Annotated in this window: 56 protein-coding genes and 1 tRNA gene (1 of these 57 cut by a window edge); 26 read left to right on the top strand and 31 right to left on the bottom strand. The window is 70.6% G+C overall.

From position 1 onward, the window contains the following. Together FS532_RS06240 and FS532_RS06235 are read right to left on the bottom strand one after the other, a co-directional pair. Positions 1 to 498, bottom strand: partial view of a carbohydrate ABC transporter permease gene (locus tag FS532_RS06240; protein ID WP_222121944.1) — the 5' portion only. It extends 489 nt beyond the left edge of the window; 498 of the gene's 987 nt are visible here — the first part of the coding sequence; the start codon lies at positions 496 to 498; its stop codon lies off the left edge, out of view. Further along, entirely contained in the window at positions 495 to 1430 is a 936-nt protein-coding gene (locus FS532_RS06235) for a carbohydrate ABC transporter permease (RefSeq protein WP_144751488.1), read from the bottom strand. Before FS532_RS06235 ends, FS532_RS06240 begins: the two co-directional genes overlap by 4 nt. Before the next feature lie 185 nt (positions 1431 to 1615). Here FS532_RS06235 and FS532_RS06230 point away from each other — a divergent pair, with 185 nt between their 5' ends. Together FS532_RS06230 and FS532_RS06225 are read left to right on the top strand one after the other, a co-directional pair. Beyond that, on the top strand, positions 1616 to 2614 hold the full coding sequence (locus FS532_RS06230; RefSeq protein WP_144752582.1) for a LacI family DNA-binding transcriptional regulator: 999 nt from the start codon (positions 1616 to 1618) through the stop codon (positions 2612 to 2614). 135 nt (positions 2615 to 2749) lie between these two features. Further along, positions 2750 to 3040 (top strand): hypothetical protein, encoded by a 291-nt coding sequence (locus FS532_RS06225; RefSeq protein ID WP_144751485.1) that lies wholly within the window; start codon positions 2750 to 2752, stop codon positions 3038 to 3040. A 343-nt stretch (positions 3041 to 3383) separates the two neighbouring features. On the opposite strand, the gene arfA is transcribed toward FS532_RS06225, so the two are convergent. Further along, a complete protein-coding gene (gene arfA, locus FS532_RS06220) occupies positions 3384 to 4889 on the bottom strand; it encodes an arabinosylfuranosidase ArfA (protein ID WP_144751482.1) in 1506 nt (501 codons plus the stop codon). Between the two features lie 225 nt (positions 4890 to 5114). On the opposite strand from arfA, the gene FS532_RS06215 reads away from it, so the two are divergent. The 3 genes from FS532_RS06215 to FS532_RS06205 are packed head-to-tail and all read left to right on the top strand — an operon-like array spanning position 5115 to position 8393. Then, positions 5115 to 6482: an extracellular solute-binding protein gene (locus tag FS532_RS06215; protein WP_144751479.1), complete on the top strand. Its 1368-nt coding sequence runs from the start codon at positions 5115 to 5117 to the stop codon at positions 6480 to 6482. 23 nt (positions 6483 to 6505) lie between these two features. Continuing rightward, positions 6506 to 7477: a carbohydrate ABC transporter permease gene (locus FS532_RS06210; protein ID WP_144751476.1), complete on the top strand. Its 972-nt coding sequence runs from the start codon at positions 6506 to 6508 to the stop codon at positions 7475 to 7477. Position 7478: 1 nt separating this feature from the next. After that, positions 7479 to 8393 (top strand): carbohydrate ABC transporter permease, encoded by a 915-nt coding sequence (locus FS532_RS06205; RefSeq protein WP_144751473.1) that lies wholly within the window; start codon positions 7479 to 7481, stop codon positions 8391 to 8393. Positions 8394 to 8589: 196 nt separating this feature from the next. On the opposite strand, the gene FS532_RS06200 is transcribed toward FS532_RS06205, so the two are convergent. After that, the gene (locus FS532_RS06200) at positions 8590 to 9417 is read right to left on the bottom strand and encodes a siderophore-interacting protein (RefSeq protein ID WP_144751470.1); all 828 of its coding nucleotides are present in this window, start codon (positions 9415 to 9417) and stop codon (positions 8590 to 8592) included. Between the two features lie 28 nt (positions 9418 to 9445). Here FS532_RS06200 and FS532_RS06195 point away from each other — a divergent pair, with 28 nt between their 5' ends. Genes FS532_RS06195 through FS532_RS06180 form a run of 4 tightly spaced genes read left to right on the top strand, consistent with a single transcriptional unit; the run spans position 9446 to position 13507 of the window. Further along, a complete protein-coding gene (locus FS532_RS06195; protein WP_260852591.1) occupies positions 9446 to 10525 on the top strand; it encodes a FecCD family ABC transporter permease in 1080 nt (359 codons plus the stop codon). Next, a complete protein-coding gene (locus tag FS532_RS06190) occupies positions 10522 to 11610 on the top strand; it encodes a FecCD family ABC transporter permease (RefSeq protein ID WP_260852590.1) in 1089 nt (362 codons plus the stop codon). Before FS532_RS06195 ends, FS532_RS06190 begins: the two co-directional genes overlap by 4 nt. After that, positions 11607 to 12473 carry an ABC transporter ATP-binding protein gene (locus FS532_RS06185; protein WP_144751464.1) on the top strand — a complete coding sequence of 289 codons (867 nt, stop codon included), beginning with the start codon at positions 11607 to 11609 and terminating at the stop codon, positions 12471 to 12473. Before FS532_RS06190 ends, FS532_RS06185 begins: the two co-directional genes overlap by 4 nt. 11 nt (positions 12474 to 12484) lie before the next feature. Continuing rightward, positions 12485 to 13507 carry an ABC transporter substrate-binding protein gene (locus FS532_RS06180; RefSeq protein ID WP_144751460.1) on the top strand — a complete coding sequence of 341 codons (1023 nt, stop codon included), beginning with the start codon at positions 12485 to 12487 and terminating at the stop codon, positions 13505 to 13507. 81 nt (positions 13508 to 13588) lie between these two features. Here FS532_RS06180 and FS532_RS06175 read toward each other — a convergent pair whose 3' ends face one another. From FS532_RS06175 to FS532_RS06145, 7 genes are all read right to left on the bottom strand, one after another. Next, on the bottom strand, positions 13589 to 14017 hold the full coding sequence (locus FS532_RS06175) for a MarR family winged helix-turn-helix transcriptional regulator (RefSeq protein WP_222121943.1): 429 nt from the start codon (positions 14015 to 14017) through the stop codon (positions 13589 to 13591). Next, positions 14014 to 15015 (bottom strand): zinc-binding dehydrogenase, encoded by a 1002-nt coding sequence (locus tag FS532_RS06170; protein ID WP_144751457.1) that lies wholly within the window; start codon positions 15013 to 15015, stop codon positions 14014 to 14016. Before FS532_RS06170 ends, FS532_RS06175 begins: the two co-directional genes overlap by 4 nt. A 51-nt stretch (positions 15016 to 15066) precedes the next feature. Further along, entirely contained in the window at positions 15067 to 17118 is a 2052-nt protein-coding gene (locus tag FS532_RS06165) for a transglycosylase domain-containing protein (RefSeq protein WP_260852589.1), read from the bottom strand. A gap of 95 nt (positions 17119 to 17213) precedes the next feature. Beyond that, positions 17214 to 17870 (bottom strand): response regulator, encoded by a 657-nt coding sequence (locus FS532_RS06160; RefSeq protein WP_144751454.1) that lies wholly within the window; start codon positions 17868 to 17870, stop codon positions 17214 to 17216. Beyond that, positions 17867 to 19129: a sensor histidine kinase gene (locus tag FS532_RS06155; RefSeq protein WP_144751451.1), complete on the bottom strand. Its 1263-nt coding sequence runs from the start codon at positions 19127 to 19129 to the stop codon at positions 17867 to 17869. Before FS532_RS06155 ends, FS532_RS06160 begins: the two co-directional genes overlap by 4 nt. Further along, complete coding sequence (locus FS532_RS06150; RefSeq protein WP_144751448.1) at positions 19126 to 19989, bottom strand: ABC transporter permease subunit; 864 nt, start codon at positions 19987 to 19989, stop codon at positions 19126 to 19128. The genes FS532_RS06155 and FS532_RS06150 overlap by 4 nt, the downstream gene beginning before the upstream one ends. Further along, entirely contained in the window at positions 19986 to 20897 is a 912-nt protein-coding gene (locus tag FS532_RS06145) for an ABC transporter ATP-binding protein (RefSeq protein WP_144751446.1), read from the bottom strand. Before FS532_RS06145 ends, FS532_RS06150 begins: the two co-directional genes overlap by 4 nt. 134 nt (positions 20898 to 21031) lie before the next feature. On the opposite strand from FS532_RS06145, the gene FS532_RS06140 reads away from it, so the two are divergent. The 4 genes from FS532_RS06140 (at position 21032) to FS532_RS06125 (ending at position 23453) form a co-directional block, all read left to right on the top strand. Then, positions 21032 to 22024: an alpha/beta hydrolase gene (locus tag FS532_RS06140; RefSeq protein WP_144751443.1), complete on the top strand. Its 993-nt coding sequence runs from the start codon at positions 21032 to 21034 to the stop codon at positions 22022 to 22024. Between the two features lie 25 nt (positions 22025 to 22049). Further along, positions 22050 to 22424, top strand: a complete 375-nt coding sequence (locus FS532_RS06135; protein WP_079236812.1) for a VOC family protein — start codon at positions 22050 to 22052, stop codon at positions 22422 to 22424. Beyond that, the gene (locus tag FS532_RS06130; RefSeq protein ID WP_144751440.1) at positions 22421 to 22990 is read left to right on the top strand and encodes a GNAT family N-acetyltransferase; all 570 of its coding nucleotides are present in this window, start codon (positions 22421 to 22423) and stop codon (positions 22988 to 22990) included. The genes FS532_RS06135 and FS532_RS06130 overlap by 4 nt, the downstream gene beginning before the upstream one ends. Before the next feature lie 190 nt (positions 22991 to 23180). Then, positions 23181 to 23453 carry a DUF4190 domain-containing protein gene (locus tag FS532_RS06125; RefSeq protein WP_186321935.1) on the top strand — a complete coding sequence of 91 codons (273 nt, stop codon included), beginning with the start codon at positions 23181 to 23183 and terminating at the stop codon, positions 23451 to 23453. A 507-nt stretch (positions 23454 to 23960) separates the two neighbouring features. Here the strand turns inward: FS532_RS06125 and FS532_RS06120 are convergent. The 6 genes from FS532_RS06120 to FS532_RS06095 form a co-directional block, all read right to left on the bottom strand. Further along, on the bottom strand, positions 23961 to 24155 hold the full coding sequence (locus FS532_RS06120) for a hypothetical protein (protein WP_144751433.1): 195 nt from the start codon (positions 24153 to 24155) through the stop codon (positions 23961 to 23963). Between the two features lie 43 nt (positions 24156 to 24198). Continuing rightward, positions 24199 to 24633 (bottom strand): alpha/beta fold hydrolase, encoded by a 435-nt coding sequence (locus FS532_RS06115; protein WP_260852588.1) that lies wholly within the window; start codon positions 24631 to 24633, stop codon positions 24199 to 24201. A gap of 50 nt (positions 24634 to 24683) precedes the next feature. Beyond that, positions 24684 to 24917, bottom strand: a complete 234-nt coding sequence (locus FS532_RS06110; protein WP_144751427.1) for a hypothetical protein — start codon at positions 24915 to 24917, stop codon at positions 24684 to 24686. Positions 24918 to 25079: 162 nt separating this feature from the next. Next, entirely contained in the window at positions 25080 to 25883 is an 804-nt protein-coding gene (locus tag FS532_RS06105) for a MerR family transcriptional regulator (protein ID WP_144751424.1), read from the bottom strand. Continuing rightward, positions 25876 to 26412, bottom strand: a complete 537-nt coding sequence (locus tag FS532_RS06100) for a VOC family protein (RefSeq protein ID WP_144751421.1) — start codon at positions 26410 to 26412, stop codon at positions 25876 to 25878. The genes FS532_RS06105 and FS532_RS06100 overlap by 8 nt, the downstream gene beginning before the upstream one ends. A gap of 170 nt (positions 26413 to 26582) precedes the next feature. Then, positions 26583 to 27566 (bottom strand): aldo/keto reductase, encoded by a 984-nt coding sequence (locus tag FS532_RS06095; protein ID WP_144751418.1) that lies wholly within the window; start codon positions 27564 to 27566, stop codon positions 26583 to 26585. 66 nt (positions 27567 to 27632) lie between these two features. On the opposite strand from FS532_RS06095, the gene FS532_RS06090 reads away from it, so the two are divergent. Further along, complete coding sequence (locus FS532_RS06090; protein WP_144751415.1) at positions 27633 to 28064, top strand: MerR family transcriptional regulator; 432 nt, start codon at positions 27633 to 27635, stop codon at positions 28062 to 28064. Between the two features lie 369 nt (positions 28065 to 28433). On the opposite strand, the gene FS532_RS06085 is transcribed toward FS532_RS06090, so the two are convergent. The 3 genes from FS532_RS06085 to FS532_RS06075 all read right to left on the bottom strand — a co-directional run bounded on the left by FS532_RS06085 (position 28434) and on the right by FS532_RS06075 (position 31231). After that, entirely contained in the window at positions 28434 to 28805 is a 372-nt protein-coding gene (locus FS532_RS06085) for a VOC family protein (RefSeq protein ID WP_144751412.1), read from the bottom strand. Between the two features lie 94 nt (positions 28806 to 28899). Beyond that, a complete protein-coding gene (locus FS532_RS06080; protein ID WP_144751409.1) occupies positions 28900 to 29595 on the bottom strand; it encodes a helix-turn-helix transcriptional regulator in 696 nt (231 codons plus the stop codon). A gap of 154 nt (positions 29596 to 29749) precedes the next feature. Beyond that, complete coding sequence (locus FS532_RS06075; RefSeq protein WP_144751406.1) at positions 29750 to 31231, bottom strand: mannitol dehydrogenase family protein; 1482 nt, start codon at positions 31229 to 31231, stop codon at positions 29750 to 29752. A 157-nt stretch (positions 31232 to 31388) separates the two neighbouring features. Between FS532_RS06075 and FS532_RS06070 the strand changes: the two genes are divergently transcribed. From FS532_RS06070 to FS532_RS06050, 5 genes are all read left to right on the top strand, one after another. After that, positions 31389 to 32027: a TetR/AcrR family transcriptional regulator gene (locus FS532_RS06070; protein WP_144751403.1), complete on the top strand. Its 639-nt coding sequence runs from the start codon at positions 31389 to 31391 to the stop codon at positions 32025 to 32027. A 74-nt stretch (positions 32028 to 32101) separates the two neighbouring features. Beyond that, the gene (locus tag FS532_RS06065; RefSeq protein ID WP_144751400.1) at positions 32102 to 34696 is read left to right on the top strand and encodes an MMPL family transporter; all 2595 of its coding nucleotides are present in this window, start codon (positions 32102 to 32104) and stop codon (positions 34694 to 34696) included. Positions 34697 to 34892: 196 nt separating this feature from the next. Further along, positions 34893 to 35336 (top strand): MarR family winged helix-turn-helix transcriptional regulator, encoded by a 444-nt coding sequence (locus FS532_RS06060; protein WP_144751398.1) that lies wholly within the window; start codon positions 34893 to 34895, stop codon positions 35334 to 35336. A gap of 51 nt (positions 35337 to 35387) precedes the next feature. Next, positions 35388 to 35600, top strand: a complete 213-nt coding sequence (locus tag FS532_RS06055) for a hypothetical protein (protein WP_186321934.1) — start codon at positions 35388 to 35390, stop codon at positions 35598 to 35600. A 25-nt stretch (positions 35601 to 35625) separates the two neighbouring features. Then, a complete protein-coding gene (locus FS532_RS06050) occupies positions 35626 to 36747 on the top strand; it encodes an alkene reductase (protein ID WP_144751392.1) in 1122 nt (373 codons plus the stop codon). A 73-nt stretch (positions 36748 to 36820) separates the two neighbouring features. Here FS532_RS06050 and FS532_RS06045 read toward each other — a convergent pair whose 3' ends face one another. Beyond that, positions 36821 to 37246 (bottom strand): hypothetical protein, encoded by a 426-nt coding sequence (locus tag FS532_RS06045; protein WP_144751389.1) that lies wholly within the window; start codon positions 37244 to 37246, stop codon positions 36821 to 36823. Continuing rightward, entirely contained in the window at positions 37239 to 37514 is a 276-nt protein-coding gene (locus FS532_RS19210; protein WP_440130707.1) for a hypothetical protein, read from the bottom strand. Before FS532_RS19210 ends, FS532_RS06045 begins: the two co-directional genes overlap by 8 nt. Here FS532_RS19210 and FS532_RS06040 point away from each other — a divergent pair. Both FS532_RS06040 and FS532_RS06035 read left to right on the top strand, forming a co-directional pair. Then, complete coding sequence (locus FS532_RS06040; protein ID WP_144751386.1) at positions 37401 to 37796, top strand: hypothetical protein; 396 nt, start codon at positions 37401 to 37403, stop codon at positions 37794 to 37796. The two genes, FS532_RS19210 and FS532_RS06040, sit on opposite strands and share 114 nt — an antisense overlap. Further along, positions 37793 to 38053 carry a hypothetical protein gene (locus FS532_RS06035; RefSeq protein ID WP_144751383.1) on the top strand — a complete coding sequence of 87 codons (261 nt, stop codon included), beginning with the start codon at positions 37793 to 37795 and terminating at the stop codon, positions 38051 to 38053. Before FS532_RS06040 ends, FS532_RS06035 begins: the two co-directional genes overlap by 4 nt. Before the next feature lie 244 nt (positions 38054 to 38297). On the opposite strand, the gene FS532_RS06030 is transcribed toward FS532_RS06035, so the two are convergent. The 3 genes from FS532_RS06030 to FS532_RS06020 form a co-directional block, all read right to left on the bottom strand. Beyond that, a tRNA-Arg gene (locus FS532_RS06030) sits at positions 38298 to 38370 on the bottom strand. Between the two features lie 93 nt (positions 38371 to 38463). Continuing rightward, positions 38464 to 39249, bottom strand: coding sequence for a dienelactone hydrolase family protein (locus FS532_RS06025; protein WP_144751380.1), 786 nt, complete (start codon positions 39247 to 39249; stop codon positions 38464 to 38466). A gap of 27 nt (positions 39250 to 39276) precedes the next feature. Beyond that, positions 39277 to 40701 carry a glucose-6-phosphate dehydrogenase gene (locus FS532_RS06020; RefSeq protein ID WP_144751377.1) on the bottom strand — a complete coding sequence of 475 codons (1425 nt, stop codon included), beginning with the start codon at positions 40699 to 40701 and terminating at the stop codon, positions 39277 to 39279. 81 nt (positions 40702 to 40782) lie between these two features. Here FS532_RS06020 and FS532_RS06015 point away from each other — a divergent pair, with 81 nt between their 5' ends. From FS532_RS06015 to FS532_RS06005, 3 genes are all read left to right on the top strand, one after another. Continuing rightward, positions 40783 to 41952 carry a Gfo/Idh/MocA family protein gene (locus FS532_RS06015; protein ID WP_144751374.1) on the top strand — a complete coding sequence of 390 codons (1170 nt, stop codon included), beginning with the start codon at positions 40783 to 40785 and terminating at the stop codon, positions 41950 to 41952. Next, positions 41949 to 42887, top strand: a complete 939-nt coding sequence (locus tag FS532_RS06010; protein WP_144751371.1) for a sugar phosphate isomerase/epimerase family protein — start codon at positions 41949 to 41951, stop codon at positions 42885 to 42887. The genes FS532_RS06015 and FS532_RS06010 overlap by 4 nt, the downstream gene beginning before the upstream one ends. 86 nt (positions 42888 to 42973) lie before the next feature. After that, on the top strand, positions 42974 to 45313 hold the full coding sequence (locus FS532_RS06005) for a bifunctional metallophosphatase/5'-nucleotidase (protein ID WP_186321933.1): 2340 nt from the start codon (positions 42974 to 42976) through the stop codon (positions 45311 to 45313). 312 nt (positions 45314 to 45625) lie between these two features. Here the strand turns inward: FS532_RS06005 and efeB are convergent, their stop codons facing one another. The 3 genes from efeB to efeU are packed head-to-tail and all read right to left on the bottom strand — an operon-like array spanning position 45626 to position 49699. After that, complete coding sequence (efeB, locus tag FS532_RS06000) at positions 45626 to 46903, bottom strand: iron uptake transporter deferrochelatase/peroxidase subunit (RefSeq protein WP_144751367.1); 1278 nt, start codon at positions 46901 to 46903, stop codon at positions 45626 to 45628. Beyond that, on the bottom strand, positions 46900 to 48123 hold the full coding sequence (efeO, locus tag FS532_RS05995) for an iron uptake system protein EfeO (protein ID WP_144751364.1): 1224 nt from the start codon (positions 48121 to 48123) through the stop codon (positions 46900 to 46902). Before efeO ends, efeB begins: the two co-directional genes overlap by 4 nt. Beyond that, complete coding sequence (gene efeU / locus FS532_RS18895; RefSeq protein ID WP_144751361.1) at positions 48110 to 49699, bottom strand: iron uptake transporter permease EfeU; 1590 nt, start codon at positions 49697 to 49699, stop codon at positions 48110 to 48112. The genes efeO and efeU overlap by 14 nt, the downstream gene beginning before the upstream one ends. Before the next feature lie 69 nt (positions 49700 to 49768). On the opposite strand from efeU, the gene FS532_RS05985 reads away from it, so the two are divergent. Beyond that, positions 49769 to 50551 carry a trimeric intracellular cation channel family protein gene (locus FS532_RS05985; RefSeq protein WP_144751358.1) on the top strand — a complete coding sequence of 261 codons (783 nt, stop codon included), beginning with the start codon at positions 49769 to 49771 and terminating at the stop codon, positions 50549 to 50551. A gap of 275 nt (positions 50552 to 50826) precedes the next feature. Beyond that, on the top strand, positions 50827 to 51441 hold the full coding sequence (locus FS532_RS05980) for a TetR/AcrR family transcriptional regulator (RefSeq protein WP_144751353.1): 615 nt from the start codon (positions 50827 to 50829) through the stop codon (positions 51439 to 51441). Positions 51442 to 51581: 140 nt separating this feature from the next. Here FS532_RS05980 and FS532_RS05975 read toward each other — a convergent pair whose 3' ends face one another. From FS532_RS05975 to FS532_RS05965, 3 genes are read right to left on the bottom strand one after another with little or no spacing between them, the layout of a single operon-like run. Further along, positions 51582 to 53939: a transglutaminase family protein gene (locus FS532_RS05975; RefSeq protein WP_144751350.1), complete on the bottom strand. Its 2358-nt coding sequence runs from the start codon at positions 53937 to 53939 to the stop codon at positions 51582 to 51584. Beyond that, positions 53936 to 55267 carry a DUF58 domain-containing protein gene (locus FS532_RS05970; RefSeq protein WP_144751347.1) on the bottom strand — a complete coding sequence of 444 codons (1332 nt, stop codon included), beginning with the start codon at positions 55265 to 55267 and terminating at the stop codon, positions 53936 to 53938. Before FS532_RS05970 ends, FS532_RS05975 begins: the two co-directional genes overlap by 4 nt. Continuing rightward, positions 55267 to 56259, bottom strand: a complete 993-nt coding sequence (locus FS532_RS05965; protein ID WP_260852587.1) for an AAA family ATPase — start codon at positions 56257 to 56259, stop codon at positions 55267 to 55269. Before FS532_RS05965 ends, FS532_RS05970 begins: the two co-directional genes overlap by 1 nt. Positions 56260 to 56423: the final 164 nt, after the last annotated feature.

Here is a 56423-nt window from a genome sequence, read left to right as displayed (position 1 = left end):
GCCGGGGACGGCGATCGCGCCGAGGACGACGGCGAACACGGCGCGACGACCCGGGAACTGGAACTTCGCCATGCCGTAGCCGGCGATCGTGGCGAGCATCGTGGCCCCGCCGGCGCCGACGACGACGTAGAGCAGCGTGTTGCCGAGCCACTGGACGAAGATGCCGTCGTTGTAGGTCAGCGTGTCGACGATGTTCTGCCAGAGGTTGAACTTCCCGCCGAACCACAGGCCGAAGGTCGACAGCAGCGAGGACTGCGTCTTCGTGCTGTTCACGAGCAGGTAGAACAGCGGCGCGAAGGAGTAGACGACGAAGACGACCATCACCGCGGTGAGGAGACCGGAACGCTTCTGCTTGCGTCCGCCTTCTGCGTTCCGCAGGCGGCGGGTCCGGGTCGGCCTGGAGGCGCGGCTCGCCTTCTCGCGCGGGTCGCGCTGCGTCGTGGTCGCCTCGGTGACCGTGGCCGGTCCGGTCGCGGCGGGTTGCTGCAGGGTGCTCATCGGTTCTCCTGGCGGGTTCCGCGGACCTGGACGACGTAGGCGATCACGGCGGTGATCACGCCCATGACGATCGCGACGGTCGCGGAGTAGTTGAACTGCTGGCCGCTGAACGACAGCGAGTAGGCGTACATGTTCGGGGTGAAGGCGCTGCCGATGACGTTCGGGGCGAGGGTCTTGAGCAGGTTCGGCTCGTTGAAGAGCTGGAAGCTGCCGATGATCGAGAAGATCGTGGCGATCACCATCGGGCCGCGCAGAGCGGGGAGCTTGATGGAGGACACCGTGCGCAGGGGCCCGGCGCCGTCGAGCTCGGCCGCTTCGTACAGGTCACCGGGGACGACCCGGAGGGCGGCGTAGAAGATCAGCATGTTGTAGCCGAGGAACTCCCACGTGACCACGTTGCCGATCGACGTCAGGACCCAGTCGGGGCTGAACGGCTGCAGCAGGTCGATGCCGAGCGCGTGGTTCGCGGCGCCGGTCAGCCCGAACTGGTTGCCGTAGATGAAGCCCCAGATGAGCGCCGCGACGACACCGGGGACCGCGTACGGCAGGAACACGGCGATGCGGAAGAACGACGTGCCCCAGAGCCGGGCGCTGTCGAGGGCCAGGGCGGCGACGAGCGCGAGGCCGAGCATGATCGGGACCTGCACGAGCAGGAACAGGGCCACCCGACCGAGACCGGACCAGAACTTGGCGTCCTGGAAGAGCTGGACGTAGTTGGCGAACCAGACGAACTGGTTGCCGCCGATCAGCTGGTCGCGGAACAGGCTCAGCCAGAGCGCGTACCCGATCGGCACGATGAGCATCGCGATCAGGACGACGACGAACGGGCCGACGAAGAGCCATCCCGTGTACCTGCCGCGCGGCTTGGCGCGGCGGCGCGGTGGCACGGTCGGAGCGGTGGCTCCGGCTGCGCGCGCTTCGAGCGTGCTCATGTGACTCCCTTGTCGTGCTGCGTTCGGGTCCGTCGATGTTGACGTCAACATCGAACGGCGCGACGATAGCATGGCAACGTCAACATGCGCTAGCGTTCGGGAACTGCAGGGCACATCGCCCGGAACCGGAGGGCATCGTGACGACCGAACTCGCGGCCGCGGCCGCCGCTCGCCGCTCCCCCTCGATGGCCGCCGTCGCCGAGGCCGCCGGGGTCTCGATGCAGACCGTGTCCCGCGTCGCCCGCGGCTTCGACAACGTGTCGCCGGACACCCGCGACCGCGTCCAGCGCGCCATGGACGACCTCGGGTACCGCCCGAACCGTGCCGCCCGAGCCCTGCGCTCCGGGCGGTTCCGCACCATCGGCGTGATCATGTTCACCCTCGCGTCGTACGGGAACATGCGCACGCTCGAGGCGATCGCCGACGCCGCGGGTGCCGCCGACTTCACGATCACCCTGCTGCCGATGGCGTCCCGGACCGAGGAAGGCGTCCGCTCGGCGTTCTCCCGACTGCACGAGCAGGCCGTCGACGGCGTCGTCATCATCATCGAGTCGCACATCATCGACACCGCCGAGGTCGTGCTGCCGGACGGCGTCCCGATGGTCGTGGTCGACTCCACCGGCACGACGCAGCACCCCGCGATCGACACCGACCAGGCCGACGGGGCACGGCAGGCCACGCAGCACCTGCTCGACCTCGGGCACGAGACCGTCTGGCACGTCGCCGGACCGGAGTCGTCGTACTCCGCCGCACGCCGCCTCGCCGCCTGGCAGGCCACGCTCGAGGCCGCGGGGCGAACGGTCCCGCCGGTCTTCCACGGCGGCTGGAGCGCCGACTCCGGGTACCGCGCCGGACTGGTGATCGCTGGTCGGCCGGAGATCACCGCCGTCTTCGCCGCCAACGACCAGACCGCCCTCGGTGTGCTCCGCGCCGCCCACGAGCTCGGTCGCGCCGTGCCGGAGACCCTCAGCGTGGTGGGGTTCGACGACTCCCCCGAGTCCGACTCGTTCTGGCCGCCGCTCACCACCGTGCACCAGTCCTTCGACGAGGTCGGCCGTCGAGCGGTCACGAACCTCCTCACCCAGATCGACGGGCAGCGCGTCCGGGCCGAGGCCGACCTGGTCCCCGTCCGGCTCGTCGAGCGGTCCAGCACCGCGGCCCCACCGACCCGGACGGTGCGCTGACGCGATCAGCCTCCGGGGCGTACCGTGCACCCGGAGCCGGATCGCTGTCCCGGCCCCGGGTGTGCGCCACTTCCGTGTGTCCGGAGGACGAGCCGTCGGCTGCGGTCCTCATCTCCCCACCTCGGCGTTCGGATCATGAAGAACATCGTCTACGGACTGACCGCTGTCCTCACCTCGGACGAGGCAGCCGATGCGGTGCTGGACTACGCCGCCGCCCTGGCGCACGCGGGGCTCGCGGACACCGTCGCCGTCCCGACCGTCGATGCCTTCGGGAGCACCACGACCACCTCGTTCCTGCTCGCCCCCGCGCTCGGCCTGCTGATCGAGGACGCGGCGGACGACCCGCTCGGCCCCGACACCGCCGCGTTCGTCGAGGAGATCTCGTGGCGGGCGCGCGCCGTGCGCTGCACGCCGCCGGGCGGCTGAGCGCCGGACGCGCGCCGCGCGAGCTGCTGCCCGCCCCGCGCCGGGGCGGCTCTTCGCGCTCACCGACACCTCACGCGCCAGCCGTCCCGTGAACTGTCGCCCACCGCGTGAGACGCGACCGGGTGACGGCCGGGAGGCGCGGTGCCAGCCCGCACCGCGCCTCCCGTCCGCTGCCACGCACCTCACGCGCTCAGCGACAGATCACGCGTTCGGGGCCCGTGAAGTGTCGTGCAACGCGAAACAACGCACCGACTGCCCGCACGGCAGAGGGCGCCGGCACCGCGAAGCGGCCCGACGCCCTCTGTGCTCACTCGACGCCCGCCGGAGCGCACGCCGAGGCGTCTCAGCCGATCGACACGGCGGTCCAGGAGACCGGCGGGAGCTCGATCGTGACGGTGTCGCCCTCGCGGCGGACGGACTCGTTGGTGCGGAGCCCGACGCGGGTGGTGTTCGCCAGGTCGTTCACCGCGTGCACGTCGTCGTCCCAGATGCCCTCGGCACGGACGTCGCCGTCGACCGTCAGGCCGGCGAGGTCGATCGTGACGGTCGTGGACTCCGACGGGTGGCGGTTCACGAGGAAGACCGCCGCCGTGCCGTCCGCGTCGACGGTGGCCGCCGAGTCGACGACCGGGACCTCGCCGTGCTTGCCGCCGTCGACCGTGTCACCGGAGGCCTTGACCTGCAGCGACGTGCCGTTGGCGAGCTTCGACGTCAGCGAGAACGGGAAGAACGTCGTCTGGCGCCAGGCGGGTCCGCCGGGCTCGGTCATGATCGGGCCGATCACGTTGACGAGCTGGGCGAGCGAAGCCGAGGCGACCCGGTCCGCGTGGCGGAGCAGCGAGATGAGCAGCCCACCGACGACCACGGCGTCGGCGACGGTGTATACGTCCTCGAGGAGGCGCGGGGCGACCGGCCACTCCTCGAGCGTGAACTCCTTCGCCTGCTCGTGCCACTTCGTCAGCGACCAGACGTTCCACTCGTCGAACGAGATGTCGATCCGCTTGTCGGACTTCTTCTGCGCCTGCACGTGGTCGGCGGCGGTCGTGACCGTCTTGATGAAGTGGTCCATGTTGACGCCGGAGGCGAGGAACGAGGCGAGGTCGCCGTCCTCCTCGTAGTAGGCGTGCGCGGAGATGTAGTCGACGTCGTCGTAGGTGTGCTCGAGCACGGTGCGCTCCCACTCGCCGAACGTCGGCATCGAGGCGCCGGACGAACCGCAGGCGACGAGCTCGAGGTCGGGCTGGATCTGGCGCATGGCCTTGGCGGTCATCGCGGCGAGCTTGCCGTAGTCCTCGGCGTTCTTGTGGCCGAGCTGCCACGGGCCGTCCATCTCGTTGCCGAGACACCACATCTTGATCGCGAACGGCTCCTGGCGGCCGTTCGACCGGCGGTACTCGGACAGCGCGGTTCCGGCGTCGATGTTCGCGTACTCGAGGAGCTCGATGGCCTCGGCGGTGCCGCGGGTACCGAGGTTCACCGCGAGCATGAGCTCGGAGCCGACCTGGTCGAGCCAGTGCTGGAACTCGTGCAGACCGACCTCGTTCGTCTCGGTCGAGTGCCAGGCGAGGTCGAGCCGGCGCGGGCGCTGCTCGACGGGTCCGACCCCGTCCTCCCACTTGTACCCGGAGACGAAGTTGCCGCCGGGGTAGCGGATCGCGGACACGCCCAGTTCCTTGACCAGGTCGACCACGTCACGACGGAAGCCGTGCTCGTCGGCGGTCTCGTGGGCGGGCTCGTGGATGCCGTCGTAGACGTGGCGTCCGAGGTGTTCGACGAACCCGCCGAACAGGCGACGTCGCACCGGCCCCACGGTGAACGCGGCGTCGAGGACGAGGTGTGTGCGGGGCATGGATCTCCTTCGATCGTCGGGCTGCCTGCGCTCGGCAAAGTGAGCGCTCACGTTCCCGAAACGCTAGCGGCTTTCCGCGCAACACGAAAGGGGGCACCCGCCAACATCACGGATCAGCCGTCAGCCGAGAGGAAGGGGTGGCGGCACGCCGGGACGCGCGCTAATGTGAGCGCTCACGGAGCACCGACCCTGCTCCGACTCGGCCCGTCCCGATGGAGTGATGCCATGCCGAACCGAATCCCCGTACCCACCCCGCACCCACGAGGCGGCGCCTTCACACGGCGGAGCCTCCTCGCCGCGGGCGCAGCCGCCGCGACGGTCCTGCCGCTCGCCGCCTGCTCCAGTCCCCTCGCCGCCGGCATCGCCGGAGCGCCGCTCAACCCGGAGACCCTCGTCTTCTGGAACCTCTTCGGCGGCGGTGACGGCCTTCGCATGCAGGAGATGGAGGCCGGCTACGCCAAGCAGCACGGAGGCTCGTCCTCGTTGCAGGCGACCACGTTCGCGTGGGGCAACCCGTACTACTCCAAGGTCACACTGGCCACCGTCGGGAACAAGCCGCCGGACGTCGCAATCGCCCACCTCACCCGTGCGAAGCCGCTCTGGGACGGCGACCTGCTCGACCCCATCACGTCCGACGACCTCGCGAGCGTCGGCCTGAGTGCAAGCGACTTCAACCAGAAGGCCTGGACGGCGCAGAAGACCGACGGCAAGAACATCTGCATCCCGCTCGACACCCACCCCTTCGTCCTCTTCTACAACGTTGATGTCTGTCAGAAGGCCGGCCTCATCGACAGCGACGGCAAGCTCAAGGACCTGACCGGCATCGACGCCTTCGAGAGCGCACTCGCTGCGGTCGCGAAGGTCACCGGCGGCACGGCCCTCAACGTCGCCAACGTCAGCGAGATCGCGACGCCGTGGCGGTTCTTCTGGACGATGTACAACCAGATCGACGGCGCGACGCCGTTCATCAGCGACGGCGGCTCGAAGCTCACGGTGAACGAGGACGCGTACACGAAGGTCACCGACATGACCCAGAAGTGGGTCAAGAACGGCTGGCTCAACAAGGGTCTCGACTACGCCACCGCGCAGACGCTGATGTTCACCGGCAAGGCGGGCTTCTTCATGCAGGGCGAGTGGGAGATCAGCACGGCGCAGTCGATCAAGGGCCTGAAGTTCGGCATGGCGCCGATCCCGCAGCTCTTCGACAAGCCGGCGACGCAGGCCGACTCGCACACGTTCATCCTCCCGAGGAAGGACCGCACGCCCGAGCAGCGCAAGGCGCACATGCTCTTCATCAAGCAGATGCTCGAGCAGAGCCTCACGTGGGCGCAGGGCGGACACGTCCCGGCCTACATGCCGACCTACGACAGCACCGCGTACAAGAAGCTCACGCCGCAGTCGAACTACGCCTCGGCCGCCGAGAGCGCCGTGTTCGACGACCCGGCCTGGTACGGCGGATCGGGGTCGACCTTCGAGAACACGGTCGGCGCGCAGCTCGCCCTCGTCCAGCAGGGCAGCAGCTCCCCGGCGCAGGCCATGTCCGCGATCAAGTCGCAGCTGTCCACCTACCTCAACACCCCGAGCCCGCTGTAAGCCCGCGCGAAAGGCACGACGACGTGACCACAGCACCTGTCCTCGACCGGCCCACCGACGCGGCCACGGCGCCGCGTGATCGCCGGGCCGGCTCCTACCGGACCAGCCTCACGCGCGGCCAGGGCCGCTCGGGGTGGCTGTTCCTCGCCCCCTTCGGCCTGTTCTACCTGGCCTTCCTGCTCGGCCCCACGGTGTGGATGATCGTGTCGAGCTTCTTCAACACCTCGACCGTCCGCACCGGACTCGGCAGCTTCGCCGGGTTCGCGAACTACGCGGAGATGCTCAGTCGCGACGACTTCTGGTCATCGCTCTGGCACACCCTGCAGTTCACGCTGTACACGACGCCGCCGCTCGTCATCCTGGCGTTCCTCTTCGCCGTGCTGACGAACCGGATGAACCGCGGCCAGTGGTTCTTCCGCCTGGCGTTCTTCCTGCCGTTCATCCTGCCGTCGGCGACGATCTCGCTGATCTGGGTGTTCATCTTCACGCCCGCGACAGGTCTGTTCGCGTCGATCCAGTCGGCGATCGGCCTGACCCCCGGCGCCGGCGTCCTGGCGAGCCCGAACACCGCGATGATCGGTGTCGCGATCGCCACGGTGTGGTGGACCCTCGGCTTCAACTTCGTGCTCTACCTCGCCGGCCTCCAGGAGATCCCGCGCGAACTGTACGAAGCCGCGGCCGTCGACGGCGCCTCGAACTGGCAGCAGATCAAGTCGATCACGCTGCCGCTCCTCGGCCGCACCACGACGCTCGTCATCCTGCTGCAGATCATCGCGAGCCTGAAGATCTTCGACCAGGTGTACCTGATGACGAACGGCGGGCCGGGCATCTCGACCCAGGTCTCGCTGCAGCTCATCACCGGCGTCGGCTTCACCGACAACCGACTCGGCGCAGCATCGGCCGCATCGGTGCTCCTGTTCATCGTGATCGTCGCGATCGCGATCATCCGGCAGATCGTCGAGCGCGCTGCCGCCAAGCGAGAGATGGGTGCCTGACGTGACCACCACCGAGAGCATCACGACCGACCGCCCGAAACTCCGCACCGGGGTCTCCGCCGCGGCACCGGCGAACGCCGCGAAGATCGGCGTCTCAGGCAGGGGCTTCAACCTCGTCGCCGGCATCATCCTCGGCGTCTTCGCGGTCATCTGGCTCATCCCGAGCCTGTTCGCGCTGAAGACGTCCCTGTCCGACAACGGCGTCGCGGCCCTCGGCGCCAACTCGATCCTGTCGAACTGGAACCCGACGCTGCACTCCTACGCGGCGCTGTTCCAGGCCGGCGACATCTGGAACTGGTACCTGGCGAGCGGCATCACGAGCCTCGTGACGACCGCCCTGACGGTGCTGTTCGCGTCGATGGCGGCGTTCGCGCTGTCCCGGCTCGCCTTCCGAGGGCGGAACGTCGCGTTCCTGCTCATCATCCTGGGCATCATGATCCCGACACAGGTCCTGATCATCCCGATCTTCCAGGAGCTCAACTCGGTCGGGCTGCTCAACACCTACTGGTCGGTCATCTTCCCGCAGGTCCCTGCCGTCATCGCGGTGTTCATCTTCAAGCAGTTCTTCGACGGGATTCCTCGGGAGCTCGAGGAGGCCGCCCGCATCGACGGTGCCGGCATGTGGAAGATCTACTGGTCGGTGATCCTGCCGCTGTCGCGTCCGGTCATCGCAGCGGTGGCCATCCTGACCTTCGTCGGGGTGTGGAACAACCTGCTGCTGCCGTTGTTCGTGCTGTCCAACCCGGACCTCATGACGATCCCGGTCGGGCTCGCCACGGTCCAGGGCAGCTTCGGTCAGCGCTACGCGGACATCCAGGCCGGGGCGATCCTGGCGGCGTTGCCGCTGATCATCCTCTACCTGATCTTCCAGCGGCAGATCGTGGAGGGTGTGACCGGGTCCGGTCTCAAGGGCTGACGCGACCCCACATCGGACTGGAGGCGCGGTGCCAGCTGGCACCGCGCCTCCAGTCCGTCTGTGCGCACGCCACTGACCGGGCGTGCCGATCCGCGCATGGTGAGCGGAATCGCTCGTAGGAGGCAGGAAGTTCCCGCCTCCTACGAGCGATTCGTCTTCCTATGCGCGGAACGTCACGCGGAGCACCCGCGGAACGTCAGGCGGAGACGGACTCGCGCGCCTCGTGCTTCCAGAACCCGGAGAACGTGATGCGGGACTTCGGCAGGCCGGCGCGGTGCAGGTGGCGGCGTCCCTCGGTGGCGAGCGTCGACTCCCCCACGACGAACGCGTACCCGTGCTCGTCCGCCGGCACGTGCCGCTGCAGTTCGGCGAGCGCCGCCCGACCGGGCACGGTGTGCTCGGTCTCCGAGCGGACGATCCACGTCACGCTGACCCCGGCCGGGGCATCGAGTTCACGGACGTCCCCAGCGGTGGGGACCTCCTGGATGATGCGGCCGACGGTGTCACGGGGTAGCGATGCCGCGATGCCGACGACGCCGGGCAGGCCCGTCTCCTCGGCCGCGATGACGACCTCGCTCGTGCCCTCGGGGACGTCGAAGATGCAGCCCTGGTCGAGCATCGCCAGCTCGTCGCCGGGACGGGCGGCGCAGGCCCAGATCGCGGCGCGGCCCTCGGGTTCGCCGTCGGCTCCGGTGTGCACGACGAAGTCGATGTCCATCTCGCGCGACTCGGCGCGGAACTCGGCGACGGTGTAGTTCGCGCAGTGCGGACGGACGTCCTCGGGGATCGCGAGGAAGGTCGGCCACCACTTCTTGCCGTCGAGGTCCGGCATCCGGAACGCGTCCTGGTCGGGGCGCTGGACGAACAGCCGGAACCAGTGGTCGAAGCCGAGGTAGCCGAACTCGGCCAGGTCGTCCCCGGTCACCGTGACGCGCTGCATCGACGGCGTCGTGCGCTCGCTCCGGACGACACGAGCACGGAAGAGCCGGGGGTTCTCGGGCAGGAGCCGCGGGGTCTTCGCCATGAGGCAAGGCTAACCTAAGATGATCTCCGTGCCAGCCCCCACCCCTGCCCTGGCTTCCGCTCCGGACGCCCGCGCCGTCGACCCGACGGATGCCCTCGGCGTGCACCGCGCCGCCGTCCATCGTCGTGTCCTGGTGATCGTCGGCCTGCTCGTCGTGCTCGCCGCGGTGGCGGTCGCGAGCATGTTGCTCGGCAGCAACCGGATCGGTGTCGACCGGGTCCTCGACGGCCTCACCCGGAGCGGCAGCAGCACCGACGAGGCGATCGTCTGGGGCTCACGGATCCCCCGCACGTTCATCGGCGCCGCCGTCGGTGCAGCCCTCGGCGTCGCCGGACTCCTCATGCAGGGCCACACCCGGAACCCGCTCGCCGACCCCGGTCTGTTCGGTGTCTCGTCGGGTGCGGGGCTCGCGGTCGTCATCGGCGTGTACGTCTTCGGCGTGACGAGCACCGGCGCGACCGTCTGGTTCGCCCTCGCCGGCGCAGTCGTCGCGAGCGTCGTCGTGTTCTCCGTGACGATCGCCGGCAGCGGGACGGCGAGCCCGGTCCCGCTGGCCCTCGCCGGAGCCGCGGTGTCGGCGCTGCTCGGCGCACTGACCTCCTTCATCGTGCTCACCGACCAGGACTCGCTCGACGCCTACCGGCTCTGGGTGGTCGGGTCGCTCGCGGCCCGTCAGCTCGACGTGCTCGGGGCCGTGTGGCCGTTCCTCGTCGCCGGGCTCGTGCTCGCCGTGCTGAACGTTCGGGCGCTCGACGCGCTCGGCCTCGGCACCGACCTGGCCAAGGGCCTCGGCGAGAACATCGTCGTCGCGCGGCTCGTCGGCCTCGGCGGGATCACGCTCCTCGCCGCCGGGGCGACCGCGGCCGCGGGGCCGATCGGCTTCGTCGGGCTGACCGTCCCGCACGTCGCCCGCGCCCTCGTCGGCACGGGCCACCGCTGGACCCTGCCCGTGTCCGCACTCGTCGGGGCGTCGCTCGTGCTGCTCGCCGACGTGGTGGGCCGGCTCGTCGGCGGGTTCGCCGAGGTCGAGGTCGGCATCGTCCTGGCCGTCATCGGCGGTCCGGTGTTCGTCGCGGTCGCCCGTCGCCGATCGTTGGTGTCCCTGTGAGCGCGGCCCCGACCGAGACGGTCCCCGCCGCCCCCGGCCGCCGCGGCGTCGTCGTCGGCCCCGTCGGCCTCGCCTGGCGTCCCCGCGTCTTCTGGTACACGGTCGCCGCACTCGCCACCGCCCTGCTGCTCGTCGTCCTCGGCGTCGCGATCGGCTCGACGTGGATCACCCCCGTGACGGTCGTGCGGTCGCTGCTCGGGCTCGAGACCGGCCCCGACGCCTTCATCGTCGAGAACCTCCGCCTGCCGCGCGTGCTCACCGGCGCCCTCGTCGGCCTGACCCTCGGGGTGGCCGGAGCGCTGACGCAGACCTTCACGCGCAACCCGCTCGGCACGCCGGACATCATCGGCGTGACCTCGGGCGCGAGCGTCGGCGCCGTGGCCGCGATCGTGCTCGGCGGCGGCACGTACTCGGTGTCGGCCATCGTCCTCGGCGGGGGTATCCCGATCGCGGCGACCATCGGTGCGCTGGTCGCCGCCGTCGCGGTGTACGGCCTCGGCTGGCGGGGCGGCGTGCAGAGCTACCGGCTCGTCCTCGTCGGCATCGGCGTGAGCGCGACGCTCGACGCCGTCACCAGCTACCTGCTCGTCCGGGCGAAGATCACCGCAGCCGCGGCCGCGTCGCAGTGGCTCGTCGGCAGTCTCAGCAGCACGTCGTGGACCACGGTGTGGCCGTTGCTCGTCGTCGCCGCGATCGCGGTCCCCCTCGCCCTGGCGACCAGCGCGGCGCTCGGGATCGGGCAGCTCGGGGACGAGGTCGCGACCGGCGTGGGCCTGGCCGTCCAGCGCCACCGGCTCGTCGTGATCGCGTTGGCGGTCGTCCTCACCGCCGCTGCCGTCGCCGCCGCCGGCCCGGTCGGGTTCGTGGCGTTCGTGGTGCCGCAGATCGGGCTCCGGCTCGCCGGGACGAACCGCCCACCGCTCCTGCTCGCGGGGGCGCTCGGCGCCGTGCTCGTCCTCGCCGCGGACCTGCTGGCCCGTGCGGCGTTCCCGTGGCAGGTGCCCGTCGGCATCGTCACGACCGTCGTCGGCGCCCCGTACCTGATCTGGCTGCTCGTCCGTCACCGCAAGGAGATGTCCCGATGAACCGCACCGTCCACACCGTCCCGGCGGACGACGCCCCCGTCCTCGAAGCCCGCGGCCTGTCCGTCGGCTACGACCGCCACCCGGTGCTCGCCGACCTGGACCTCCGGATCGAACGCGGCACCGTGACGACGTTCCTCGGCGCGAACGGCTGCGGCAAGTCCACGCTGCTCAAGGCGTTCGGCCGGGTGCTCAAGCCGCAGGCCGGCGAGGTCCACCTGGACGGCGTCCCGATCCGCAGCGAGCCGAACCGCGCGGTCGCCCGCAAGCTCGCGATCCTGCCGCAGTCGCCCGTCGCCCCGGCGGGCACGAGTGTGCTCGACCTGGTGATGCGCGGCCGGAACCCGCACCAGTCCTGGGCGAAGCCGTGGACGGCGGACGACGCCGACGTCGCCGAGCAGGCCATCGCCGCGACCGGACTCACCGACGTCGCACACCGTGACGTCGCGAGCCTGTCCGGCGGACAGCGGCAGCGCGCCTGGATCGCCCTGGTCGTCGCGCAGCAGGCGGAGACGCTGTTGCTCGACGAACCGACGACCTACCTCGACCTCGCGCACCAGCTCGAGGTCCTCCGGCTCGTGCGCCGCCTCAACCGCGAACAGGGCTCGACGGTCGTGATGGTCCTGCACGACCTGTCCCTCGCCGCGCGCTACTCGGACCGGCTCGTCGTCCTGCACGACGGCGGGGTCGCCGCGGACGGAACCCCGTCGGACGTCCTGACCCCGGAGCTCCTGGAGCGCGCGTTCGGACTGCACGCCCGGGTCGTCGCGGACCCGGTGACCGGCGCACCGATGATCGTGCCGGAGGCCGACGAGCACGAGGTCATCCACGATGTCGAACTGGCGGGCGCAGGCAACTTAGGTTAGCCTCTCCTAACGTGAAGATCCCCCGCCGCGGCTCCCTCCGTGCCGCCCTCGTGACCTCCGTGGCCGTCTCGGCCCTCCTCCTCGCCGGCTGCTCCAGCACCAGCAGCTCGAACGACTCCGCCGGCAGCGGCAGCACCGCTGCGTCCGACGGCGCGTGGTCGTACAAGGACGCCACCGGCGCGACCGTCAAGGTCGACCACACCCCGAAGCGCGTCGTGGTGCTCAACGACATCGCGCTCTCGTTCATCGAGTACGGCCTGAAGCCGGTCGGCACCTTCGGCCAGCTCACGATGGCGAAGGACGCCCGTTTCAAGGGCCTCGACACCGATGGCGTCACGCAGCTCGGCGAGGCCTACGGCGACATCGACCTCGAACAGCTCGCAGCGCTCAAGCCCGACCTCGTCGTGACCTCGGTCTACCCGACCGACGAGAAGGGCACGCTCGACGAAACGCAGCCCGGCTACGGCTTCAAGGACATGGAGCAGGAGAAGCAGATCCAGGCGATCGCGCCCGTCGTGCAGGTGAAGTGGGGTGGCAAGGGCGAGGACGTCATCGAGAAGATCGCCGACCTGGCGGAGTCCCTCGGCGCGAAGGAGTCCACGGTCGACAAGGCCGAGAAGCGCTTCGACACCGCGGCCGACGAGCTCGAGAAGGTCGCCAAGGACAAGGACCTCTCGGTGGTCTCGATGTACGCCGACGGCGACGGCGCGTACGTCACCCGGCCGACCGACGAGCCGTCGCTGGAGATGTACTCCTCGTTCGGCGTCGACTTCGTGAACCCGAAGCCGAAGGGCTTCTACTGGGGCATCTACTCGTGGGAGAACGCCGGCCAGATCACCGGCGACGTGATCCTGCTGTCGCAGCAGGGCTACCAGGTCGCGGACCTCGAGAAGCAGCCGACCTTCGCGGACAACGCCGCCCTGCAGGCGGGTCAGGTCCACAGCTGGACCTTCCCGGCGCTCGACTACGCGTCGCAGGCCGACTACATGCAGAAGATGGCGGGCTGGCTCGAGGACAGCAAGAAGCTGTCGTAGACGCGACCGACCAACGGACTGGAGGCGCGGTGCCAGCTGGCACCGTGCCTCCAGTCCGTTCCACTGGTCACCTGCAGAGCGTCAGTCGCCTCGCCGGATCCGGGCGAGCACAGCGCGCACCTGCTCCAGGTGCGTGGCGGGGACCCCCGCTGTCGCCGCCTCGAGCGCGCCGTCGAGCGCCGCGCGCGCCACGGCCAGGGTGCGCGCGCCCTCAGGCGTCACCTCGAGCCGCGACGACCGGCGGTCGTCCGGGTGCGGGACACGGCGGACGCACCCCTCGCGCTCGAGACGGTCGACGACCTTGCTCGCCGCCCCCACCGTGATCACGACGGTCTCCGCGACGTCCTGCACCCGTGCCGTGCCCCCTCGTTCGTCGATCACCCGGAGCGCGGTGACGCTCCCGAGTGCCAGCCCACTCGCCGCGGTGACCGCGGTGTCGGCTGCGTTCCACACCGCGATCTGCGTACGGACGAGCGCATCGAAGAACTCGAGACGGTCCTGAGCGCTCACGACCGACCACCCTCGACGCGCACGACGAGCTTGCCGCGCACGGCTCCCGATTCCATGTCACCGTGCGCCCGCACGACGTCCTGCTCCGTGAAGTCGTAGACCCGGCCGATCGGGAACGTCATCGTGCCGTCCGCGACGGCGTCGACCACACGCTGGAGGACCTCGGCCGGCAGGTCCGCCGCGGCACCGGAGTACGCCGTGAGCCGGACGCCGTTCGGGATGACGTCGTTCGGGTAGAAGTCCGGCACGATCCACTCGTCCGAGAGCATCCCCGTGAAGCACACGGTGCCGTGCACGGCGACCGCGCGGAGGGTGTCGCGGAGGACTCCGGCACCGACGAGCTCGACCGCACCGTCCACCCCGCCCGGCCGGATCGCGCGGACCTGCGCGGCGACCGCTCCGTCGTCGACGAGCACGTGGTCGACACCTGCCGCACGGAGCACGTCGGCGTGCGCGGCCGATCGCGTGGTCGAGAACACCGTGGCCCCGCGCTCCTTCGCGAGCACCGCGATCGCCAACCCGACCGACGAGGTCCCGCCACGGACGAGGACCGACCCGCCGTCGCGCAGGTCGATACCGGTGGTGAGCGAGCCGTACGCCGTCTGCACCATCTCCGGCAGGGCGCCGAGCACCGCCGGGTCGAGCGTGCTCCTGATCGGGACGACACTCGCCGCCGGGACGCAGGTGTACTCGGCGTACCCGCCGTCGATGGTCCGCCCCATCCCGCCCATCAGCGCGACGACCTGTTGTCCGGGCGCGAACTCCCCGCCAGGCGCGCGGACGACACGGCCCGTCGCCTCGATGCCCGGGATGCGCGGGAACGACCCGAAGGACCCGAGCCCTTGCCGGAAGTGCTGCTCGGAGCGGTTCAGACCGAACGCCTCCACCCGGACGAGGACCCACCCCACCGCGGGTTCGGGAACGGGGACGGTCCGCATCCGGAGGGCATCCGGCGCCCCCGGTCCGTCGAGGACGATCGCGCGCATCACATCAGCCATGCGGCGAGATTAGCATTCCATGGAAGATACTTCCAGTGACGGTAACCTCGGTCAGCCGACCGGCAGCGCCGCGTTCACCCCCGTCTGCGCCTGCCGCCAGACCGCGGCACGCGTGCCGGCGTAGGTGCCCTCGCCGCTCGAGTAGTGCCGCAGGTTCGTCTTGCCGCCGTCGGTGTTGCCCTGCCAGTAGGCCGTCACCGCACGCTTCGTCCCGCCGACGAGCCAGATCTGATCGGCGGCGTCGGTGGTTCCGGTCTTGCCGAACAGGGTCGCGCCGTCCGGGGTCTGCCCACCGCTCGCGGTGCCGCCACGGAAGGCGCCCTGCATCACCTCGAACGCGGTCGAGGCCACCGTGGCGGAGACGGCCTGCTTGCAGGCCTTCGGCTGCCCGCCGAGATGTTTGCCGCTCCGGTCCGTCACCTGGTCCACGATCACCGGCGCGCAGTACACCCCGCCGTTCGCGATGCCGGCGTACGCGGCTGCCATCGTGAGCGGGGCGATGCTCGTCGTGCCGAGCACGGCCGCCGGGTTCGCCGGCAGGTCGCCGCCGCGAGCCGGATGGACTCCGAGGCTCGCGGCCACGTCGCGGATGTCGCACAGGTCGAGCTGGGCGGCCATGGACGCGTACGCCGCGTTCACCGACTGCGCCGTGGCAGCACGGACCGTGTACGGGCCGGTCTGACCCGGTGAGTCGTTCTTCGGGTCCCAGAACGCGGAGATCGTCTGCCCGCACTGCGTCCACGTGCTCTGCGCGTGCCGGGTGCCGTTCACGACTGCGTCCGGGCTCTTCCCGGCGGCGAGCCACGCCAGGAGCGTGAACATCTTGTACGTCGACCCGACCTGGAAGCCGCCGGATCCGCCGTACGCGTGGTCGGTCGCGTAGTTGAGCGACGTCGCGGTCGCGGGAGCCCGGTCGGAGCGGTCGTAGTCCGTGTTCTGGGCCATCGTCAGGACGCGTCCGGTGCCGGCCTCCACCGTGTCGAGGGTCGCGCCGAGGGCGAACCGGGACTCGGACGCCGGGTCGTACCGGTCGAGCAGGTCCTTCTGCTGCCCGTTCAGGTCGAGGTCGAGCGTCGTCTGGATCCGGTAGCCGCCCTTCCGCCAGGCGTCCTGGCGGCGGTCCTCGGTCGGACCGAGCTGCGGCAGCTCCTGCGCCACGCGCACCGCGTAGTCACAGAAGAACTCCGCGCCGCGGACGACCGCCTCGCAGCCCTGCTGCGGCGCGGTGATGCGGACGTAGTCGGCCGGCTTCGACGCGAGCGCCTCGGTCAGCTCGGCCCGGGTCAGGTGCCCCTGGTCGTGCATCGACCGGAGGATGACGTCGCGACGGGCGACGTTGTCGTCGTAGTGCGCCGGCGTCGAGAGGTCGCGGCGTTCGGGCCACTGGACGATCGCGATCAGGGATGCCGCCTCGGCCGGGCTGAGGTCGGTGGCGTCCTTGCCGTAGTAGTGCTGCGCGGCCGACTGCACGCCGTACGTCTGGTCGCCGAAGTAGGCGATGTTGAGGTACGCCGTCAGGATCTCCTGCTTCGAGTACTCCTTCGCGAGTCCGATCGCGAGCTTCATCTCGGCGAGCTTCCGGTCCGCCGTCCGCTTGGTCGCCTCCTCGTAGGCGGCGTCGCGTTCCGCCTCGGTGGGGAGCTCGCTCGCCTGCTGGATCTTGATGTTCCGCACGAGCTGCATCGTCAGCGTCGAGCCGCCCGAACCACCCTTGCCGCCGGCGGCGATGACGCTCACGAGCGACCGGACCATGCTCGTCGCGTCCACCCCGCCGGTCTCGTAGAACCGCTTGTCCTCGCCGTCGACGGCCGCGTGCTCGAGGGTGTCGCTGATCTGGTCGAGGGTGAGCTCCTGCCGGTTCTGCGCCCACACGTTCGCCAGGTGCACCGGCTGGCCGCCGCGGTACGCCCAGATCTCGTTCCGCTGCGGGAGGTCACCGATCTCGATGTACTCCGGCATCGAGTCGAACACTCCGATCGCCGAGCTCGTACCCACGCCCGCGACCGCCAGCACCGGCGTCACGCCGACCCCGACCAGCAACCCGGCGAGCACACTGCCACCCACGAAGCCGAACACGGCTCCCCCTGCACGTCTGAACGTCATGGCCGGAGCGTCCCAGCCGTCCTCGGACGACAGCCGGGACTTCTCCGGAGAAGTCCGACATGTCGGCTGGGAATGCCCCGAGGCGGTACGGATCGTTACGAAGGACGGGCCAGGCCGTGCTCGTAGGCGAAGATCACCGCGTGCACCCGGTCGCGCAGGCCGAGCTTCGCGAGGACCCGACCGACGTGCGTCTTCACCGTCGACTCGCTGGTGTGCAGCGCGCCCGCGATCTCCTGGTTCGACAGCCCACCGGCGATGGCGAGCAGCACGTCCCGCTCCCGAGGTGTCAACACCGACGCCGCGTCTCCCCCGCTGTCGTCCGGGTCGGGCAGCCGAGTGCCGAAGAGCTCGAGCATCCGCTGCGTGACCCGCGGCGACACGACCGCCTCGCCCGACGCCACCGCCCGGACCGCATCGAGCAACTGCGCCGAGCTGATGTCCTTGAGCAGGAAGCCGCTGGCCCCGGCGCGGAGCCCGCCGAACGCGTACTCGTCGAGGTCGAACGTCGTGAGGACGAGCACCCGGGTGTCCGGCACCTGCTCCACGATCGCCGCCGTCGCCGTGACGCCGTCGACCCGCGGCATCCGGACGTCCATGAGCACGACGTCCGGGTGGTGGGCGCGGGCGAGCTGGACCCCGGCGGCACCGTCCTCGGCCTCCCCCACGACCTCGATGTCGGGCTGTGCTTCGAGCAGCAGCCGGAACCCGGTCCGGATGAGCTGTTGGTCGTCGACGATCGCGACGCGGATCATGCGGGCACCTTCCTGATCGGGATCGAGGCCCGGACCTCCCAGCCGCCGTCGGGACGGGGACCGGCGTCGACGCTGCCGTCGAGCGCGTGCACCCGTTCACGGATGCCGATGAGTCCGCGGCCGGCGTCGATGGGGGTGTCGGTCGCGGAGCGGCGCCCGTCGTCGGCGACCCGGACGACGACGCTGTCCGTGGTCGACGTCACGACCGCCGAGACCGCGCGGGCGTCCGGGGCGTACCGGACGGCGTTCGTGAGCGACTCCTGCACGATCCGGTACACGGCGAGTTGCAGGGCGTCGTCGTCCGGCGGGGCACCGACGAGCTCGAGCGTGACGGGGGTGCCGACCGTCCGGAAGCAGTCGACGAGCTGCGGGAGGTCACGGATCGCGGGCTGGGGTGCATGTGGCGCCGGCGTGTCCGGCTCGGCGCCGGTGTCCCCGTCGTTCAGCACCCCGAGCATCCGCCGCATGTCGGTCATCGCGCTGCGGCCCACGTCGGCGACGCCGTGCATGGCGGCCGCCGACGGCTCCGTGGCCGGGAGCCCGGCGGCGGCCCCCTCGGCCAACCGGACCATCACCGTCACCGAGTGCGACACGATGTCGTGCATCTCGCGGGCGATCCTCGCGCGTTCCGCCGCGGCGGCGAGCCGGGCCTGCTGGTCCCGTTCCCGAGCGAGCTGGCGTGCGCGTTCGATCAACGCCTCGGTGTAGCGGCGCCGGTCCCCGGTCGTCGTGCCGATCAGGACCGCGATCACGAGGAAGGCGGGGAGTGCCGGCGCGAAGACCTCGCCGAGGCCACCCGAGCCCGGCGCGACGACCCACACCCGCACGGCGGTCGCGGCCGCCCCGAGGACCGACGCGACGGCGATGCTCCACCAGCCGGCTGCCCGGGACCACCAGACGCACGCGGCGAAGGCGGCGAAGAGCATCGGCGAGTACCCGGCCTCGGTCCACGCCATCGCGACGACCGACACGAGGCCGGCCACCACGGTGATCTGCGGCCGGGTCCGGCGGAACGGGATGCCCGACACCGCGATGCCCACGAGGACCAGGACGATGACGGTGTTCGCGACGGACTCGTCCGCGCGCCACACCCCGCCGATCGCGAACGCGAACTCGGGACCACCCCAGAACAGGATGAGGAGGGCGTCCGCGACGCGCGGGTGCCCGGCCCACAGGCGTCGGATCGGGCCGGGCGGGACGGGCAGCGTGACGTCCCCGGCGTCGTCGAGGGCGCCGGGGAACGTTCTCGCTGGCGTCACGCGTCTCGCTTCTGGGCCAGGACGAGGGCCGTCACCGTCGCGACGACCACCCACGCCGCCAGCACCGCGAATCCACTCCACCCGCCCAAGGCTAGGACGCCGTCGTGCCAGCCGGACGTGTCCTCGGTGCCGAACTGCATCAACGGCTGTCCGGCGTTCTGCGGGAGCACGTTGTTCACCGTGCCGAGCCACTTCGCGTTCGTGAAGCCCTGGATGAGCTGCACGATCACCGGGGCGACGAGCATGAGGCCGAGCACACTGGCGATCGCCCCCGCGGTGGACCGCAGGATGATGCCCACCGCGAACGCCAGCAGGCCGATGAGCGTCAGGTACACGGACGCCCCCAGCAGCGGCATCGCGACGCTGCCGTCGAGCGACGCTTCGACGCCGTTGGCGTTGGCGATCGGCATCGTGATGAACGCGGTGGCCCACACGCTGATCGCACTGGCGACGAAGACGCTCGCGGCCAGGACGACACCCTTCGCGGCGAGCGCCTCCCACCGCCTGGGCACGGCTGCGAAGGTCGACCGGATCATGCCGGTGCCGTACTCGCCGGTGACGACGAGTGCGCCGATCACCGCGACGACGAGGACCGAGATCGTCGCGCCGCTCGTGCTGTACTGCACGAGCGCGTTGCGCGCGGCGTCGCCGGTGAGCGTCTTCCCGTCGGTGTTCGCCAACGAGGCCAGCAGAACCCCGATGCCGATCGGCAGGAGGATCAGGACGAGGAAGCTCCAGATGGTCGAGCGGAGCGACCGCAGCTTGACCCACTCGGAGTGCAGGACCCCGGAGAACCGAAGGCGGACGTCGTCGTGGTGGACGGTGGTGCGCGGCCGTTCGGCCGTCATGGTGGCGCTCATCGGGCGACCTCTGATCGGTACTCGACCTCGTCGTGCGTCAGTTCGAGGTAGGCCTGTTCGAGACTCGCCGCGGTCGAGGCGAGCTGGTGCAGGACGATGCCGGACGCCGCAGCGGCCTCGCCGATCTGCTCGGCGCCGAGGCCGCGGACGCGCAGGCCGCCGCCGTCCTCGTACGCGATCGCGACGTCCGGGCCGGCGATGGCCGTCATGAGCCGATCCGGTTCGGGCGTGCGCACCGACACCGACCGCTCGGTGGACGAGGCCACGAGGTCGGCGAGGTCCGTGTCGGCCAGCACCCGCCCGCGACCCATCACGACGATGCGGTCCGCCGTCAGCGCCATCTCGCTCATGAGGTGACTGGAGATGAACACGGCGCGCCCCTCGGCCGCCAGGCTCCGGGCGAGCTGTCGCACCCACACGACGCCCTCGGGGTCGAGGCCGTTGACCGGTTCGTCGAGGATCAGGGTCTGCGGATCGCCGAGCAGTGCCGCCGCGATGCCGAGGCGCTGCCCCATGCCGAGCGAGAACCCGCCGACGCGCTTCTTCGCGACGTTCTCCAGCCCGGTCATCCCGATGACCTCTTCTACCCGCGACTTCGGGATGCGGTGGGTGACGGCGAGGGCGAGCAGGTGGTCGTACGCGCTGCGGCCCTTGTGCACGGCCTTCGCCTCGAGCAGGGCACCCACACGGCGCAGCGGGTCGCGGAGCTCGCGGTACGGGTGTCCGTCGACCACAGCGCTGCCGGACGTCGGGCTGTCCAGGCCCATCACCGCGCGCATCGTGGTGGACTTCCCGGCGCCGTTCGGCCCGAGGAACCCGGTGACGACACCGGGCCGCACGGTGAACGACACGTCGTCGACGGCGGTCTTCTCGCCGTAGCGCTTCGTCAGGTTCTGGATCTCGATCATGCGGCAACGCTGCGAATCCGCGCCCCTCGCCCACATCGCCGCCAGCGCCCATCTTCGGGCGCCGCGCGTGGTACCCCGGTACCACCTGGCCGGAGCGCGGCACGGCCCGGAGGCTGCGCGGATACGCTCGACGGATGGCGGACTCCGGGTGGCACGAGGACGTCCTCGGAGCGCCGTTCGAACGCCTCGAACTCCCGCTGGGCGAGGACTCCGAGGGCCCGGTCGTCGCGACCCTGGTCCGCCGTCGCCGGTCCCCCGCGGACCTCCTGCTGCACGCGCACGGCCCGCTGCACGGTGTCGACGTCCTGTACGTGCACGGCTGGTCGGACTACTTCTTCCAGGTCGAGCTCGCCGATCGCGTCGAACGGCTCGGAGCACGGTTCCACGCCCTCGACCTCCGCAAGTACGGTCGCAGTCTCCGGCCGCACCAGACACCGGGGAACGTCGACGACCTCGCCACGTACGACCAGGACATCGGCGCCGCCCTCGACGCGATCGCCGCCGAGCACCACGGAGACACGGGTCGACGGCTCGTGCCGATGGGCCACTCGACCGGCGGGCTCACCCTGTCCCTCTGGGCGGCGCGGCACCCGGAGCGGGTCGACGGCCTCATCCTGAACAGCCCGTGGCTCGAGTTCCAGGCGAGTGCGGTCGGCCGGGCACTCGTGGCACCGGTGATCAAGCTCGGAGCACGGCGGAACCCGCTCGCCCCGCTCCCCGCCGTGGACCCGGGCTTCTACACCCGGACGGTCTCAGCAGCGGGCGAGGGCTCGTGGACCTACGACCAGCAGTGGCGGCCCGACCGGGGCTTCCCGCTGCACCCGGGCTGGCTCGCCGCGGTGTTCGACGGCCAGGCCACCGTCGAGGCCGGCCTCGAGCTCGAGGTCCCGGTGCTCGTGATGCTCAGCGACAAGAGCATGCTGCAGCCCCGGTGGGACGACGGGATGGCCCGGGCCGACGTCGCCCTCAACGTCGACGTCGTCGCGCACCGTGCCCTGTCCCTCGGCAGCGAGGTCACGGTCCGGCGGCTGCACGGCGCAGTGCACGACGTCGTGCTGTCGACCCCCGACGTCCGCGAGCACGCCTACGAGTCGATCGACCGGTGGGCCAGGTCACTGCCGCGCTGACCCGTCGGCCGTTACCCTGAGCGCCATGACCGCGTCGTTCAACCACACGATCATCGCGGCGAAGGAGCCCGCGGTGTCCGCGGCGTTCTTCGTCGACCTCCTCGAGGCCGCCGAGGCTCCGTCCTGGGGTCCGTTCACCAACCTGCAGCTCCCCGACGGCGTGCTCCTGCAGTTCGCCGCTCCCCCGATCGACTTCCCGCCGCAGCACTACGCGTTCCTGCTCGACGACGAGCACTTCGACCGCGCCTACGCCCGGATCACCGCCGAGGGCCGCGAGCACTGGGCCGACCCGCAGCGCCAGCGCCCGGGCGAGACGAACACCGAGCACGACGGCCGTGGCGTCTACCTCCTCGACCCGTCGGGCCACTACATCGAGCTGCTCACGAGGCCGTACCTGTGACGGTCACCCTGATCCGGCTCGACCCGACTGGTGCCGACCGTGCTGACCTCGTCGCGTTCCTGACCGGTGAGGAGTTCCCGTTCCACGTCCGGCGCACGATCGCCCGTGCGGACGCCGAGGCCGCGATCGACGCCGGCGCCTACCGCGACGACGAGCACGACACGTACTGGCTGCAGCACGAGGACCACGGACGCATCGGCATCGTCCGGCTCGAGGACCTCGCCGATCCCGTTCCGCTCTTCGACCTGCGCATCGCCGGCCGGTTCCGCGGCCAGGGCCTCGGCGTGCCGGCACTCCGGACGACCACCGACCACGTGTTCCGCGCGATGGGCGACGTCACACGCTTCGAGGGACAGACCCGGGAGGACAACGTCGCGATGCGCCGTGTCTTCGTCCGCGCGGGCTGGGTGAAGGAGGCGCACTACCGCGAAGCGTGGCCGGTCGAGGGCGCCCGTCCCGTCGCGTCCGTCGCGTACGGAATGCTCCGCCGCGACTGGGAATCGGGCACGGTGACGCCCGTCCCGTGGGACGACGACGTCATCGCGAGCAGCGAGCGGGGTCGCTGAGGCACCGGCCTGGAGGCACGGCTTGCTTCCGCCTCGCGGCGAACGTCGACAGATGCGAACCGCTGCGGGCTTCCGCGGCTGGACGCCGATGGCGGGCTGGGGCTCGGTGGCATCGCCGTCCGCAGTGCCAGCACCCGTAGGTGTTCGACTGACCGATCGGCAGGTGAGACAGGGCGGCTACGCTGCGGTGGTGACTCTGAGTACGTCGCCGGGTGCACGCGATCAAGCCCCCTTGAACCAACTTGCGGTCGTCGCGTTCGTGCTTGCCTTCTTTGCGGGCATCGTGGGAGTCATCATCGGAGCCATCGCTCTCCGCGAGATCGCGAGAACGGGTCAGCGCGGCCGGAAGCTCGCGGTAGCGGCCATCCTCATCGGGAGTGTGCTCGCCATTGCTTTCGTCGGCGGGGCTGTCGTCGTCTTCTTCTCGATCATCGATCGAAACGGCTGTGCGTACCCGTGCTGATCTGCGTTCAGCGGTGATCGCCCGAACCGCGACCGCTGACCGGTCCATCACCGGACCTGTCTCGGTGTTGAACCTTTCGCGCGGATGCACGATGAACTTGGAGGAACGTTCGGCCTCACCGTGATTGTTGGCGGTCAGGTGGTCTCCGTCCGGCACGGCAATCGGTCAGAGCACGTCGAGAGGCGCCGTCGCCTCACAGCGGGAGGGCGCCGGCGGCCGCGAGTAGATGCGCAAGCGCTTTGACCAGGTAGCTGAAGGCAACGGAGACGACACGACTCACCGCACCGATGCAGACCTGCCGGTTCGCACTCGACGGTCCCTGCACATGCGCGACGTCACTGTCGGCAGTGGCGCGGAGACGTCGCTGCCGTTCTGGCGCGGCTCCCGCAATGCCGTATCAGCTGGTCGCTCGGGCGGCTCTTTCCTCGGACCAACGACCAGGAGCCGCGCGATCGGGACGCCCCGAGCCGTTGGGCGCCAACGTTCCGGTTCAGGTCTCAGGCGACCTCAGCGCTTGCTCTGATTGCGGAGACTCCAGATGCCGAGGTACAGGGACCAAGGCATGAGAACCACCAGCGGCAGCCATGAACCAACCAGCCTGGTGTTGAGGGCCAAGTTCAGAAGCCCCAAAGCGAGCATCAGCGAAGCAGCGATAACGGCAAACCAGGCGAATGGCCGAGGCCAGGGCTTCATCGATCTCACGCCGGGATGCTACCGAGGCGGCGCTGCCTCGGTAACCGATCGCTCATCGGACGTCGCTGTTGATGACCTCCGACATCGCCCGCAGCGAAGTGAGGCCTACGGACCCGGCCCGGCTTGAACGGGCAGCCACGTGCGCCGGTTGAACGACACCCGCCAGGGTCGCGATGCCGAGCACGCGGTCCCGACGCTTGTGCGCGACATGTCGGGCGATCATGCCGCCGAAGGAGTTCCCGATGACGGCGAAGGGCTCTTCGCCGAGGTGGTCGTCGATCTCAGAAAGCACTTCGTCTGCCACCTCGACCGCGCTCGCCGCGGTCGAGGACCCGGCAGCGCCCTCGGCCCACGGCAGGTCGAGGAACACCATCCGCCAAGGCAGGTCCTGCACGGCGTCCGCCAGCGGCAGCATGATCCGATGATCCACACCGAACCCGTGGAGGGCGACGAGCGGACGACCAGAACCGAGAACGCGCGCAATCACTCGGTAAGCCTACGAGTCGCCGGTGCCGATACAGGATCCTCAACCGGCCCCTAACTCCCGCGCCTCCGCTTGATCCAGGTGCCGAGTCCTTGCGCGAACACGACGACCCCGCAGACGACGAGCACACCGACCAGCACCGGCGTCGGAATCATGTTCAGAGGCCCTTGATTCACGCGACCTTCCGGAGCCGCAACCACCGGTCCGACGACAACGCCCATGATGACGAAAACTGCCCCGAGCCCCATCTCTACGACTGGATGAGGTGAGTTGAAGAACTTAGCCATCCGATGTTTTTCCCATCCTCGCACTTCGCGCCCTTGCGAGCGCACGACTGATCAGACCATGGCGTCCCGATAGCCGATCTTGTCATCGAGACGGTGGCTCAGGGCAGCGTTCGCTCCCACGTTGACGTCGGCTGCTACGCGCGCGACCGTGAGCTGCGACTCCTACTGCCAGGTGGCGGTGTCGGGGTCGATGCCGCGGGCGCGTGCGCAGGCGTCGATGATGCGACGCAACCACGAGGCGAGGCCGGTTCGGACGCCGTCGTAGTGTGCGGCGTACGCGGGATGGGCTTCGTACATGCGGCCGAGGACGACCTGCATCTGCCGGGTAATCGGGAAGTAGGCGGAGAACACCTCGCGGTGCTGTTCAACGAGAGCGTCCGCGGCCGGGCTGCCGGGTTCGACACCAGCATCCATGGCGTCGGCAAGGGCCTGATCAAGCGCCGCCGACGCATCGGCGACGGCCTGCCAGTCGTCCACGGTGCGTGACGCGGAGCGTTCGGCGTAGTGCCGCCACTCCGGCGTGTCGCCGTAGAGTTGCCGCGCCGCAGCCGGCCACTGCGGATTCCATCCAGGCCCGAACGTCGCGGTCTGCTCCTCAGCGGTCATGAGCAGCCCGTGCTCGTGGGCGTCGGCCATCCGGGCCAGGTCATCGCCCAGCGCGCTGAGATGCTCGATCCGCGCCGCAAGCTGGGACTGCTGGGCGCGCAGCGCAATGACAACAGCCGCACTCGAATCGTCGAGAACGCTCCGAATGGCTTCCAGGTCGAGCCCCAGCTCGCGGTAGACGCCGATGCGCCGCAGCCGCTCGAGGTCGCTTTCGGCATAAAGCCGGTACCCGGCAGCTGACCGTGACGACGGCCTCGCAAGGGCGATCTCGTCCCAGTGATGCAACGTCCGGACCGTCACGCCCAGGCGCGCCGCGGCCTGACCAACAGTCAAGTCCACAGCGTCGCGGTCATCAGGCATGCGCTCCATTCTTCTCGCCGTCGGCGCCAGGTGCGGTGATGCCGATCGCTTCGAGGTGCTTAGCGGTCTGGCTGGCCGGCTCGAAGGGTTTCGCGGCAGTGAAGACCACTCGCACCCTCTCCGGCGTGATCACCTCGACATCGCGAGTGCCCCAGGGAGTGTCCCGCGGCTCGCTCACCACGCCCGCCTCGTGGGCTCGGCACGCGGCGACGAGGGCGTCGATCTGGTTCAGGACGCACGCGAAGCTGAAGCTCACCGCCGGCGCCTGATCCGGAGCGGACGCGGTTGGGACCAGCAGGACGTCCTGAAAGGCCCACCGGCGCAGGTGCACGAGCTGGCCCGGCACGCTGAACAGGTCGAAGAAGCCCAGGCCGCGGGTCCAGAAGTCGACGGAAGCGGCCAGGTCGGTTGTCGGGATCGTCACGAACGACGGCATCCCGTAGATCCCGTGGAATGGCTCAGGCACGACCACGTCAGGGCCGGGGGCGGGGACCGGGCTCATCTCAAAGGCGTTGTAGTAGCTGCTCATGGGTCCACGCTCTGCCCTCACGCGGCGTGAGGGTCAAATCGGGGAACTCTGGGACCAACCTGTTGGCCCGGTTCACCGAGTTGCCGGCCCGCATCCGGAGAACGATCGTCTGCCGGACGGCAGAAGCGACTCGCGGCACCTCCTGAGTACCGCGGGTCGGTCCGGCTGCGTCAACCGCGGTCGCGAGCCATTCCGACTTCCGTATTGCGAGTGCCAACAGCCACCCCGTGCGGGGAAGCATCTTCGATGCGGTCGAGATCGCTCGTGGTGAGCACCAGGTCAGCAGCGGCGACGTTCTCCTTGACTCGGGACGCTTTGGTCGTGCCCGGGATCGGGACAGTGCCGGCTTGGATCAGCCACGCCAGCGCGAGCTGCGCGGTGGTCACGCCCTTCTCATCGGCGATGACTTTCAGCGCCTCGACGACGCGTAGGTTCGCATCGATGGCTTCGTCGGAGAACCTGGGGAGGTTCCGCCGCGCATCCCCCTCGGGGAGGTCGTCCTTCCGAGTGACGGTGCCCGAGAGGAATCCACGGCCGAGCGGCGAGAACGGCACGAACCCGATCCCGAGCTCCGCAGCGGTGTCGAGGACTCCGTTGTGCTCGGCGTCGCGCTCGAACAGGCTGTATTCGGACTGGATCGCGGAGATCGGGAACGTCGCGTTCGCACGGCGCAGGGTCTCGGATGAGGTCTCGGAGACGCCGATGTAGCGGGCCTTGCCGGCGGTGACCGCTTCAGCCATCGCGCCGACGGTGTCCTCGATCGGCACGTTCGGGTCTGCTCGGTGCAGGTACCAGAGGTCGACATGGTCGGTGCCGAGGTGGCTGAGGGACCTGTCGATCGCTCGACGCGCATGTTCTGGGGAGCCGTCGAGTCCGATCGGGGTGCCGTCGTCGGTGAAGTCGGTGGCGAACTTCGATGCGACGACCACGCGGTCGCGATCCCCACCGAGGACGCGGCCGAGGAGCTTCTCGTTCTCGAACGGCCCGTACGCTTCCGCGGTGTCGAACAGGGTGATCCCGAGGTCGAGGGCTTGTCGGATGGTGTCGACGGAGCCCGCTTCGGTCGCGCCGCCGTAGAAGGCACTCATACCCATGCAGCCGAGTCCGAGCACGGACGTGACGAGGCCCTGGGAGCCGAGGGGGATCTGTTGCATGCGTCTTCTCCGTTCGTCGCCGGGAGCGCCCGGTCGCCGTCGACCTTCCACCCTGGTGTGCACACCATGTCAAGTGGAAGACTCGACCTCATGCTGCTGCCCGAGGTCCACGTCAATGAACCGGTCACGATCAGCGCCGCCGCGGAGCTGCTCGGCATCACGGTCGACACGATCCGGTACTACGAAAAGGAAGGGATCGCACCGGCACCCGAGCGCGGTCCGGACGGGTGGCGGCGGTACGACACGGCGGCGCTGAGCTGGCTCGCTGGGACCGCGATGCTCCGCGGCACCGGGATGCGCGTGCAGGAGATGCGCGAGTACGCGGCCGCCTACCGGGCCGGCGCTGACGACGTCGCACGGCTCGCTCTCCTCGAGCAGCACCACGAGGCAGTCCTCGCCCGGCAAGCCGAAGTGCAGCGACACCTCACGGCACTGGAACGGAAGATCGCGGCATACCGCGATGCCATTGCCATGACCGACGCCGACTCGACAGTCTGACCCCACGCCTGGACACGACCCCAAGAGAGAACGGCCTGTCTCGATGGACGGTCCCCGATGGTCGTCCCGGCGCCCCGGCGCACCGTGTCTCCCCCACCCATGCCGCTGGCCGCTGGCGCTGTCTCATGTGGGTGGTCCGCAGTCTTCGCGATAGCGGCCCGCCATCCGAACACGACCGAGATCGTTCCTCGTTGGCCGTCTGCCCGCGACCTCCTGCGTCGACGTCACGGTCCCGCCGGCTGGAAGTCCGACGAGTCAGGAGGCGGACACCAGACGAGCAGCTTCCGAGGCCGTCATGGTCCCGGGCCGTCACGACAAGCGCGACGATCAGGGCCGACGCCCTGACCGAACAGTTCGCGGAACGCGGGGTCAGACCGGACGACTGAACAGGTTCACGAGGTTCCCGTCCGGGTCCCGGAACAACGTCGACCGGTTGCCCCACGGCATCGTGGACGGCGGCAGCACGACGTCGTGGAGCCCCTCGCGGAGGCGCTCGAACGCTGCGTCGACGTCCTCCACGAGGAACTCGACGATGACACTCCCGTTCGACGCCGCGGCCGGCGCGGCGTCCCCGAGCATCGCGACGGTCGCCGGCGTCCCGAGCGCCAGGACCACACCACCCGTCACGATCTCCGCGAACACCGGTGCCGGACGCCGCGCCGCAGTCCCGGTGACGCGCTCGTAGAACGCGACCATCCCGTCCAGGTCTTCGGTGATGATCCGGATCGATGCGAACTCCATGGTGTGCCTTCCCGGGCGACCTCGGTGACCGCCCGGGTCGAGCCTCCTCGCCCGGCGCGACACCGTGCTGTCGGTGTTTCCCGGATCGGTCGGGTCAGTCGCCGAGGACGGGTCGGAGCACCCCGTGCGGGATGTCGAGCTCCTCGACGCGGACCACTCGTGGCGGGGCGGCCTCGTCGGTCTCCTCGACGGCGAGCACCCGGTCGCCGCGGAACGCCCGGATGCCGTCGCGCAGGCGGCACCAGGCCACGAGGTACCAGTCCTCGCCCTTGCCGATGTACCCGAGCGGCTCGACGGTGCGCTCGGACTCGGCTCCAGCACGGTCGCGGTAGCGCATCCGCACGACGCGGCCCCGGGTGAGCGCGGCCGCCAGCGCCGTCGGTGCGGGCACCCGGTCACCGGCCTCGAGCAGGTGGACCCGACCGGCGAGCCGTGCCGTTCGCCGGGCGTCGTCCTCGGTGAGGACCGCCGTGACCTTCCGGGCAGCGCTCCGGGCGGCCTCGCGGAACGGACTGTTCCCGAGGGTCGCGAGGCCGATCGCCACGGCGAGGGCCTCCTCGACCGTGAACCCGAGCGGCGGGAGCGTGGCACGCGCGTCGATCGTGTAGCCGCCCGTGCGTCCCAGTTCGGCCCAGATCGGGACCCCGGCCTCCTGCAGGGAGACGAGGTCGCGCTCGACCGTGCGCGTGCTGACGCCGAAGTCCTCGGCGAGCCGACGTGCGCTCCGGCGCGCAGGCGCGGCGGCGCGCAGCGCCTCGACGAGCGCGTACAGGCGATCGGTCCGGTTCACGACGCGACCCTAGCGCCCGAAGACGGGACCACAGACGGACAGGGCCCACGCCGCCGGTTCCGGGCTGACGCGCCAGCGGCAGACCGGCCGTGCCGGTGGGGAGAGGCGCGGTGCCAGCTGGCACCGCGCCTCCAGTCCGATCGTCGGTTGCGTCTCAGGAACGCGACAAGCGCGTCACCGTCGCGTGCGCACCCTCGGTGAGGAGCCCGTCGAGGGCGTCGCGGTACGCCGCGACGAAGCGCTCGTCGTCGACGAGGTCCCCGAAGACCTGCCGGTTCGCGACGAAGGCGAGTCGGTCGTCGCGCTGCGTCTGCGCGATCGCCGTGAGCTGATCGGCCAGGCGGTCGACGACGGTGATCGGTTCGCCGGACTCGTCGGTGCCCTCGGCGTACCGCGCCCACGACGCCACGATCCCGGCGGACAGCGTGACGGGCCCACCGGACGCGAGGTTCTCGCGCACGACGGGCAGCAGCCACTTCGGGATGCGGTCGCTCGACTCGGCGCAGAGGCGTGCCAGGGTGTCGCGGACCTCGGGGTTCTGGAAGCGCTCGATGAGGGTGGACTTGTAGTCCTCCAGGTCGATGCCGGGGACGGGCGTGAGGGTCGGCGTGCCCTCCTCGTCCATGTAGCGGCGCAGGAAGGTCGCGATCGCCTCGTCCTGCGTGGCCTCGTGCGCGTAGCGGTAGCCGGACAGGTACCCGAAGTAGCAGAGGCCCTGGTGCGAGGCGTTGAGCAGTCGGAGCTTCATGAGCTCGTACGGTTCGACGTCGTCGACGAGCTGGACGTCGGCCTGCTCGTACGGCGGACGTCCGGCGGGGTGGTCGTCCTCGAGCACCCACTGGAAGAAGGGCTCGGCGACGACGGGCCAGGCGTCCTCGATGCCGAGTTCGTCACGCACCCAGGCGCGGTCCTCGTCGGCGGTGACCGGGGTGATCCGGTCGACCATCGAGTTCGGGAACGACACGTGCTCGTCCATCCAGTCGGCGAACGCGGGGTCCTGCAGGCGGGCGTAGGCGGTGAACATGTCGCGCGCCACGTGGCCGTTGCCCTGGATGTTGTCGCACGACATCACCGTGAACGGCTCCTGCCCACGGTCACGGCGTCGGCGCAGGGCCTCGACGACGAGTCCGAACACGGTGCGCGGCGGCGCGTCACCCCGCAGGTCGGCCGCGACGCCGGGCTCGTCGGCGACGAACTCGCCCGTCACGTGGTCGAAGTTGTAGCCGCCCTCGGTGATGGTCAGGCTGACGATCTTCGTGTCCGGGTGCGCCATCTTCTCGACCACGGCGTCGGGATCGTCGACGGCGAGCAGGTAGTCGACGATGCTGCCGATGACGCGCGACTCCCGGGTGCCGTCCGGGTGCTTGAGGACGAGCGTGTACAGCCCGCCCTGCTCGGCCATCGCGGTCGCCATCCGACGGTCCTGCTCGAGCACGCCGACGCCGCAGATGCCGTAGTCGCGGGCCTCGCCCTGCTGCAGGAGCCGGTCGACCACCATCACCTGGTGGGCTCGGTGGAAGCCGCCGACGCCGAAGTGCACGATGCCGGCGGTGATCCCGTCGCGGTCGTAGGTCGGGACGGCGACACCGCTCGCGGCGATCTCGTCGAGGGTCTCCGGGGACAGGCGGACGGGCATCGGGTACTCCTTCGTACGGCGGACGTGCTCGGCCCAGTCAACCACGCACAGTTGTGCTGCACATCGTTTCTGCCGCTCAGCTGCCTCCGGGGTACGAACCTGAGGATGCACTCCTACTCGTTGCACCGAGTGCATCGATGCACCTAGTGTGATCATCGTGACCCTGTCGATCGACCGCCGTGCTGCCCTGAAGGCGAAGCACCGAGCGGCGATCCTGCAGGCAGCGCGCGACCTCGTCGAGGAGCGCGGCGGCCGCGGGTTCAGCGTCGACGACCTGGCATCGCGGGCGGACATCGCACGCCGGACGGTCTTCAACCACTTCGGGTCCCTCGACGAGGTCCTGCTGGCCGTGTGCGAGCAGGAGCTCTCGGTCATCATCGACCGCTTCCTGGCCGACATGGCGAAGACCCCGATCGGCGACGGCAGCCGGGCCTCGATGTTCGACGAGCTCGAGTCGGCGGCTCGTGGCGCGGACCTGGCGCCCGCCATCGCCGGCATGTACCGGATCCTCGGGGACCCCGGCAAGGACGACCCGAAGGCAGCCGTCCTCACCCAGACCGCGTTCGCCCGGGTCACCGAGCGCCTCCGTGAAGAGGTCGCCCGGCGACACCCGGCCGCCGACGCCCTCGACGCCGCCCTGCTCGTCGAGTCCCTGATGAGCGGGATCGTCGTCATCGCCGAGCACTGGCTCACGACGACCGGTCCGCGCCTCGACCAGGACGCGCTCGACGCCTGGGACGCCCTGCTCGCCCGCCTCGTGCACAGCGTCCGCAGCGGCTACATGCCCACCGACTGACTCCACCTCCAGGGGTTCACCGGCGCACCCCACCTCCTCCACAGCACCTGACACGAAAGGAACGGGGCAACCGCATGGCCGGTCTCCTCTACCGTCTCGGACGGTTCTCCGCACGACGCCACTGGCTCGTGATCATCGCCTGGGTGGTGATCATGGGCATCGCCGGCGTCACCTACACCCTGTTCGCCGGGACGATCTCGTCGTCGATCACCATCCCGAACACCAAGACCAGCCAGGTGCAGGACGAGCTCGCCGACAAGTTCCCGTCCGCGAACGGCGGCAACGGGACGATCGTCTTCGAGACGAAGAACGGCAAGGCGTTCACCGACACGCAGAAGGCCGACGTCGCTGACTTCCTCAAGGGCATCGAGAAGCTCGACGGGGTCAAGGGCGCCACGAGCGGCTTCGACACGCAGAAGCAGCTCGACGACGGCCGCCAGAAGATCACCGACGGTCAGGCGCAGATCGCCGACCAGGAGTCGCAGATCACCGACGGCCAGACCCAGATCGACTCCGGGAAGCAGCAGATCGCCGCGGCCCAGCAGCAGCTCGACGCGCAGAAGCAGCAGGTTGCCGCCCTCACCGGTGCCGCCCAGAGCGCCGCGCAGGCACAGCTCGACGCCGCCCAGCAGCAGATCGACGCGCAGCAGCAGACGATCGACGCCTCGCAGCAGAAGCTCGACGACGGCAAGTCGAAGCTCGCCGACGCGAAGCAGGAGCTCGACGAGAACGCGCGACTGCTCGAACTGTCGAAGGACATCCGCTTCGTGTCGTCGAACGGCAGCGCCGTCATCGGGACCGTGCAGTTCACGAAGTCGACGTTCGAGGTCCCCGCGGACACCAAGACCGCCATCGCGGACAAGGCGGACGACGCCGACATCAGCGGCGTGAGCGTGTACGTCTCGAACGACATCGCGCAGGGCGTCCCGTCGATCCTCGGCCCCGGTGAGATCGGCGGCGTGATCATCGCCGCGCTCGTGCTGTTCCTCATGCTCCGCACGATCATCGGCGCCGCCGTGCCGCTCGTCAGCGCCGTCCTCGGCGTCGGGGTGGCCTCGCTCGCCGCCCTGTCGTTCTCGAGCCTCGTCGAGTTCATCTCGGTGACGCCGGTGCTGGGGGTGATGCTGGGCCTGGCGGTCGGCATCGACTACTCGCTCTTCATCCTGAACCGACACCGGACCCAGCTGAAGCAGGGCATGCAGGTGCACGAGTCGATCGGGCTCGCGAACGGCACCTCCGGCAACGCCGTGGTCTTCGCGGGCGCGACCGTCATCGTCGCCCTGCTCGCGCTGAACATCACGGGCATCCCGTTCCTCGGCCTGATGGGCACGGTCGGCGCGGTCGCGGTGTTCTTCGCGATCCTCATCGCCACGTCCTTCACCCCGGCGCTGCTGTCGCTCATCGGCATGCGGATCCTCCGGAAGAAGGAGCGCGCGAAGATCGGCAACACCGACTCGACGCGGGTGCCGAACAAGCCCATGTCGACCTGGCGCGCGGTCATCACGCTCGTCGCCGGTGTCGCGGTCCTCGGCACGATCGCCCTCCCCGCCACGCAGATGCGCCTCGGCCTGCCGACGGGTGCGTCCGAGTCGGTCGACTCCAGCCAGTACAAGGCGTACAAGGCGCTCGACGAGGAGTTCGGCGCCGGCCAGAACGGCCCGCTCCTGGTCGTCGCGACGCTGCCGAAGGCGATCAGCAAGGACGACGTCACCGCGACCGAGGTCACCATCGGCGAGGCCCTGGCGAAGAACGACGACGTCAAGGCCGTCCTGCCGATCGGTGCCTCCAAAGACCGGGACATCATCGCGTTCCAGGTGAAGCCCGCCGGTGGCCCGGACAGCGTCTCCACCGAGACGCTCGTGAAGGACCTCCGTGCGCAGGACGTCACCGTCGACGGCGGGAAGGCCACGCTCGGCGTCGCCGGCAACGCCTCGGCGAACATCGACGTGTCCGAGAAGCTCGCGGACGTCCTGCCGCTCTACCTGGTGGTGGTCGTCGGCCTGTCGCTGATCATCCTCATCATCGTGTTCCGGTCGTTCCTCGTGCCGATCACCGCCACGGCGGGCTTCATCCTGTCGGTGATGGCGTCGTTCGGTGGCCTGACCGCGATCTACCAGTGGGGTTGGCTCGGCAGCGTGTTCGGGGTGCACGACCCCGCACCGATCCTGAGCTTCCTGCCCATCATCGAGATCGGCATCCTGTTCGGACTCGCGATGGACTACCAGCTGTTCCTGGTGTCCGGCATGCGTGAGGCCTACGCCCACGGCGCATCGGCCAAGGTGGCGGTCCAGCGCGGCCTGCACGCCGGTCGCGCAGTGGTCACGGCGGCCGCGATCATCATGATCTCGGTGTTCGCGGGCTTCATCTTCTCGGACTCCTCCACGATCAAGCCGATCGGGTTCGGCCTGGCGTTCGGTGTCCTGGTGGACGCCTTCGTCGTCCGGATGCTGCTCATCCCGGCCGCGATGCACCTGCTCGGCAAGAGCGCCTGGTGGTTCCCGAAGTGGCTCGACCGGATCGTGCCGGACGTCGACGTGGAGGGCGCGAAGCTCGAGCGGTCGCACCCGGTCGCCGGGCACGAGAGCACCCACACCGGGTCGCACGCGCTGCCCGTGGAGCCGGACGCGCACGCGCACGAGTCGGGGCACCCGCCGGCGCACCGCGCGTAGTCGACGCACCCAGCCTGGAGGCGCGGGTCGACCCACGTGGGTCGACCCGCGCCTCCAGTCGGTTGCGGCGCAACCCCGCTATCGAGTGAGCAGAAATCGTCGCCTCCGCCGGCCGGACCCGACGATTTCCGCTCACTCGTTGAGCGAGGAACCGGCCATCCGCGGACCCTTCGTGGGCGAACGGTATGGTGGGCGGATGACCGAGACCGACGTGGACCCGCTCGCCCTCGACCGGCAGCTCTGCTTCGCGCTCGCGGCGACGAGCCGGAGCGTCATCGGGCTCTACCGCGACCTCCTCGACCCCATGGGGCTGACCCACCCGCAGTACCTCGTGATGCTCGCACTGTGGGAGCGGGACCCCCGTTCGGTCCGCGAGATCGCCCGCGAACTGCGACTCGACTCCGCCACGCTGAGCCCGCTGCTCAAGCGGCTGGAGGCCTCCGGCTACGTCCGTCGCTCGCGCAGTGCCGCCGACGAACGGCAGCTCGAGGTCTCGCTGACCACCGCCGGCCGGGCACTCCGAGACCGCGCCCGAGCCGTCCCCCTCGCCGTGGCCGACCGACTCGGCTGGCCACTCGAACGCCTGGAAGCGCTGAAGGACGAACTGACGGCACTGCTCGTCGTCGTCGACGAGGTGTGATCCGAAGCCGTTCGTGGCACAATGGTTCGTGCACGAACGAAAGGACGGACCGTGGGTCGCTTCGGACAGTGGTACGAACGGTGGAACAGCACGCTCATCGCGAAGATGGGGCCCTCGCAGATCGGTGCCGGACACCCCGAGGGCGTCGACGACCGCACGATCGACCGGGGCTGCCCGATCTGCGGCCAGCCCCTCTCGCTGCACCAGGTGATCCGTCCCGAGGGGCAGGTCCGCTCGTCGACGCTCGTCTGCCCGCGCGGCTGAGGATCCCCGCCGTCTCGGAATTGCGATGGACAACACGTCGTTGCACCCCGACGTGAAGCTCTTCGAACCCGCCGACTTCGGCGCACTCCCCCTGTCGAACCGCATCGTCATGGCACCGCTCACCCGCGTGCGCGCCGGCGAGCACGGTGTCCCGAACGACCTGCTCGTCGAGCACTACGCGCAGCGCGCCGGCCTCGGCCTGATCGTCACCGAGGGCACCTGGCCCGTGCAGGAGGGCCGCTCGTACCCGGGCCAGCCCGGCATCGAGACCGAGGAGCAGATCGCCGGCTGGCGCCGCGTCGCCGACGCCGTGCACGCCGCCGGCGGGACCATCGTCATGCAGCTCATGCACGGTGGCCGCGTCTCGCACACCGACATCTCACAGACCGAGCGCATCGTCGCTCCCTCGGCCCTGGCTGCACCCGGCCAGACGCACCTCGCCGACGGGTCCAAGGTCGACATGCCGGTCCCCCACGCGCTCACCACCGACGAGGTCCAGGAGGCTGTCCAGGGCTTCGTGCAGGCCGCACGCAACGCGATCGCCGCGGGGCTCGACGGCGTCCAGGTGCACGGCGCCAACGGGTACCTCGTGCACGAGTTCACCTCGGCCGCGTCGAACACCCGCACCGACCAGTACGGGGGCTCCCCGGAGAACCGCGCCCGCTTCGCGATCGAGGTCACCACCGCCGTCGCCGAGGCCATCGGCGCCGACCGCACCGGCATCCGACTGTCGCCCGAGCACGGCATCCAGGGTGTCATCGAGGACGACCCGGCCGACGTCCGAGCGGTCTACACCGCCATCGCCGAGGGACTCGCGCCGCTGGGACTCGCCTTCGTCGACGTCCTGCACGCCGAGCCGACGGGCGACCTCGTGCAGCACATCCGCCGCACGGTGGGCGCACCGTTCATCGCCAACTCCGGCTTCAGCGCACTGACCACCCGCGACGAGGCACTCGCCCTCGTCGAGGACGGCCACGCGGACGCCGTCGGGGTCGGCCGCGCCGCGATCGCCAACCCGGACCTCGCCCACCGCTGGGAGCACGACACGGAGCTCAACGAGCCGCGTCCGGAGCTGTTCTACGGCCAGGGTGCCGAGGGGTACACCGACTACCCGACGCTGGCCGAGGTGCGCGAGCGGGTCGCGTAGTCGACCTGCTGGTCTGACGGACTGGAGGCGCGGTGCCAGCTGGCACCGCGCCTCCAGTCCGTTCCATGCCAGCTCAGGAAGCCGCGATGATCTCGACCTGCCGAGCAGGCAGGGCGTTCCGAGAGGCGGTCGCGAGTCGAGCGGGCAACACGACCCCGCCGCGCCGGTGGCTGAGGTACTCGACGAAGACGGCGACCGTGCTGTCGGCGCTGGGCTGGTCAGACGCGGCGCTCATGTCGTCTGCTGACCGGACGTCGAGCGCGCCGTCGACGTCCATGACGGCCACGCGACGGATCCCGGCGACCGTCTTGACGAACACGTTCGCGTAACCGCCGACCGATTCCATCCGCCGCAGCAGAACCGGGAGACGTTCGTCCCCCAGCGCCACGACCACGGGCGTGCGCCCTTCGTCGTCCACGACCTCGAGCTCGACGTCGGCGAGATCGCCGACCGCAAGCGAACGGTTGACCTCTGCACGGAACGCATCGAGTTCAGACATTGCGCTCATTCCCGCCCTTCATGTCCCGGATTGTAACGGCGTACCGCATGGCCCGATCGGAGGCCACGTCGAAGAGACCGGGGATGTCCCCGACCTCGTGGACAGGCCCGACCGCACTCACCGTGCCGTTCGCGTGGTGGAGGTGGACGTACCCGTGACAGCAGTCGATCCGCGCCGTCTCCGCCCAGGCGCCATCGAGGTCGACCGTGTGGACCAAGATCACGAAGTCCACGAGGCGGCCTCCGGATCGGAAGAGTCGGTGTTCCAGGCGGACGGTGTCCGCATCGTCGACGCTCTGGTACCAACCGCGTTCGGCGCACGTCGCTCGATCGGGTGGACGGTAGTCGCCGCGATCCTGATCGACCACGGTCCGCTCGACCTCGGCTCGTGCTCGACGCTCTTCACGCCGTGCCTGCTGCGTTCGTCGAGCCCTGCAGCGAACCTAGGCATCGGGCGCCGGCGTGTACAAGGATTTCGCATACGGAATCCCGATGCCGCAGCTACGCCGACGCGTCACCTGAGCCAGCTCACAGATACGCTCGTCTCGTGAACAACGGATGGCGCGACGGCCTCATGGCCGTGTGGATCATTTCCTTCCTGGCAGCGATCGGGCTCTGGGTCTCCGCGATCGTCATCTTCGGGAAGGGAGCGGATGCAGTCGACCTCCTGCCTCTCGCGACCTCTCTCGGCGGCGCCGCCGCCGTGGTCACCTTCTGGTGGTTCGTCTCGCTCCTGCTGTGGCTGGCGGTGAGCGCCGTCGTGCGTGAGCACGAGAAGGACCGCCAGCACGCCGCGCGTCTGCGCTGACAGGACCGGAAGCGGACTGGAGGCGCATGGCGGGCGCGCCACGTGCCTCCAGTCCGTTTCCGGTCGCTTCAGGACGCCGCCTGGCTCGCGAGACGCCGTCACTTCCCGAAGACACCGCCGGATCCGGCGGCGTCTCGCCAGCGGTGCGGCGTCTCGCCGGCGGCCGGCCGTCTCGTTTCGACGAGACGAGACGACGAAGGCCCCGTCGCGATGCGACGGGGCCTTCGGTCTGTTCGGTGTTGCGTGCGCTCGAAGGGACTCGAACCCCCAACCTTCTGATCCGTAGTCAGATGCTCTATCCATTGAGCTACGAGCGCAGGTGGCCTTGCGGCCGTGGAAGACTCTACAACAGGTGCCGCCCCGACGCCAATCGAGCCGTGCGCAGCATCGTCCTCCGGCGTGTCGCCGGCTCAGAGCCCACCGAGCTCCTCGTCGAAGACCTCGGCGAGGAAGACCTCGAGCGCCTGCCAGGACCGACGGTCGGCACGGGCCTGGTACTGCGCCCCGTGGTCCGGTGCGTCGGTGCCGGGCACCGCGAACGCGTGCATCGCTCCGGCGTACGTGACGACCTGCCAGTCGACGTGCGGCGCGCCCCGCATCTCGTCCTGCCAGGCAGCGACCTTCTCGTCCGGCACGACGGGGTCGGATGCCCCGGTGAGGACGAGGAGCCGCGCGCGGATGTCGGCGGCGTCGGAGGGGTCGTGCACGATGAGCCCTCCGTGGAACGAGACCGCCCCGACCAGGTCCGCGCCGGTGCGAGCGAGTTCGAGGGCCGTCGAGCCACCGAAGCAGTACCCCATCACGACGATGCGGGTGTGGTCCACGTCGGGGTCCTGGCGGAGCCGCTCGAACCCGGCGAGCGCGCGGGCGCGGAGCAGCGGGAGGTCCTGGTAGAACGAGCCGGCGACCTGTCCCGCGGTGTCGTCCCCCGGGCGCACTCCCTCGCCGTAGATGTCCGCACCGAACGCGACGTAGCCGAGCCGGGCGAGCATGGTCACGCGCGCCTCGACGTGCTCGTTGACGCCGTGCCAGTCGTGCACGACCAGCACTGCCGGACGGGGTCCGGAGACCGCGGCGTCCTTCGCGAGCACCCCGAGGAGCGCGGTGCCCTCGTGGTCGTAGCGCACCGGTTCGACACGGATGTCGGCTCCGGCTGGTTCGGGAACGGTCTGCAGGACGTCGTCGATCGTGGTCACGTGGGGGACGTTACGCGGCGGTGCTCGTCACGCGTCGATGTTGTCCCAGGACTCGGGGCCCTCCGAACCGGCGGGGTACTCGTCGAGCGGGGTCGTCCCGTCGCGCCAGGCCTGCAGGAACGGCTCGACGACCTTCCAGCCCTGCACAGCGCTGTCGCCGCGGACGGACAGCGTGGCGTCGCCTTCGAGGACCCCGGCGAGGACCTCGCCGTAGGCGCTCAGCCGACCGGGGTTGAACGTCGTCTCGAGCGTGGTGTGGTCGATCGTGTACGGGTCGCCGGGGCCGTTCACGTTGAGCTCGAGCTGCATCTCGTCGGGGGCGATCCAGATGCGGAGTCGGTCCGGACGCTGCGCTCCCGTCAGCCCGACGGGGACGTGCGGCGAGTCCTTGAACGTGATGACGATCTCGCGCCGCTGCTCCGCGAGGGCCTTCCCCGAGCGCAGGGTGAACGGCACACCGGCCCAGCGCCAGTTCGCGATCTCCAGGGTGAGCTGGGCGAGGGTCTCGGTGCCGAGCGACGGGTCGACCCCGTCCTCGTCGGCGTAGCTCGGCAGCTTCCGCTCCCCGACGGAACCCGCCGTGTAGCGGGCGCGCTTGCCGGCGGCGACGACGTCGCCGCGCCACGGCCGAACGGCGCGCAGCACGAGCTCCTTCTGGGTCCGGAGGTCGTCGGCGTCGATCGACGCCGGTGCCTCCATCGCGACCACGGCCATCACCTGCAGGAGGTGGCTCTGGATCATGTCGACGAGCGCGCCGGCCTTGTCGTAGTACCGGGCACGTCCCTCCAGACCGAGGGTCTCGTCGTAGACGATGTCGACGCGCTCGACGTGCGCGCTGGAGAGCAGCGGCTCGACGATGCGGTTCGCGAACCGGAGGCCGAGCAGGTTGAGGACGGTGGAGCGCCCGAGGAAGTGGTCGACGCGGTGGATGCGCTCCTCGGGCAGGAACGAGTGCAGCAGGTCGTTGAGGGCCTCGGCACTCGCCGCGTCGGTGCCGAACGGCTTCTCGAGCGCCAGGCGCGTCCCGGACGGAAGGTCGATGCCCTTGAGCACGGCGCAGCTCTTCTCGGTCACGGCGGGCGGCAGGGCGAAGTAGATCGCCGGGTCGTGCGCGCAGTCACCGAGCAGCGCCTTCAGGTCGTCGGCGTCGGTGACGTCGGCCTTGCGGTACGACGAGGCCTCGATGACGTCCACGAGCCGCTTGCTCAGCCGTTCGCCACCGTCCTTCGCACCCTCGTCCTCCTCGTTCTTCGACGCCTGCGCGTTCTCGAAGGACTCTCGGACCTGCGCCTTCCAGTCGGCGTCCGAGATGTCCTCCACGCCGGCGCCGACGAGCTGGACGTCCCAGTCGGTCTTCACCTCGAGCAGGGTGGCGAGGCCCGGCAGCAGCAGGCGCTTGGACAGGTCACCGCTGGCACCGAGGATGAGCAGGGAGGTCTGGAGGCTCGACATGCCCCAGAACGTACTCATGCGTTCCGGCGCGTGGCCGGGAGACGCCGATACGGTGGGACCAGTTCGGCGCGAGGGAGCACCATGAGCAGTGGGTACGGAGGGCGACGCCTGCGCGTCGCCGTGGTCGGGACCGGCATGATCGCCGGGGTGCACGCACGGGCCGCTCGCGCGGCCGGCGCGGAGGTCCTCGGGGTGCTCGGCCGGAACCAGGCGAGGTCCGAGCAGGTGGCCGCGCAGCTCGATCTCCCCCGCGGGTACGCCTCCCTCGACGAGGTGATCGCGGACGCGCCCGACGTCGTGCACATCTGCACGCCGAACGACCAGCACCACCCGCAGGCCCTCGCCGTGATCCGTGCCGGCATCAACGTGGTGTGCGAGAAGCCCCTGGCGATCGACGCCGCCCAGGCCGCCGAGCTCGTGGACGCGGCACGGCAGGCGGGCGTCGTCGCGACGGTCCCCTTCGTGTACCGCTACCACCCGATCATCCGCGAGATCCGCGGCCGCATCGCCGACGGCGACCTCGGCCGCGTGCTCGCCGTGCACGGGCACTACCTGCAGGACTGGATGCTCGACGAGGACGCGTCGTCGTGGCGGGTCGACGCCGGGTCCGGCGGGCTCTCGCGCGCGTTCGCGGACATCGGCTCGCACTGGTGCGACCTCGTCGAGTTCGTCACCGGTGACCCGTTCGCCTCGGTCTCCGCCGCGACCGACGTCGTCTACCCCACCCGACCGGCTGCCTCGGGTCCGTCGTTCTCGGGCTCCCCCGACCCCGACCCCGTCGCGGACGCCTCGCAACGGGCCGAGGTCACGACCGAGGACACCGCGGTCGCCACCTTCCGCACCGGCACCGGTCGGATCGGCAACGTCGTCATCTCGCAGGTGTCGGCAGGGCGGAAGAACCGGCTGTGGTTCGAGATCGACGGCACCCTGGGGTCGGCGGCGTTCGACCAGGAGCAGCCCGAGTCGGCGTGGTTCGGCAACGAGCGCGGTGCGCAGATCGTCGTCCGTGACCCGGCGCTCGGTGTTCCAGACCAGCGGCGTCTGGCGCTCGTGCCGTCCGGCCACCCGCAGGGCTACCTCGACGCCTTCGCCGCCTTCGTGGCAGACACCTACGCCGCGGTCCGGAGCGGGTCCGACCCCGACGGGTGGCCCGAGGGGCTGCCGACCTTCGCCGACGGAGCCCGCTCGGCACGCATCATCGACGCCGTGATCGGCAGTGCCGCCGACGGCTCGTGGAGGGAGATCCGATGAAGCTCGGGATGCTGACCGCCTGCCTGCCCGGGTGGTCGCTCGACCGCATCGCCGCGTTCGCCCAGGAGCAGGGCTACGAACGGCTCGAGGTCGGCGTGTGGCCGGGCACCGGCGGCCGCGACTTCGAGGCGGCGCACCTGCCCGTCGCCACCTTCACGGACGACGACGCCCAGTCGACGCGGGAGCTGCTCGACCGGACCGGGCTCGAGATCTCGGCGTTCGCGTACTACGAGAACAACCTGCACCAGGACCTCGCGCACCGTGCTTCCGTACACGAGCACCTCAAGCGCGCGGTCGACGCCGCGGCGATGGTCGGAGTGCCGTACGTCGGGACGTTCATCGGGCGCGACAACAGCCTGTCGGTGCGCGAGAACATGGCGCTCGGCGACCAGGTCCTGCCGGAGCTCGTCGACTACGCCGGCGAACGCGGCGTGCGGCTCATCATCGAGAACTGCGTCATGGAGGGCTGGCACCCGGACGGCTACCCGGGCAACCTCGCGTACTCCCCCGAACTCTGGGATTGGGTCACGGGGCTCGGCTTCGGCCTGAACTGGGACCCCTCGCACCTGACCTGGATCGGCATCGACCCGGTCGAGACGATCCTGCCGTTCGCCGAGCACATCGTGCACGCGCAGGCGAAGGACCTCGAACTCTTCCCCGCGAAGCGCGACCAGTACGGGTTCTTCGGCAAGGTCGACAAGGGCGACGACCCGTGGGACATGGGGTGGTGGCGCTTCAGGGTGCCCGGGCGCGGTGTCGTGGACTGGCCGCACGTGGTCGACCGGCTGTACGAGGCGGGCTTCGACGGCACACTGAGCGTCGAGCACGAGGACCCGCTCTGGGGCGGTACCGACGACAAGGTCCTCGAGGGGCTGCGGATCGCCCACCGGACCCTGCGGCCGCTCATCGCGGTCGAACGAGCACCGGAGCGGTGACCGCCGTGTTGCGTGTGTGAACAACACGTGACGTGTTGCGGCATGCACTGGCGTGCCGGCTGTGCGGTTTCATAGGTTCTTGGGCGATGAACGCTCACACCTCCCCGCGCCGACGACGGCGCCTCGTCGGCAGCGCAGCACTCGCCACCGTCGGCGTGCTGGTCGCCCTGTCCGTCCCGTCCGCCGCCCTCGCCGCCGAGGGCGACACCACCATCGACATCCTCGACGTGAACGACTTCCACGGCCGCATCGAGTCCGAGGGCACCGCAGCCGACAAGGCAGCCGGCGCCGCGAAGCTCGCCGGCGTCGTGCAGTCCTACCGCGAGGCCAACCCGAACACCATCTTCGCGAGCGTCGGCGACAACGTCGGCGCCTCGACGTTCACCTCGCTCATCCAGCAGGACGCGCCGACGATCGACGCCCTGAACGCCATGCACCTCGACGTGAGCGCGATCGGCAACCACGAGCTCGACAAGGGCCAGAGCGACCTGACCGGTCGCATCGAGGACCGCGCCGACTGGCCCTACCTCTCGGCGAACATCGTCGACGAGGGCACCACGACGCCCGCGTTCGAGCCGTACCGGGTCATCGAGAAGGGCGGTGTGCGGGTCGGCTTCATCGGTGCGACCACCGAGGACCTCATCCCCGGCCTCGTCAGCCCCGGCGGTGTCGAGGGCCTCGCGATGGCCCCGATCGTCAGCCAGGTGAACCGCTACGCCGAGCAGCTGACGGACGGCAAGACCGAGAACGACGAGGCCGACGTCCTCGTCCTGCTCGTGCACGAGGGTGCGACGACGAGCGCGATCGCCGACGCCACCGGCACGGGCGCGTTCGGCAAGATCACGTCCGGTGTCTCGTCGAGGGTCTCCGCGATCGTCTCCGCACACACCCACGCGACGTACAACCACTCGATCGCCGGCCCGGACGGAAGGAAGCGTCCGGTGATCCAGACCGGGTCGTACGGCGTGAACTACGGCCACCTGCGCCTCACGGTCGGTGCGGACAAGAAGCTGACCGGCATCACCTCCGAGGTGAAGTCGATCAACGCGGAGACCACGGTCCCCGCCAATCAGACGTCGGTGGACGCCGTCACCGGGATCGTCACCGCCGCGAAGGCCGTGGCCGATGTGAAGGGCGGCGAGAAGCTCGGTGAGATCACCGGCGACCTGCGCCGCGCCGTTCAGTCCGACCGCACCACGGAGAACCGCGGTGGCGAGTCGGCGCTCGGCAACTACATCGCCGAGGTCCAGCGTGCCGCGACCGAACGGAACGGCTCGCAGGTCGCCTTCATGAACCCGGGCGGCCTCCGGACCGACATGCTCTACAAGTCGAGCGGAGCGGGCGACCCCGACGGCACCGTCACCTACAAGGAGGCCGCGCTCGTCCAGCCGTTCGCGAACACCCTCGTCACCGAGGACATGACCGGCGCGCAGATCAAGGCCGCCCTCGAGCAGCAGTGGCAGCCCGACGGCCTCGAGCGACCGTTCCTGAAGCTCGGCGTCTCGAACGGCTTCGCGTACACCTACGACCCGTCGAAGGGTCGCGGCGAGCGCATCACGGCGATGACCCTCCGCGGGGAGCCGATCGCCCTCACCGACACCCTCAAGGTCACGGTCAACTCGTTCCTGTCGACGGGTGGCGACAACTTCGCCGCCTTCGCGACCGGCACGAACAAGGCCGACTCGGGCCAGGTCGACCTGCAGGCGCAGGTGGACTACTTCACCACCACGCCGAAGGTCTCCCCGCCGACCGACCAGGGAGCCGTCGGTGTGACGGTGACCCCGACCCCCGAGGGCGGCTTCCAGCCAGGCGACGAGGTCTCGGTGCGGCTCTCCTCGCTCGTGTTCTCGAGCGACGACCCCGCGAAGGCCGGCACGGTCTCGATCGCAGCAGGTGACGGCGAGCCGCTCGCCACTGACGACGTCGACCCGACCGTGATCGACAAGACCGACGAGCAGGGCACCGCGACCCTGACCTTCCGGGTGCCGGGAGCGACGACGAACCCGGTCGCCGCAGCCGCACGTGCGTTCGCCACGACGACCCTCGCCGCTGCGGTCACGCCGACCGCCACGACGGACGAGCCGCTCGTCGTCTCGCTGCCGAACGGGCAGACGATCACGCTCGCGGTGACGATCCCCGTCGCCGCGGTCGTCGACCCGACCGACCCCACGGCCCCGGGCACGCCGGGTGCGGGCACGCCCGGCGCGGGCGGCGGCACCGGTGGTTCCCCGGGCGTCGACACAGACGGAGACGGCGTCGTCGACGGGTCGGTCCCGGCGAACGCCGGCGGAGCCCTCGCCTACACGGGCGCGGACATCGCAGCACCGGCCATCGCGGCGGGCATCCTGCTCCTCGCGGGGCTCGTGTCTCTGGTGCTCGTGCGCCGGAACCGAGCACGTCGCGAGGCGACGGTCCCGACGGACTGACACCGCGCCTCCAGGCAGGGAACGGGCTGTCTCACCATGGTGGGACGGCCCGTTCTCGACCGCCCTGGAGGCACGGCGCCGGTCCGCCGTGTCGGCGCGCGTCCGCAGGTGGTTGGCGAGCCTGTCCCATCACGGTACTTCCCTGCGGTTCCGGCGATCCGCGGGGTACGCTCTGGCTGTCGCATCGCGACGCGTCGCGCTGGGTCGCCTCTCAACCCGGACGGTGGTTCCGCCCGGGGGACTCCGCGACGCGGGTGCTCTCCGTCTCCAGGGAAACGACGGAGGGCACCCACTCAACGCCTCGGCGACGCCTCAGCGGAAGAGCTGCTCGCCGATGTAGGAGCCCTTGCGGGGCGCGGGCGGCACGGCGAACACCGCGGACCCGATGTGCGAGATGTACTCGTTCAGGCGGTCCGAGGCGCCGAGCTTCCGCTGGAGCGTCGTGAAGTGCTCCGGGTCGTTCATGTACGCCGTGAAGAGCAGTCCCGCGTCGAGCTGCCCGTACTGGTTCAGACCGTCCGTGTAGTTGTACGGACGCCGGAGGATCTTCACGCCGCCGTTCGCCTCGTGTGCCGCGAGGGCGATGTGCGACGTCGGGTCGATCTTCGTCTCGCCACCCTTGTGCACGGCAGCGAAGTCCGGGGTGGTGTGCTCGGACCCGCCGGAGAGCGGTGCGCCCTCGATCTTCGTCCGACCGAACACCCGCTGCTGGTCGCTGACGACGTCGGCGTCCCAGATCTCGATGTTCATCCGGATCTTCCGGGCCACCTGGTACGTGCCGCCGCGCATCCACTCCGCGCCGTCGCCGGCGTCGTCGATCCACACGAAGCGGTCGTAGTCCTCGTCGGTGGTGATGTTGCGGGTGCCGTCCTTGAACCCCATGAGGTTCCGCGGCGTCGACTGGTTCGGCCCCGCCGAGGCCCGGCCGAAGCCGAGCACGGTCCACCGCACGGTCGCGGTCCCCCGTGCCATCCGGGCGAGGTCACGGACGGCGTGGTACGCCACCTGGGGGTCGTCGGCGCAGGCCTGCAGGGAGAGGTCCCCGCCGGTGAGTCCTTCGTCGAGGTTGTCGCTCGGCAGCGTCGGGATCGCGGCGAGGTGCGTCGGCTTCTTCGACGCGAGGCCGAAGCGCTCGTCGAAGATCCCGGGGCCGAGTCCGACGGTCACGGTGAGGGACGCGGGGCCGAGGTCGAGCGCCTCGCCGGTGTCCGCACCGACGCCGTCGCCGTGCGCGGGTTCGACGCTGCCGACGGTCTTGCCCGCCTGCAGCTGCGCGATCGACGCCGACCAGCGGGCGAGCAGCACCTGCAGGTCCGTCACCACGCTCGACGACATGTCGAACGTCATGAACACGCAGTACCGCTGGGGTGCGGTCTGCACGCCGCCCTGGGGCTGCCGGGCGGCGGTCGCGTAGAACGGGTGGCTCTGCGAGAGGTCGATCGACTCGTCGCCGTTCGTCGCCGCGGTGAACGGGTTCACCCCGGTCGCAGCGGTGGCTCCGGCGATCCCGGCCGCCGCCCCGACGCCGGCGCCGGCTGCGGCGACACCCGCGCCGAACAGCCCGCGCCGGGAGACGGGTGGGGTCGTCACGCGGTGGCGACCTTCTCGGCGAGGCGGGACAGCGGGTCCTGCAGGGCCTGGACCTGCTGGGAGATCTTGTTCGCGTCGGAGGCCTTGGTCGCGGCGTCCCACGTGTCGAACCCGCCGAGGTCGTCCGCGTTGCGGTACTCGTCCATCAGCGTGTTCGTCGCGTCGAACTGCTTCGCGATCTGCTTGGTCAACGTCGGGTCGAGCTTCGTCAGGCCCGGCTTGAGGTACGCGAACGCCTGCCGTGCGCCCTCGACGTTCGCGGCGAGGTCGACGAGGTCGATGTGGCTGTACGCCTCTTCCTCGCCGGTGACCTTGTTCGACTGGACCTCCTCGAGCAGACCGGCGGCGCCGTTGGCGAGGTCCTCCGGCTTGTAGTCGAGCGTCGGCACGAGCTTCGCGAGCAGCTCGACGTTCTCGGTGAGCGACGCCGCGGTCTTCTTCGTCGTGTCCGTGATCGCACCGGCCTGGAACAGGTCCTTCTCGACCGCGTGGAACCCGCTCCACCCGACGGCGTCGTCGAGGTTCGACGCGCGCATGTCGATGAGGTAGTCGAGGTTGCCGGCGTTGTCGGTGGCCTTGAAGCCCTTCTTGACGAAGCCGTCGACGTCGCTCTCGACGTGCTCGTAGAACGGACGGGCGTTCGCGTAGTCGGTCTTCGCGGCGGCGAGGTCGCCCTTGTCGACGTCGGCCTGCAGCTGCTTCACGGCCGTGACCATGTCGGTGACCTGGCCGTCGACGTACTCCGCGTAGCCCTTGGTGCCCTCGTCGAGCAGGGTCGCGGCGCTGCTGTTCGCCGTCGAGATCACCTTGCCGGTGACGGTGAAGTCGGTGAGCTCCTGCTCGGCTCCGGGGCAGTACACCTGGTACTTCCCGCCGGTGAGCGTCGCGGTGAACCGCACCGCGTCGAGGCCGGGCGCGAGGTTCTCCTTCTCGCCGAGGATGCGCTGGTCCTGCAGCAGCTCGACCTCGGTGATGGCGGTCGACGACTCGTTCTTCACGGTGAACGTGACCGGGCCAGCGGGGACCTTCGTCTCGGAGACGGCGCACTTGTCGGATCCGTCGTTCGTCAGCGTGACGGAGACCCGGGAGACCTTGCCGGAGCTGCTCGCGTCGTCGCTCGCCGACGTCGACGAGTTCGCGCAACCGGTGAGGGCGAGGGCGGTGACGACGCCGAGGGCGCCGAGGGTGATCAGGGGGCGGGCTGTCCTAGCGGAGGGCATACTCGGTGCTCCTTGTGGGGTCGTCCGCGGGTGGGCCGCGCGACGGGTCGGGTTCGGGGGTGGTGGTCGTGGGCTCGGGCCGGCGGCGTCGGTCGCGCAGCGCGAGCAGTGCCTGGGCTGCAGCGGCGACACCGAGGGCGATCGGCAGCCAGGCCTTCCAGAGCAGCAGCTCGGCACTGCGCGTGTCCGCGGCCGCCACGGCGGCGGCGGATCGCAGGACGGTCGCGTTCGGGACGGACCACACGGTCCGGTCGAGCGTGGTGGTGCGAGCGGACGGGAGGCCCCCACCGCTCAGTGTGAGCACGGTGCGTTCCGAGCGGGTCGCGTCCAGGACCCCACCCCGGACGGTCCACAGGCTCACGGTGTCGCGGACGGACCAGCGCGCCGAGAACGGTCCGGGGTTCGTGCTCGGTGAGATCCCCACGGGGACGCGACCGAACAGCTCGACGAGGTCGTCGAGCGTCAGGGTGGCCGGCCGCTCCGCGGCCGTGGCGTCCTCGGTCAACCGCCAGCGGTCCGCGGTCACGCCCGCGCGGGTGACGCGACGGTGGGCCGATGCCGGCAAGGCGAGTCGCGCCTCCTGTCCGCTGCCCGTGGTGCGGAGGACGCCCGTCGCACCGTCGACGGAAGCCGTGACGGACGTGGCGTCGCCGGTGACGGCGGTGGTGCGCGCCAGGTCCGCACCACCGGTCGGGACGGCGATCGCGAGCGCCGCGGCCGCGACGGCGAGGACACCGGCGATGCCGAACCGCACGGCGGGGACGCGCGCGCGGGACGGACGCCAGGCGCGGGGCCACAGCGAGATCGCGAGGACCGGGACGACGTAGAGGACCCAACCGAGGACCTCGATCACCCGTGGGTCCGGCGGGATACCGAGGACGCCGGTGACGAGGGCACCCTGCACGGAGCCGTTCGGGGCGAGCCAGCTGAGGTCGACGGTGCGCTGCTGCCCGATGACGATCCAGCCGGCCTCGTGCGCCCGACGGAGCACGGTCAGCACGAGGCCGCCCGCGACGAACACGAGGAAGACCCCGGTGCCGGTGAAGAACTTCGACAGGTTCAGCCGGACACCGCCGGTGTAGATCCCGTACCCGATGACGACGGCGACCGCGATGCCGATGACCGCGCCGAGCGCCGCGAGCCCGGTGTCCGACGACGCCTGGAACGTCGCGAGCAGGAAGACGGCGGTCTCGAAGCCCTCCTTGAGGACGGCGAGGAACGCCATGCCGGCGAGGGCCCACGCGGTGCCGCGGCCGAGCGCCTCCGTCGCGCTCGCTTCGAGTTCCTTCGTGAGTGTGCGCGCGTGCGTGCGCATCCAGACGATCATCCCGGTGACGAAGACGACGGCGACGATGCCGATGATCGCCTCCATGCCCTCCTGCTGCGCCTGCGGCAGGGCCTGCTCGACGACCTGCAGGCCGAAGCCGACCGCGACGCTGAGCACGACGGCCACCCCGACGCCGAGCCACATGGGGGCGAGCGGGACACGGTTGCGACGGAGGAACGCGGCGATGATGCCGACGATGAGCGTCGCTTCGAGGCCTTCACGGAGGCCGATGACGAGGGTGGCGAGCATGACGAAGGTGAGGCTAACCTAACCGCTGTCCGACCCGCCACTCCCCGCGGGTGATGTTTGATGGTTCTCATGAACCTGCTGTCCGTCGACGGCCTCGCGTCGGTCACCAACGTGCTCGACCTGGCGGGTGTCTTCGCGTCCGCGCTGCTCGGCGGATCGCTCGCCCGCACCATGGACTTCGACCTGTTCGGGTTCCTGGTCGTGGGGTTCGTCTCCGGGCTCGGCGGCGGCATGCTGCGCGACACCCTGCTGCAGAACGGGCCGCCGGTCGCACTCGTCGACCCGCTGTACGTGCCCGTCGCGATCGCGGGCGCGCTCATCGCGTTCCTCGTGTCGTTCTCCGAACTGACCTGGGACCGGCTGTTCACCGTGCTCGACGCAGCCGTGATCGGGTTCTGGTCGGTGGTCGGCGTGCAGCGCACCTTCGACGCCGGACTCGACTGGCCCGCGGCGATCATCATGGGCACCATCACGGCGGTGGGCGGCGGTGCGATGCGGGACCTCATGCTCCGCCGCGTCCCCGCGGTGTTCGGCGGCAACGCGCTCTACGCCACCGTGGCGGTCGCCGCGTCGGCGGTGATGGTGATCGCATCGCACTTCGGATCACCGTCCATCGGCATCGTCGCCGCCATCGTGCTGTCGCTCGTCCTGCGGTGGGGCGCCGTCCGGTGGGGCTGGGGCCTGCCGAACGGCCGCGACTGGCAGCCGAAGTCCACGCTCGGCTCGCTCCTCCAGCGTGGCCGCAAGCTCCGCCCGGACGCGATCCGGCTGCTGCGTCGACCGGGTCGCCGAACGGGCGCGGGCAGTGTCCACCACGAGAACGAATCGGGCGCCGACACCTCCGGCGACTGAGGGGTGTCATCTGTCGGTACTCCGGCGTACTATCAATACTGCCGGGTATCGACTCGGCACACGTCGTCCGTTCCCGCACCGACGCGACCCGAACGCGGCGGTTCGAACGGACGTGTGGATGGGGGCTTCGCTGATGCCGCGCGGGATCAGACGCGCGGCGCGGCAGGTCTCCGACCACAGCACGCCTACACCAGAATTGTCGTGACCCACCACCACGCCAGCCCGACGAAGCCGGACCCGACGGACCGCGGCGGGCCCCGTCGAACCAGGAACCGATGAGCGACGACGCTTCCGTCCCCTCCTCCCCCAGCCCGCGCACCCCCCGTGCGGAGGTCCGCGAACGCCTGCTGGCCGCCGGCGCGGCGGTCTTCGCCGAGCAGGGCGTGCACGAGGCCCGGCTCGACGACGTCGCCGCTCGTGCCGGGTTCAGCAAGGGCGCCGTCTACTCGAACTTCTCCTCGAAGGAGGACCTCCTCGCGCAGGTGATGCAGCGCGCGACGAACCTGGTCCTCGGATCGCTCCGAGAGCTCGTCCGCGCGGACATCGCCGCCGTCGACATCGGGGACGTCGTCCGGGCAGCGTTCGGACGGCACGACCAGGGGCCGCAGTTCGCCCTGCTGTCGGAGTTCCGCGGCTACGCGATCCGGCACCCGGAGTTCCTGCCGGAGTTCGTCCGACAGCGCCGCGAGCTGCAGGACGGTGTGCTCGAACTCGTCGAGCTGTGGTTCGGGGCGCACCCGGAGATCGACCCCGGGATGCCGCTCGAGGACTTCGCGACCGTGCTCATCGGCGCGAACGTGGGCATCGTGTTCGACGCCGAGGCCCTGCCCGGGGTGAACCCGGGCGAGGTCGTCGCGGCTCTCGTCGAGGCGGTCATCCGCCGGCGCTGACGCGGGCGCGGTGCGCGCTGTCCGCAGTGTGCGAGGTTTCGTGCACTGTGGGACCCTGCGGGCCTCGCACCATGCGCGGAACCTCGCACACTGCGCGCCGGCGGCACGCCGCGGCGCGGGCGCGCGCGCGGCGCAGCGCGCTACGCCGGGCGTCGCGTGCGACGGCCCTCGTGGGACCACGCCGACGACGGCAGCAGGCTCGGCGGGAGCACACGCGACCGCACCACCCGTGCGCTCGAGACCGACGCGTCGAGGGCGACCCGTGCCTCCTGGACGGCGACGAGCAGCGCATCGACGTCCACCGCCGCCGCGCCTCCGGCGGCGAAGCGCTCCCGGTCGACCGCGTCCACCACCGCATCGAGGTGCGGGAGCACCGCGATCGGCAACGACGGCCGGAGGCGACCGAGCACGGCACGCGCCGTCCGGGCAGCGGCAGCGGCGTCACCCGGCGGCGCGAGCCCCGGCGCGTACCCGTGGTCGGCGACGTCGTCGAGGACCTCGCGCCAGGCGTTCACCGCCGGTGCACGCCCGGATCGGACCGCCCCCAGTCGGGAGCGTCGGCGGACCGCCCGCACCACCGAGGGTGAGACGAGGAGTGCGAGCGCCAGCACGATGCCGACCGCCAACCCGAGCGGACCGTTGCCGCCTCCGGTCGAGCCGGCTGCACCGGGCGCTGCGGAGGCCGTGGGCGTCGGTGTCGCCGAGGACTCCGCCGGAGCCGACTGTCCCGGCGCCGGCAGCGGCGTCTCCGGAGCCGCCGCCGAGGGCGTCGACGTGGCCTCGGTCGAGGACTGCGCGGCCTGGTCGGAGTCCGGGGTCGGCTCGAACGCCACCCAGCCGGCGCCCTTGATGTACAGCTCGGGCCACGAGTGCAGCTGCCGGTTCGACACCGTGTACTCGCCGTCCGCCTGGGTCGTCCCGGCCCGGTACCCGACCGCGATGCGCGAGGGGATCCCGAGCGTGCGGGCCATCACCGCCATCGCGGAGGAGAAGTGCACGCAGTAGCCCTCGCGGACCTGCAGGAACTTCGCGACGACGTCCATGCTGTCGCCGTCGTAGCCCTGCTCGACGGGTGCCGTCTCGGAGTACGTGAACAGGTCGCTGCGGAACCACTGCTCGAGCGCACGTGCTTCCTGGTAGTCGGACCCCGCGCTGCCGGCCACGCGCTGGGCCGTGCTGGCGATGGACTTCGGCAGGTCGTCCGGGAGCGCCCGGTCCGTGCGGAGCTGGTTCGCCGAGGGGGTCGCGTACCCACGGCCGTCGGCACGGCCGAGCAGACCGGACTCGGCGATGGCGTCGAGGTACTCCCCCGACCACGTCGAGGCGCCGTAGACCTCGTAGGTGGAGCCGCGCGGTGTCGCCGGCCCCGTGGACCGGACCGTGCTGGACTCCCCCATCCACCGCCACTGCGACAGGTCGAGGTTCGTCGACCGGGACTCGATCGAGACCGCGCCCGACGGCACCGGCAGGTAGTTGCTGGACAGGCCCGTGATGCGCACCGTGACGTCACCGCGCGTCGACAGTCGCGGGTTCACGCCGACCGCCCACTGCTGCTGGTCGGCGGTGTCGGACTTGCTGGCGTCGGTGGTCGTCGGCACCCAGTCGCCGGTCCCGAACTCGTCGAGGTCGGCGAGCTTGAGGTACTCCGGCTGCCCGTCGGACGAGCGGTACCGGAACACCTCGAGCTCGTTCGGCTGCCGCAGGTCCTTGCCGAGGTTGAGCAGCGTGCCGGGGCGTCCGGGCTGCACGGGTGACTGGATCGCCCCGGTCACGCCGGACAGCCAGCTGGCGTTCAGCGGGACGATCGCGGGCAGCCCCACGGCGACGACGAGTCCGATGGCGCCGACGACCGCGGCAGGCAGTGCCCGCTGGACCGGCCGGACCGAGAGCCACAGCAGTGCGAGGAACGCGATCGCGGTGGCGATGACGAGCCCCGGTGCGGCCGGGGCCCCCGTGACGATGCCCGGCACGATGAGGATGACGAGCGCGGGGACCGCCGCGAGCGCCGCGGTCGGGGCGACGGCGGCGAGGAACAGGGACACCCCGGCGACCCAGCCGATCGCGACGGTGACGATGAGCCGGATGGAGTCGGTCTGCGGCAGGGGCGCGGGGTTCAGGCGGATGGCCGCGAGCGTCTCGCCGAGGGCGCCGTCCTTGTCGAGCCACCCGAGCGGCTGGACGTCGTTGACGACCGCAGCCGCGCACGAGCAGACGACGAGCGCGGCGACGAGGGCCACGAACCGCACGCCGGGCGCGCGGCGGCGGACGGCGAGCATGGTACCGACGAGCACGGCGACGACGAGGATGCCGGAGACCCACCAGGCCACGCCCTGCACGAGCGGACGCATCGCGAGGGCCGCGATGAGGACGGGCACGGGGGCGAGCGCGACCACCCAGGGGTTCGGGGAGTCGGGACGGTCCTCGCGCGCGGTTGCGCGGCCGGCGTCCGAGCGGGACGACGACGGCGGCGCCGACGACCGGGTCGAGACGCCGCTCACCGCAGGCTCCCGGGCGCGTGTGCGCCGGCGACCGGGACGACGAGCGTGCGCCAGCCCGCTCGGTCGAGGATGCCGCGCACCACCGGGTCCGGCGGCACGATGGTCGCCAGGATGCCGCGGCTCGACCCGGTCGTCGCGGAGACGAGCTCCGCTGCCTGCTCGGCCGTGCAGTGTCCGGTGACGACCGCCGTCATGCCGTGGACGTCGCGGCCGCGCACGTCGGGCAGGACCTCGGTGACCTCGCGCGCATCGGAGCGGACCCGCACGTCGGCGAGCCCGACCAGCACGTCGGTCAGGCCACCGGCGTCGCCCGCGTGCCGGGTGCTGCCGGCGGGCCCGTCGCTGACGAGCAGCACGCGGGACGTCCGGGCGGCGAGGGCCCGCGCCACGCTGGCGGCCACGACGACCGCGTGCTCGAAGGCCGCGTCGCCGCCGAGGTCGGAGAGCTCGGCGAGGTCGTCCCGCCCGAGCCGCTGGTACGACTCGCGACGGACGTCGAGGGCGATGACGGCCTCCGGCGGCTGGGCCTGCGTGGTCTGCCGGACGTGGAGCTCCCCGCGCCGGGCACTCTGGGCCCAGTGCACGCGACGGATCGGGTCGCCGGGGCGGTAGGGCCGCAGTTCGCTGTCATCCGCCGACCCGCCCTGGCCGACCCGGCCTTCATCCGCGGAGACGGCACCGGCGAGCGCACCGGTCTCGATCGCGCCGAGCGGTGTCGTCGCCGGGACGACCACGACCTCTTCCGCGGGGACCACGGGGCGGTCGATGCGGAGCAGGCCGAACGGGTCCTCCACCCGGATGGTCACGGGACCGACGAGGCTCCGGCCGCGGTGCATCGCCAGGGCCTCGACGTCGAGGACGGCCGGCGGCACGTTCGGTCCGACGGCCGCGTACGTCTCGGCGCTGGACACGCTCACGAGGCCGTCGTCGAGCTGTTCCCGCACGAGCAGCGTCGACCGCGGACCGATCGGCAAACTCGTGCCGCGGAGCGTGATGCGCTCCCGGTAGACCTCACCCACCTGGACGATCGCGCGCGCCGTTCCCCGGCTGCCGCGCAGCGGAGCGGCCACGACGAACGCCATCACGATGCCGAGCACGACGAGGACGAGCAGGAGCAGCCCGGCCGACACCGCCACGCTCGTGGTGCCGACGAGGCCGCCGCCGACGAGTCCGATGCCGACCGCGATGACGGTCCAGCCGCGTGCCGTCGGCCGCGGGAACGGGGTCCGCCGCAGCAGTGCGAGCCCCCGACGGCCGTACCGCGCCGCCGTCGACCGCGCGGCACCGGCGCGCAGGGCGAACGACGACGGCGCCGAAGGACCGGACATCAGGAGCGGACGGGCGTGGCCGTGAACGGCACGGCGGTGTCGGACACGATGCGGACCACGATCTCGCGGACGGTGTCGTCGCCGGTGCCGCCGAGACCCCGGGCGACCGGGACGAGTCGGTGGGCGAGGATCACCGGCGCGAGTGCCGCGACGTCGTCCGGGGTCACGAACGGTCGGCCGAGCAGCGCCGCGTGTGCACGAGCCGCCGACGCGAGGTGCAGCGTCGCACGGGGACTCGCGCCGAGGACGATGTCCGGGTGCGTGCGGGTGGCCCGGACGATCGCGACGATGTACGCCTCGACGTCGGGGGCGATGTGCACCGTGCGCACGGACTGGATGAGGGCGCGGAGGGTCTCGACGTCGACGATCGGCCGGAGGTGCGCCAGCGGGTCGCCCCCGCCCCGGTTCGTCAGCATCTGCCGTTCGGCGTCGGCGCTCGGGTACCCCATGGTCAGGCGCGCCATGAAGCGGTCGCGCTGGGCCTCCGGCAGGGGGTACGTGCCCTCCATGTCGATGGGGTTCTGCGTCGCCACGATCATGAACGGGCTGTCGAGCTTGCGGGTGACGCCGTCGACCGTGACCTGGGCCTCGGCCATCGCCTCGAGCAGGGCGGACTGGGTCTTCGGGCTGGTGCGGTTGATCTCGTCGCCGATGACGACGTTCGCGAAGACCGGACCCGGCGAGAACCGGAACGTGCCGGAGGACTGGTCGAAGATGTTCACGCCCGTGACGTCCGACGGCAGCATGTCCGACGTGAACTGGATGCGGTTCACGGACCCGCCGACCGATGCGCCGAGCGCCTTCGCGAGGACCGTCTTGCCGACACCGGGGACGTCCTCGACGAGCAGGTGGCCCTCGGCCAGCATCACCGTCAGGGCCGTGCGGATCGCCTCGGTCTTGCCGTCGACGACGGTGGAGACGGCCGCGGTGATGTCGTCGCCGACGTCCCGGATGCGGTCGATCGGGAAGGCGGGGTCGGTCGGTTCCGGCACGCAGGCCTCCTCGTCTCGGGACAGGTGTCGTGCATGCTACAACGGCCCGGTGACAGCGCCCGGAGGATGCGTCACCGACTGGGCCACGGGACACACGGCGAGGGGGGGGGGGGGGGGGGGGGGGGGGGGGGGGGGCGCGGGGGGGGCGCCGCCAGGGGCCTCCA

This window comes from Curtobacterium pusillum (genome assembly GCF_007673235.1).
GTDB classification, from domain to species: domain Bacteria; phylum Actinomycetota; class Actinomycetes; order Actinomycetales; family Microbacteriaceae; genus Curtobacterium; species Curtobacterium pusillum_C.
Note: the sequence above shows the minus strand (reverse complement) of the source record. Positions and strands in the feature narration are given on the sequence as shown.

Excerpts from the sequence above, each read along its gene's own strand:
- FS532_RS06235 (WP_144751488.1), bottom strand. The coding sequence starts at position 1,430 with ATGAGCACGCTCGAAGCGCGCGCAGCCGGAGCCACCGCTCCGACCGTG.
- FS532_RS06230 (WP_144752582.1), top strand. The coding sequence starts at position 1,616 with ATGGCCGCCGTCGCCGAGGCCGCCGGGGTCTCGATGCAGACCGTGTCC.
- FS532_RS06225 (WP_144751485.1), top strand. The coding sequence starts at position 2,750 with ATGAAGAACATCGTCTACGGACTGACCGCTGTCCTCACCTCGGACGAG.
- arfA (WP_144751482.1), bottom strand. The coding sequence starts at position 4,889 with ATGCCCCGCACACACCTCGTCCTCGACGCCGCGTTCACCGTGGGGCCG.
- FS532_RS06215 (WP_144751479.1), top strand. The coding sequence starts at position 5,115 with ATGCCGAACCGAATCCCCGTACCCACCCCGCACCCACGAGGCGGCGCC.
- FS532_RS06200 (WP_144751470.1), bottom strand. The coding sequence starts at position 9,417 with ATGGCGAAGACCCCGCGGCTCCTGCCCGAGAACCCCCGGCTCTTCCGT.
- FS532_RS06185 (WP_144751464.1), top strand. The coding sequence starts at position 11,607 with ATGAACCGCACCGTCCACACCGTCCCGGCGGACGACGCCCCCGTCCTC.
- FS532_RS06170 (WP_144751457.1), bottom strand. The coding sequence starts at position 15,015 with ATGGCTGATGTGATGCGCGCGATCGTCCTCGACGGACCGGGGGCGCCG.
- FS532_RS06165 (WP_260852589.1), bottom strand. The coding sequence starts at position 17,118 with ATGACGTTCAGACGTGCAGGGGGAGCCGTGTTCGGCTTCGTGGGTGGC.
- FS532_RS06160 (WP_144751454.1), bottom strand. The coding sequence starts at position 17,870 with ATGATCCGCGTCGCGATCGTCGACGACCAACAGCTCATCCGGACCGGG.
- FS532_RS06150 (WP_144751448.1), bottom strand. The coding sequence starts at position 19,989 with ATGAGCGCCACCATGACGGCCGAACGGCCGCGCACCACCGTCCACCAC.
- FS532_RS06145 (WP_144751446.1), bottom strand. The coding sequence starts at position 20,897 with ATGATCGAGATCCAGAACCTGACGAAGCGCTACGGCGAGAAGACCGCC.
- FS532_RS06140 (WP_144751443.1), top strand. The coding sequence starts at position 21,032 with ATGGCGGACTCCGGGTGGCACGAGGACGTCCTCGGAGCGCCGTTCGAA.
- FS532_RS06135 (WP_079236812.1), top strand. The coding sequence starts at position 22,050 with ATGACCGCGTCGTTCAACCACACGATCATCGCGGCGAAGGAGCCCGCG.
- FS532_RS06110 (WP_144751427.1), bottom strand. The coding sequence starts at position 24,917 with ATGGCTAAGTTCTTCAACTCACCTCATCCAGTCGTAGAGATGGGGCTC.
- FS532_RS06105 (WP_144751424.1), bottom strand. The coding sequence starts at position 25,883 with ATGCCTGATGACCGCGACGCTGTGGACTTGACTGTTGGTCAGGCCGCG.
- FS532_RS06100 (WP_144751421.1), bottom strand. The coding sequence starts at position 26,412 with ATGAGCAGCTACTACAACGCCTTTGAGATGAGCCCGGTCCCCGCCCCC.
- FS532_RS06095 (WP_144751418.1), bottom strand. The coding sequence starts at position 27,566 with ATGCAACAGATCCCCCTCGGCTCCCAGGGCCTCGTCACGTCCGTGCTC.
- FS532_RS06090 (WP_144751415.1), top strand. The coding sequence starts at position 27,633 with ATGTCAAGTGGAAGACTCGACCTCATGCTGCTGCCCGAGGTCCACGTC.
- FS532_RS06085 (WP_144751412.1), bottom strand. The coding sequence starts at position 28,805 with ATGGAGTTCGCATCGATCCGGATCATCACCGAAGACCTGGACGGGATG.
- FS532_RS06075 (WP_144751406.1), bottom strand. The coding sequence starts at position 31,231 with ATGCCCGTCCGCCTGTCCCCGGAGACCCTCGACGAGATCGCCGCGAGC.
- FS532_RS06065 (WP_144751400.1), top strand. The coding sequence starts at position 32,102 with ATGGCCGGTCTCCTCTACCGTCTCGGACGGTTCTCCGCACGACGCCAC.
- FS532_RS06060 (WP_144751398.1), top strand. The coding sequence starts at position 34,893 with ATGACCGAGACCGACGTGGACCCGCTCGCCCTCGACCGGCAGCTCTGC.
- FS532_RS06050 (WP_144751392.1), top strand. The coding sequence starts at position 35,626 with ATGGACAACACGTCGTTGCACCCCGACGTGAAGCTCTTCGAACCCGCC.
- FS532_RS06045 (WP_144751389.1), bottom strand. The coding sequence starts at position 37,246 with ATGTCTGAACTCGATGCGTTCCGTGCAGAGGTCAACCGTTCGCTTGCG.
- FS532_RS06020 (WP_144751377.1), bottom strand. The coding sequence starts at position 40,701 with ATGTCGAGCCTCCAGACCTCCCTGCTCATCCTCGGTGCCAGCGGTGAC.
- FS532_RS06015 (WP_144751374.1), top strand. The coding sequence starts at position 40,783 with ATGAGCAGTGGGTACGGAGGGCGACGCCTGCGCGTCGCCGTGGTCGGG.
- FS532_RS06010 (WP_144751371.1), top strand. The coding sequence starts at position 41,949 with ATGAAGCTCGGGATGCTGACCGCCTGCCTGCCCGGGTGGTCGCTCGAC.
- FS532_RS06005 (WP_186321933.1), top strand. The coding sequence starts at position 42,974 with ATGAACGCTCACACCTCCCCGCGCCGACGACGGCGCCTCGTCGGCAGC.
- efeO (WP_144751364.1), bottom strand. The coding sequence starts at position 48,123 with ATGCCCTCCGCTAGGACAGCCCGCCCCCTGATCACCCTCGGCGCCCTC.
- efeU (WP_144751361.1), bottom strand. The coding sequence starts at position 49,699 with ATGCTCGCCACCCTCGTCATCGGCCTCCGTGAAGGCCTCGAAGCGACG.
- FS532_RS05985 (WP_144751358.1), top strand. The coding sequence starts at position 49,769 with ATGAACCTGCTGTCCGTCGACGGCCTCGCGTCGGTCACCAACGTGCTC.
- FS532_RS05980 (WP_144751353.1), top strand. The coding sequence starts at position 50,827 with ATGAGCGACGACGCTTCCGTCCCCTCCTCCCCCAGCCCGCGCACCCCC.
- FS532_RS05970 (WP_144751347.1), bottom strand. The coding sequence starts at position 55,267 with ATGTCCGGTCCTTCGGCGCCGTCGTCGTTCGCCCTGCGCGCCGGTGCC.